Source organism: Streptomyces sp. NPDC030799, assembly GCF_055572255.1.
Genome location: NZ_JBVIDS010000002.1, coordinates 321,210 through 376,870, shown reverse-complemented (window position 1 = coordinate 376,870; position 55,661 = coordinate 321,210). Strand labels below are relative to the sequence as shown.

Genomic DNA, 55,661 nt, shown 5'->3' with positions numbered 1-55,661 from the left:
ACGCGCTCCCCCGGCCGTTCAGGGAGGATACGCACCGTTTCGGAGGCGGATGCCGGTCGTACGGCTACAAGGCGCCGAAACCTGCTGGTCGTACGGCTGCACGTCACCCGCCCGTACCGGTCGTACGGCTACACGCCACCCGCGCGCCGACGGCGCAGCCCCGACCCGATCGCCCAGCCGAGCCCGCCCGCTGCGACCAGCACCAGGGCGACCTCCGGCAGGATGCCCAGCTCGGTCGCCGGGGTCTTCGACGTGCGCAGCGGCACCTTCTGCACGAGATAGGCGGGCACGAACATGCCGGTCTTCTGGGTGATCCTCCCGTCCGGCATGATGATCGCGCTCACGCCGCTGGTCACCGGCACGGTCACCGTGCGGCTGTGTTCGACGGCGCGGATCCGGGACATGGCGAGCTGCTGGTAGGTCATCTCGCTGCGGTCGAAGGTCGCGTTGTTGCTCGGGACGGAGATCATCTCCGCGCCGTGCGTCACGGTGTCCCGCACGGCCCAGTCGAACGCGGCCTCGTAGCAGGTGGCGAGGCCCACCTTGGCGCCGTCGATGTCGAACACGCCCGGCGTGCCGCCCCGGCTGAAGTCCTGCCGGACCATGCCGGTCCAGTTCTTGTTGACCGCGCCGACGAGCCCGCGCAGCGGGAGGTACTCGCCGAACGGCTGTATCTGCCGCTTGTCGTAGGTCTGCGTCGGCCCCTTGACCGGGTCCCACAGGATCTGCTCGTTGAGCAGTTTGCCGTCCTTCTCGACGACGCCTCCGACCGAGACGGGCACACCGACCGCCTTGGCCGCGCCCTCGATGACGGCGGCCGCGTCAGGATTGGTGTAGGGGTCGATGTCGGAGGAGTTCTCGGGCCACAGCACGTAGTCGGGCTTCGGTGCCTTCCCCGCCTTGATGTCGGCGGCGAGCTTGAGCGTCTCACGTACGTGGTGGTCCAGGACGGCCCGCCGCTGGGCGCTGAACTCCAGTCCCGATCGCGGCACGTTGCCCTGGATGACCGCGACGGTCCTGGTGCCGTCCTCGGCCTTGTCGCTGACCAGGGGCCGGGCGGCGACCGCGCCCGCCACCGGAACGGCCATGCTGAGCAGCGCTGCGGCAGCGGCCCCGCGCCGCACGGCACGCGTGCGGCGCCGCTCGACGATCAGCCGGCCTGCCTCGTACAGGCCGAATCCGCACAGCACGACGGCGAAGCCGAGCACGGGCGTGCCGCCCACCGCGGCGAGCGGCAGGAAGACGCCGTCCGCCTGCCCGAACGCGATCTTGCCCCAGGGGAAGCCCCGGAAGGGCGCACGCGCGCGTACCGCCTCGCCCGCGATCCAGAGGGCGGCCGCCCACACCGGCCAGGCGGGGAGCCGGGAGACGGCGGCGACACCGGCACCGACCAACGCGATGAAGACCGCCTCGATCGCGACGAGTGCCAGCCAGGGACCGGGACCGACCTCCACGCCGGTCCACACCAGCAGCGGCAGCAGGAAGCCCAGCCCGAAGAGGTAGCCGAGGCCGAGGGCCGCCTTCCAGGCGCGGCCGCGCAGCACCCAGCCGAAGCCGGCGAAGGCGGGCAGCGCCAGCCACCACAGGGGGCGCGGCGGGAAGCTGAGGTAGAGGAGCACTCCGCAGAGCGCGGAGGCGACGGCCGGGACCAGGCGCAGCAGCCGGCCGCCGTGCACGCCGGAGGCGGAGGGCGACCGGAGCTGGTCCGGCTGGTCCACGGAAGTTGCGGTGACGGTCACCCGGGTGAGTGTACGGCGGGGCCTGCGCCGCCGACAGCGCGGTACGGGGACCGTACCGCTCCGCCGACCTCGGTCGTTGCTGGTCGCCAGCGCTTGCCCGCCTTGCTGCGCGCTCGTCGGCCCCCTCCGCGCACCAAGGGCCGGCACCGGCTGCGGGCACCTGCACGGAAAGAACCGTTCCGTCGCACCTCGTCCCCAAACCGGTCATCAGCCGCTACGGTGTGCCCAGCCTCGGCGGTGCGGCCGGATCCGGCGCCGTGCCCGGCCGTGGCCGGAGACAGGGCGGGGACGGGGACGAGGGGTGGCAGTGGGGGCGACCGAGACCAGGCCCGCGGCCGGGCTGGACGGAGACGCGGCCAACGCCAGACGAAACGTTTCTGACGGCACGGGCATGATCCTGCTGGGCGCCTGCGCCGCATGGTCGCTGATCACCGCGGCGGCCCACGACGGAAGGCCCGAGGGTGTCCTGCTCGCGGTGCTCGCCGTGGCAGCCGGTCACGCCGCCGGCCGGGTGTCCGGGGCACTGCTGCCGGTGGCCGCGCCCTGCGCGGGTGCGGCGGCCGGGCTTGCGCTGGCCGTGGCGCTGCCGGGACTCTCCGCCGGTCCCCGGTACGCCGCTCCGCTCGGACACGCCGGCGGCACCGCCGCCCTGCTGGCGCTGGCCACCGGAGCCGCGTGCTGTGCCGCCTGGTCGACGTCCGTGCCGGGGCTGCGGCTGGTGCTGCGGGTGCTGGCCGCCGGGATCGTGTCGGCCGGCGCGGTGCTGGGGTCGGCGGCCGGCTGCGTGGCGAGTGCGGCCGTACTGCTGTGTTCGCTCGCCGCGGGCTCGGTGTCCCGCCGTGGCAGGTGCCTGCTGGGTCTGGCGGCCGTGGCGGCGGCCCTGGTGGCCGGGACGGCCTGGGCGCTCGCCTCGGACCTGCTGCCGGGCGGCCTCGCCGGGGTGATCGAGGGCCGGCCGGCCGGGCACCGGGCGGCACTCTGGCAGGACACCCTGCGGCTGGCGGGCCGGAATCCGGGGCTCGGGGTCGGTCCGGGACGGCTGGGCGAGCTGGGCGGCACGGCGCCGCAGACGCTGTCCGCCGACGGCAAGCCGCACTCCGCCCTGCTGCAGCTGGCGGCGGAACAGGGCCTCGTCGGGGTCTTCCTGGTCGCCGCCGTGTTCTGCTGGGTGTTGCACGCGCTGTGGCGCTCGCCCCGCTCCACCCCGGTCGCCTTCACCGCCGGCGCCGCACTCACGGCGCTGGCCGCGTGCGCCACGGTGAGCAACGCGCTGAGCTTCACCACGGTGACCGTGGGCGCGGGGCTGCTCGCCGGCTGGGCGACGGCGTGGCCGTGGCCCCGCACCGGCAAAGAGCCCCGGCTCTGAGCGAGGGCATGCCGCGCGCCGGCGCGCGGCGCGCGGACTCAGCGGGCCGAACCCCGGCCGGTGGTGCGCAGCCGGGCCCTGATGACCCGTACCGCCGACTCCGCGTTGTCGACGGTGATCGTGAAGGTGTGGCCGTCCCACAGGCGCAGCACGATGCCCTCGCCCCGGCGTACGACGACGGCGGTGCCCTTCTCGGGGCGCCACCGGTAGCCCCAGCCACCCCAGTGCCTGGGCGTGACGAGGGCGGTGAAGTCGGCACCGGCCACGTGCGAGAGCGGGATGCGGCGGCGCGGCAGCCCCATGTGGCCGCAGCGGACTTCGAGGGACTCCTTGTCGAGCTTGAGGTCGACGTGCACGAAGGCGAGCGTGCCGAAGAGGACCAGCAGGCCGGCGGCGATGCAGCCCACGACGGACATCGCCAGCGGGGCGACGCCGGAGGTCCATGCCGAGTCCACCGCCAGCTCGATACCGAGCGCCATGCAGGCCGCGCCGACCAGCGCCAGCAGCCACTGGACCCGGTTGGTGGCACGCCCGGTCCAGACATCGGGATTCGGGCTGTCGTCGGCGTGGACGTGGTCCCTCATGTTTATGAGGTTACTCAGGTTTCGCTGCGCGGGTAGGGAGTGGCGGACGGTGACTGACCCGAGTGGGCCAGGGCGGATCCGGGCCTGGTTGCCGGTCGCGCGGCCGGTCAGCGGACGGGGCTGACCGCCTGCAGGAATCGGCCTTCCTCATAGGACAGGGCCGTGTCCGGGAGCGTGGCCTCGCGCCCGCTGAGCAGCACCGTGAGGCTCGTGTCGGCGACGGCGGCCGGATCCGGTTCCGCTCCGATCCGGCGCAGGGCCTGTGCGGCCACCGCCCCGGCGGAGCCGTGGAGTATGAGCGGCGGGCGGCCGGGCCGCTGGACGGCTCGCCGGATGCGCTCGCCGACCAGCTCGTAGTTGGTGCAGCCCAGGACGACGGTGGTCACGTCCTCGGGGGTGCGCGCGGCGGCGGAGGCGATGGCGGCCTCGATCGCGGCCTCGTCCGCGTGGTGCACCGCGTCCGCGAGGCCGGGGCAGGCCACCTCGGTGACCGCCACCCCGGTGGCGAACTGTTCGATCAGGTTCCGCTGATAGGCGCTGCCCGTGGTGGCGGGGGTGGCCCAGATCGCGACATGGCCGCCGCCCGCCGCGGCCGGCTTGATCGCCGGCACGGTGCCGATGATCGGCAGATCCGGTTCGAAACGGGCCCGCATCTGCGGCAGCGAGTGCACGGAGGCGGTGTTGCAGGCGACGATCAGGACATCGGGCCCATGGGCGGCGGCGGCCCCGGCCACGGCCAGGGCCCGCTGCGTGATGTCCTCCGGAGTGCGTGGCCCCCAGGGCATCCCGTCCGGGTCCCAGGAGAGCACGAGATCCGCGTCGGGCCGCAGCCGCCGTACCGCGGCGGCGGCCGGGAGCAGGCCGATTCCGGAGTCCATGAGCGCGATCTTCACCCGGCCACGATAGACGATCGGCCCTCGGGGTCCTCTCCGGTGGGGCAGACTGCGGGGGTGAGCGCGCTGCTGTGGATCACCGTCGTGTCGCTGGCCGCCTGGTGCTGGCTGCTGCTGTGCCGGGGCTTCTTCTGGCGCACGGACGTCCGGCTGCCGCCACGCCGGGATCCGGACGCGTGGCCGTCCGTCTGTGTGGTGGTACCGGCCCGCGACGAGGCCGCCGTACTGCCCGAGAGCCTGCCGTCGCTGCTGACGCAGGACTATCCGGGCCGGGCCGAGGTGGTCCTGGTGGACGACGGGAGCACCGACGGCACCGGGGAGCTGGCGCGCGAGCTGTCCCGGCGGCACGGCGGGCTGCCGCTGACCGTGGGCTCGCCGGGCGAGCCGCCGGCGGGCTGGACGGGCAAGCTGTGGGCGGTGCGGCACGGTATCGGCCTGGCACGCGCGCGTGACCCCGAGTACCTGCTGCTGACGGACGCGGACATCGCACACGCACCGGACAGCCTGCGCACGCTGGTGGCGGCGGCCCGTGCCGGAGGCTTCGACGTCGTGTCGCAGATGGCGCGGCTGCGGGTGGCGAGCCTGTGGGAGCGGCTGGTGGTGCCGGCGTTCGTGTACTTCTTCGCGCAGCTGTATCCCTTCCGGTGGATCGGTCGCAAGAGCTCGCGTACGGCCGCGGCGGCGGGCGGTTGTGTCCTGCTGCGCACCGGGATGGCGGAGCAGGCGCGCATCCCGGAGGCCATCCGGCACGCCGTCATCGACGACGTGGCGCTCGCGCGTGCGGTGAAGGGCGCCGGAGGGCACGTCTGGCTGGGGCTGGCCGACCGGGTGGACAGCGTGCGGCCGTATCCACGGTTGCACGACCTGTGGCGGATGGTCTCGCGCAGCGCCTATGCCCAGTTGCGCCACAACCCGCTGCTGCTTCTCGGTACGGTCGCCGGACTCGCGCTGGTCTATCTGCTGCCGCCGGCCGCGGTGGCCGTGGGGGCGGCGGGCGGCGGCACGGCGACGGCCGTCACCGGCACCGTGGCGTGGGCGGTGATGGCGGGGACGTACCTGCCGATGCTGCGCTACTACCGGCAGCCGCTGTGGCTGGCGCCGCTGCTGCCGTTCACCGCGCTGCTGTACCTGCTGATGACGGTCGACTCGGCCGTGCAGCACCACCGGGGGCGTGGGGCCGCCTGGAAGGGCCGCACGTACGCGCGTCCCGACGCCGTGCCCGAGGAGGGCTGAACCCGGTCACTTGCGGCCGGGCGTCCAGTTCATGCCCCAGCCGTAGGCGCGGTCCATGGTGCGTTGCGGGCTTACTCCGCGCTCCGGCACCAGGTACCGCGCCTCGCGCTGCACAATGAGGTCGCCGCCCGTGTTGGTGATCAGGGCGAGCGCGCACACGGTGGAGGGGACGGTGCACTCGTCGAGCGAGAAGTCGATCGGGGCGCCGTGCTGCGGCTGGAGGGTGACGGTGGCGTGCAGGCCGGCGAAGGAGGCGGCGCCCTGGTAGATGGTGACGAAGACGAGGATGCGCCGGAACTCCTTGGTGCGGTCGAGGTTGATGGTGAGGTTCTCGCCGCTCGCCGTGGCGCCGGTGCGGTCGTCGCCGTCGAGGTGGATGTACGGCGGCCGGTGCAGCGACCCGAAGGCGTTGCCGAGGGCCTGGACGACGCCTTTGCGGCCGTCGGCCAGTTCGTACAGGGCGCACAGGTCGAGGTCGAGGTCTCCCTGCCCGCCTCCCCACCTGCCCCAGCCGGAAAGCTCTTTGCGCATCTGCCAGTTGAGGTTCACGCGCATGGTTCCGGAGGTGCCGCCCTGCTTGGCGAGCGAGACGGACGGCGCCGTCTTGGTGAGGGTGACCTTGGACAGGCGGACCGGCTGGGGCGCGGGGGCCGGAGCAGCCGTGGGAGGGGCCGAGGGCGCGGGCGGCAAGGGCACGGGTGCCACCGGCGCGGGCGGCGGTGGCGGGGCCGCCACGGGCGGCGGCGGCGTGATCCGAGCCGCCGCGGTGGGCGGTGCAGCGCGCTGGGGTTCGTCCACGGTGATGCCGAAGTCCGTTGCGAGGCCTTCGAGTCCGCTGCTGTAGCCCTGGCCGACGGCGCGGAACTTCCACGCGCCCTGGCGGCGGTAGAACTCACCGAGTACGAAGGCCGTCTCGACGGTCGCGCCCGGGCTGTCGAAGCGGGCGACCGTCCGCCCGGTCACGGCCTCGGTCACCTCGATGTAGAGGCCGGGGACCTGTCCGAAGGTCCCGCCGTCGGCGGAGGCGGCGAGGACGATCCGCTCGATCGCGCCCTCCACGCGCGCGAGGTCGACGGAAAGGGTGTCCGTCACGCCCTCGCCGGTCCCCCTCTTGCCCTCGTGGCGCACCGCGCCCGAGGTGTGGGCGGGCTGGTTGTAGAAGACGAAGTCGGCGTCGGAGCGGACCTTTCCGGTGGCGAGCAGCAGCGCGGAGGCGTCCGCGTCGGGCACCCCGGGTCCCGAGCGCCAGCCCAGTTCGACGCGCAGGGCCGTGGTCGGCACCGGCGTGTTCGACCCCTTCGACATTGACATGTCCGCCCCCATCCGTGTCGGCCTCCGGGCACCCCCGGGTCGTCCGGGTGAGCCCTACCCGCACAACCTAATCCCGGGTACGGCGCACGCCGATGACCGACGCCGGAAGATCGTCGGCCAACTGGCGGTAACCCCGCAGGACCTCGCTCTTTACACGATTAAAGCGTCGCCCGACGTCCATTTTTGCCGAGTTCGCTCGGATTGGGGATCCCCGGTCACTGCAGGCACGGAAAACAACCCTCTTATCGGTCTCCCCAACGAGCACATCGTGGGCTTAACTTATGTGCCATGACCTCCCCCCGCTCCACTTATGGTGGCGGCTACTACTCCGCCTCCTTCCCGGACACCCCGATCTACGACTCGCTCGTGGCCGAGCGGGGCACCCCGCAGATCGCCCCGATCCGGGTCCCCGCCGCCTACGACATGGGCAGCAGCCTGCCCGCTCTGCCGTCGGCACTGCCCGCCCTCCCGGCGGCCCCCTCCCCGCAGGCCCCCGCCTACGGCTATCCGCAGCAGACACCGCAGCCCGCGCCGCTGCAGCAGGCACCCACGGCGTACATCCCGCAGCAGGCGAGCGCGCCTCGGGGTTATCCCGGCCCGCAGGCCCCGCAGCAGCAGCGCCCGATGGGGATGGGCACGGGATACGAGGCGATGCGTCCGGCCGCGCCGCGGCCTGCGCCCGCCCCCTACCAGGACCCCTACAACAACCAGCAGTACCGCGGCTACTGACCGGCGCACCGGCGCTGTCGGTGCCCCTGGCACCATGGCGTCATGGAGAACGCCGAAGTGCAGTCGATTCACGTCCATCCGGTCAAGGCGTTCCGGGGTCAGGCACCCCGGGAGGCTGTGGTGGAGCCCTGGGGCCTGGCCGGAGACCGGCGCTGGACACTGATCGACGACGGGGGAAAGGTCGTCACACAACGCGAACAGCCGCGCCTCGCGCTGGCCGCCGCCGAGCTTCTGCCCGGCGGCGGCGTTCGTCTGTCCGCGCCCGGTCACGCACCGCTGACGGTGCCGGTGCCCGAGCCGGCCGGCACCGTGCCGGTGAGCGTCTTCGGCACCAAGGTCGAGGCGGTCCCGGCGGCTGCGGCCGCACACGCCTGGTGCAGCGCCTATCTGCGGACGGACGTCCGCCTGGTCCACATGGACGATCCGGCCACCCGCCGCCCGGTCGATCCCGAGTACGCCCTGCCCGGCGAGACGGTGAGCTTCGCCGACGGCTACCCCTTGCTGGTCGCCACGACCGCCTCACTCGACGCCCTGAACTCCCTGATGGCCGAGGGCACCCAGGCCCAGGAGGGCCCGCTGCCGATGAACCGCTTCCGGCCCAACGTCGTCGTCGCCGGCACCGAGGCCTGGGCGGAGGACCACTGGTCGCGGATCTCCGTCGGCGACGTGGTCTTCCGCGTCGCGAAGGCGAGCGGACGCTGTGTCGTCACCACCGTCGACCAGGACACCGCCGTGCGGGGCCGGGAGCCCCTGCGCACCCTGGCTCGCCACCGCAAGGTCGGCGCGAGGCTGATCTTCGGCCAGAACCTCGTGCCCCTGTCGACCGGCACGATCAGGGTCGGGGACCCGGTCCGGGTGCTGGAGTAGCAGCGGTCTCGGCCCGACGGCGGGGGAACCGGGGGCGGGTCCCGGTCGTTGGGAGGACATGAGAGTTTCCTGAGAAGCCGCGTGCGTGATCGTGCGCGGCTGACGTGATGTCGCTCTCTCTCGCCACGGTCCGCGGATGCGCGCCCGTGCCGGGGGATATGACGGAGCGGAAGGGGGTGGGGACATGCGGGTGATCAGTGGCCTGTGGCGCTGGCGGCGCAATCCGCTGCGCCGCACGACCGATCTGGCCGAGGCATGGGTGGCCCTCGTGGCACTCGTACTCATGGCCGTCACCGCGCCTGTGACCGGATGGCTGGTCGGCGCCGCCGCCCAGCACTCGCTGCAGCGGTCCGTGCGCGAGCAGCAGCGCACGCGCCACCTCGTCACCGCCACGGTCGTGCGTGACCTGGGCAGGGTCCCGGTGGAGACGGAGCCCGACACCTCGACGGCGCGCGACAGCCACCGCCGTGTCCTCGCGGACTGGACCGCACCGGACGGCAGCCATCGGCACGGCCCGACCCTGGCGGCCCTCAAGTCGCCGCACAGGGGAGACCACTTCAGACTCTGGACGGACCCGCAGGGCCGAATAACGACCCGTCCGCTGGACTCCCCCACCGCGACGACACACGCGGTGCTCGCCGGGACCGGCGCGGCCCTGCTGGCCACGGGCCTGGTGGAAGCCGCCCGGCGGCTGACCGTCTGGCGCATGGTCCGCAGGCGGTACGCACGCTGGGACCAGGCCTGGGACCGGGCCGGTCCGGACTGGGGCAAGGCGGGCACCGGCAGCTGACGGCCTTACGGCTCTGGTCAACCCATCCTGCACGCACACGCTACGGTGGACCGGCCGAAGCGCTTTCGGCGACAACCCGCGGACGAGCGAACCGCAGAGGCACGCGGCTTCGGGAGCGCGACGCGCACCAGCCCCAGGGGCTGAGCACGGTCGCGGTCCCGGCACCGGCGACGCGGCCCCTGCGGCAGCGAGCCGTCAGTACGACGAGGTGGGGGCACAGCAACGCCATGGCACAGGGCACGGTCCAGGTGACGCACACCGGTACGTCGCGGTGGCGGCGCCGCACGGGCGAGTACGCTTCGCTCGCCGCCGCCCTGGAGGCCGCCACCGACGGCGACGTCCTCACCATCGCCCCGGGCACCTACCGGGAAAACCTCGTCGTCCGGCGGGCGGTGACGCTCCGTGGCCCCGAGGGGTCCCCCGGCTCGGTGCGGATCGCACCGGTGGACGGCGTGCCGCTCACCGTGTGCGCCTCGGCCGTGGTGCAGGACCTGCACGTGGAGGGACAGGACGCGGCGGCGCCCGCACTGCTGGTCGAGGAGGGCGTGCCCGAGCTGATGGACGTGCGGATCGTCACCCGGTCCGCGGCGGGTATCGAAGTGCGCGGCGGCGCCCGCCCGACCGTGCGGCGGTGCACCGTGGACAACCCGGCCGGCATCGGCATCGCCGTACTCGACGGCGCGAGCGGGGTGTTCGAGGAGTGCGAGGTCGTCGCGGCCGGGCAGGCGGGCGTGGCCGTGCGGGGCGGGGCCCGCCCGCGCCTGGAGCGCTGCCGGGTGCACCATGCCGCCGGGACCGGGCTGACCGCGACGGGCGAGAACTCGTCACTGGAGGCGGTGGGTTGTGAGATCTACGAGGTCCGGGGCTCCGGCGTCCAGGTCACCCAGCGGGCAACGGCACATCTGACCGACTGCGATGTGCACCGCACCACCACCGACGGTGTCACCCTGGACACGGACGCGGTGCTCACGCTCGCCGACTGCCGCATCCACGACATCCCGGAGAACGCGGTCGATCTGCGCTCGCGTTCGGTGCTCACGCTGACCCGGACGACGGTGCGTCAGTTCGGGCGCAACGGCCTGTCGGTGTGGGACCCGGGGACCCGGGTGGACGCCAACCAGTGCGAGATCTTCGACAGCACCGGGGACTATCCGGCGGTGTGGGTCAGCGACGGCGCCACCGCCGTCCTCGACTCCTGCCGGGTGCACGATGTGCCGGACGCCCTGTTCGTGCTGGACCGCGGTTCGCGCGCGGACGTCGTGGACAGCGACCTGTGGCAGGTGCGCAACACGGCGGTGTCGGTGAGCGACGGGGCCACCGCGCAGCTCGACGACTGCCGGATCCGGGAGGCGGCGACCGGAGCGTGGTTCCGCGACCACGGCAGCGGCGGCACGCTGAACAACTGCACGCTGGACGGCACCCAGACCGGTGTGATCGTCACCAAGGGCGCCGACCCGACCATCGAGCGGTGCACGGTCGACTCCCCCGCCGAGGCTGGCTTCTACGTCTCCGCGGGCGGCCGCGGAAGCTTCCTGAACTGCCGGGTCAGCGGCAGCGGCGGTTACGGCTTCCATGTGATCGACGGCTGCCGTGCGACGTTGCGCAAGTGCCGCACGGAGCGCTGTGCCCGCGGTGGTTACGAGTTCGCCGAGCCGGGCCCCGACGCCGGATCCGGGACGGGCCCGGTGGTGGAGGACTGCACCAGCGACGAGAGCGGCGGTCTGCGTCCGTCCCCGGCCCGCGAGACCGCCGTACAGACGGTGTCGCACTCCCCCGGGCTGCTCGGTTCGATCCCCGGGCAGCGCAGCACGGAGCAGGAGCCGCTGATCGCCGCTGCCGCGCCGGACACGCCGGCGCGGACGTCGAAGGATGTGCTCGGGGAACTCGACGCGTTGGTGGGCCTGGAGAGCGTCAAGCGAGAGGTGCGGGCGCTGACCGACATGATCGAGGTGGGCCGGCGGCGGCAGCAGGCGGGTCTGAAGGCGGCGTCGGTCAAGCGGCATCTGGTCTTCACCGGCTCTCCCGGCACCGGCAAGACGACGGTCGCCCGGCTCTACGGCGAGATCCTCGCCTCGCTCGGTGTGCTGGAGAAGGGGCATCTGGTGGAGGTGTCCCGGGTCGACCTGGTCGGTGAGCACATCGGCTCCACGGCGATCCGCACCCAGGAGGCGTTCGAGAAGGCACGCGGCGGGGTGCTGTTCATCGACGAGGCATACGCGCTGTCCCCGGAGGACGGCGGGCGGGACTTCGGCAAGGAAGCCATCGACACGCTGGTGAAGCTGATGGAGGACCACCGGGACGCGGTGGTGGTGATCGTCGCCGGCTACACGGCTGAGATGGAGCGCTTCCTGTCCGTCAACCCGGGTGTCGCCTCCCGCTTCTCGCGCACCATCACCTTCGGCGACTACGGTCCCGAGGAGCTGCTCAGGATCGTGGAGCAGCAGGCCGACGAGCACGAGTACCGGCTGGCGCCCGGCGCGTCCGAGGCGCTGCTGACGTACTTCACGGCCATCCCGAAGGGCCCGGCGTTCGGCAACGGCCGCACCGCCCGGCAGACCTTCGAGGCGATGGTGGAACGGCACGCGGGCCGTGTCGCCCAGCTGGACGACCCCAGCACCGACGACCTGACCCTGCTGTTCGCCGAGGACCTGCCGGAGCTGCCCTGACCGTCCGGTCGCACATGTGTCGAGTACGGCGAGGGCACGGCCTGGCCGGGCCTCACCCCGGTGCCTGCGGCTCAGGGCGGGGGCCCGGCAGCTCCGGGCGCAGCCGGCTCAGCAGCCGGGTCCGTGCGCGGGCGAAGGCCGGGTCCGCCTGGTAGTCGGAGTGGCCGAGGATGGGCGCCGGGAGCGGATGCTCGGGCGTGCGGCCGTAGACGAGCGGGTCCTGCAACGGGGCGTGGTCGACCTCGGGCGTGGCGTCGTCGGGGACGCGGACGGGGCCGCCGATGGGGTCGGTCGGGCGGTAGAGGTTGGTCCAGCAGGCGACATCGCGGTGCAGGGCGGCGAGCGCGGGCGGTCCGAAGTGGGCCGGGAACCAGCGGCCGTACAGGCGCTCCAGCGGGGAGCCGTAGGTCAGCAGCGCGATCCGGCCGCGCACGGACGGGGGCAGCTGCCAGGCGGCGGCCGCGGCCAGGACGCTGCCCTGGGAGTGACCGGAGAGGACCAGACGGCCTTTGGTGCGGTGCGTCCAGGTCGCCATGCGCCAGGTCAGGTCCGGCACCGCGCGCTCGGCGTAGCAGGGCGGTGCGAAGGGATGCGCCGCACGTGGCCAGAAGGTGCCGACGTCCCACAGGATGCCGATGCTGCGCCGTGCCGAGGCGTCCTTGTAGGCGCGCCTGCCCCAGGTCACGAAGAGCACGAAACCCAGTCCGACCAGCCAGGAGCCCAGTGCCTGCGAGATCTCGGCGACGGCCTGGAGGGCGTCGAAGGTGTGGCGGGCCGCTCCGTCGGGCGTCTTCCGTGTGATCAGCGCGCCGGTCAGCGCCACACCGCCGAGCAGCAGGGTGGCGGCGGTGAGCACGGCGACGACGAGGGGTGCCCGGTCGGTGAGGGCGGCCATCGCGCGGACATGGGCGATGGCGCGGGTACGGACCGGGTCCTCGGGTTCGCCGGGGTGCTCGTGGCGGACTCGGGCGCGTTCGGCGCGGGCCAGCCGGGCGGTGTGCGTCCCGAGCCCGGCGGCGAGGAGCAGCAGGACCGCGAGTACCGGCGGGATCGTGGACGCCTGCCAGGTCAGCAGGAGGGGCGGGCCGGGGAGCCGGGCGCGGGTGCCGTCCAGCCAGTCCGCGACGCGCTGCGCGAGCCCGCCGGACATCACACCGCCCAGCGCGCAGGCGAGCAGCGCGACGGCCGGTCCGCCCAGGCCGCGCATCCCTGCGCGCGGATCGGGAGTGCGCCGGTACAGACAACGGGCCACCACGGCGAGCGCGACGATCAGCACTCCCTGGGCCAGCATCAGGGCGCCGAAGGCCGGGTCGCCCGGCAGCCGCCCGGTGGACCGCCAGCCGGGGCGGGCCCAGCCGGCGTAGACCGCCGTGAGCAGCAGCAGGGCGAGCGCGCCCAGCGGCAGGAGTCGTACGAGGTGCCGGTCGGCCCGCTGGTCGAGGCGGTTCTCGCTGCGGCCCCGGCGGCAGACGACACCCACCACGAGCGCCGCCCAGGCCGGCAGGGCCGCGGTGAGCAGCCGGCTCACGGCCTCCAGGGCGGCGGGGCCGCCTGGCTGGTGGTCGAAGCGGGCCGCCGGGATCGCCAGGGCGGTGGCGACGGTCAGCAGGGCTGCCGCGGTGTGCGCGGCGCGCAGCCGGGCCACGAGGCGGCGCCCGTACCAGAAGCCGGGCATGGCCAGCGCGCTGCGGTCGGTGTCCGGTTCCGGGTCGTGGGACATCGGCTGGTGGGACTCGTACGCGCTCCAGGTGCGGTGCGAGAGATACCAGAGGAGTCCGGTCAGCGCGGCCGGTACCAGCGCGGCGAGCGCGAGCCGGCGGCCGGGCAGGCTCCACCAGCTGCCGTGCCTGCCGAAGGGCGCGGGCGCATCGGGGGCGAGGAAGGCCAGCCAGGAGTGGCGTCGGACGCAGTCATGGACGCCGGCGCACTGCCAGGCCACCAGGTCGAGGGCCACCTCGCAGACGGCGGCCACCAGCAGCACGGTCAGGGTGAGGGCGGCCAGCCGCACCAGGAGGCCGTACAGCCGGACCGTGCGGTGCCGGCCGGCTGCGGCGGGGCGCATCCAGTGGGCGAGGTTGACCACCATGAACGGCAGTAACACCAGCCACAGGGCGCGGCTGCGGTCGCCGGATGTCAGGTTGCACCAGACGTACGCCTCCCGAACGGGCTCGTCCCGGGCCCCCTCCCCTTCCGGCGTGTCCTCTGCGCGCCGGAAGACGGCGGCCGTGTCGTCACCGGTGATCCGGACGGTACGCGGGTCGCCGAGCATCTTCTCGGGGGTGGTCCCGCCCACCCCGTGCACCAGCAGCTCCAGCTCGGCCTCCGGCGCGGTGAGCCGGTCGGGGCGGCCGGCCGGCGGCCTCGCCGCCTTGCCCGTCCGCTGCCCGCTGGGGCGTTCCTGTGCGCGGTCCACTGTTGTCGCACCCCCGTGACGTGCCCGAAGGCCTGTGCCGATGCGGGCTTCAGGATCCCGGGTGCGCCGACCGCGCGCACCACTCGTCACGGAATCTCCCCGATCCGGGTGACGGCGCCGGGACCGCCGGGGTCTCTGTGGCGAATGTGGCATGTACGGGTGGTGACAGGAGGTGGCGCAACCCGTACCCACCCGTGAAAGGATGGGACGCCCGCGCATCGCCGGCCGGATGGAACCTCCTGGTCGGGGGCGGTGCGCCGGGGCGTGTCGGACGGATGGCGGCGAAAGGACCGGAGCGTACGTGAGTGAGAATCAGAACCTCCTCGCGGAGCAGCGCCGCGCCCTGATCCTGGACGAGGTCCGGCGCCGGGGCGGTGTGCGGGTGAACGAACTGACCCGCAAGCTCGGCGTGTCGGACATGACCGTGCGCCGTGACCTGGACGCCCTCGCCCGTCAGGGTGTGCTGGAGAAGGTGCACGGCGGCGCGGTGCCCGTGGTCGAGGCGAGCACCCATGAGCCGGGCTTCGAGGCCAAGTCCGGTCTGGAGCTGACCGCCAAGGAGGACATCGCGCGGGCCGCCGCCAAGCTGGTCAGCCCGGGCACGGCGATCGCCCTGTCCGGTGGTACGACGACGTACGCGCTCGCGCAGCACCTGCTGGAGGTGCCCGACCTGACCGTGGTGACGAACTCGGTGCGGGTCGCGGACGTCTTCCACGCGGCGCAGCGCACCTCGGGCCAGCGGCAGGGCGCGGCCACGGTGGTGCTCACCGGCGGCGTGCGGACCCCGTCGGACTCGCTGGTCGGGCCGGTCGCCGACCAGGCGATCGCGGCCCTTCACTTCGATGTGCTGTTCCTCGGCGTGCACGGCATATCGGTGGAGGCCGGTCTGTCCACGCCGAACCTCGCGGAGGCGGAGACGAACCGGCGGCTGGTGCACTCGGCGCGCCGGGTCGTGGTGGTCGCCGACCACACCAAGTGGGGGACGGTGGGCCTGAGTTCCTTCGCCACGCTGGAGCAGGTGGACACGCTCGTCACCGACGCGGGGCTGCCGGCCGAGGCCCGGACGGAGATCTCCGAGCACCTGCCGCGGCTGCTGGTCGCGGGCGAGTGGGAGCCGGAGGACCGGGACACCGACGACATCTGACGGTGTGTCAGTTAGGCTGACGGTGCACCACCCCGTTCCGCGAAGGGACTCATGAGGGGGTTTCGCACCATGGCTCACCGTCTACGCCCGGTCGGTGTCGACTTCGTCGAGACCGCCCCTGTACGCCTGGTGTTCGCCCGGGAGATCGCCGCAGCCCCTGAGGCGGTCTTCCGGTCGCTCGCCGAGGACCTGGCCGGCTGGTCGGAATGGTTCCCCGGGGTGGCCTCCGTACGGCCGGCCGGCGGTGGTCGCGAGGTGCGGCTGCGCGGCGGCGGCCGCTTCGAGGAGTCGGTGGTCGTGGCCAGGGCGCCGGAGCTCTACGCCTATCGCGTCGACGTGACGAACATGCCGGGAGCGCGGGCCTGGGTCGAGGAGTGGCGACTTGCCCCGGCCGGCACCGGGACCCGGGTGCAGATGACCTTCGCGCTCGACGGGACGGCGGCGTTCCGCCTGCTGTGGGCTCTCGTCCGCCCCGGGGTGGGCCGCGCTTTCCGCGATGCGGTCGCGAAGCTGGACCGGCGCCTCGGCTGACCCGTCCGCCGGCTCAGTCCGGCCACACCCCCGTCGTCAGCAGGGTCTCGATCGCCGCCGCGTACGGCGTGATGTCCAGGCCTTGCTCCGCGAGCCAGACGTCGGAGTAGTACTTGTCGAGGTAACGGTCGCCCGGGTCGCACAGCAGGGTGACGACGCTGCCGGTGCGGCCCTCGGCCACCATCTCGGAGACGATCTTCAGCGCGCTCCACAGTCCGGTTCCCGTGGAGCCGCCCGCCTTGCGGCCGATGGCCTGTTCCAGGGCGCGTACGGCGGCGACGCTGGCCGCGTCCGGGACCTTCATCATCCGGTCGATCGCGCCGGGCACGAAGCTCGGCTCCATGCGCGGGCGGCCGATGCCCTCGATCCGGGAGCCGCAGTCGCAGGTGACGTCCGGATCGCCGGTGGTCCAGCCCTCGAAGAAGCAGGAGTTGTCCGGGTCGGCGACGCAGATGCGGGTGTCGTACTGCATGTAGTGGACGTAGCGGGCGAGGGTCGCGGAGGTGCCGCCGGTGCCGGCCGTGGCGACGATCCACGCCGGCTCCGGGAACCGCTCCAACTCCAGCTGGCGGAAGATGGATTCCGCGATGTTGTTGTTCCCGCGCCAGTCGGTGGCCCGCTCGGCGTAGGTGAACTGGTCCATGTAGTGGCCGCCGGTCTCCACCGCGAGGCGTGCGGACTCCTCGTACATCTTGCGGGAGTCGTCCACGAAGTGGCACTGGCCACCGTGGAACTCGATCAGGCGGATCTTCTCGGCGCTGGTCGTGCGCGGCATGACCGCGATGAAGGGCACGCCGATCAGCTTCGCGAAGTAGGCCTCGGAGACGGCGGTCGAGCCGCTGGAGGCCTCGATGACGGGGCGGCCGGGACGGATCCAGCCATTGCAGAGGCCGTAGAGGAAGAGGGAGCGGGCGAGGCGGTGCTTGAGGCTGCCGGTGGGGTGCGTCGACTCGTCCTTCAGGTAGAGGTCGATGCCCCAGTGCTCGGGGAGCGGGAAGCGCAGCAGGTGGGTGTCCGCCGAGCGGTTGGCGTCGGCCTGGACCTTGCGGACGGCTTCTTTCAGCCAGTCGCGATACGCGGCGTCGCTGCGGTCGACATCGAGGGTCGCGCCGGTCCGGGTCCGGTCGGTGGTGCTCACGGCGGTGCTCCTTACGCTGGGTGCCGACGACGCCTCGCGCGTCGGCACTTTGAGCATAGGCATCTTTTGCACCGCTTCCCACCTGCATAAACGCATCTTTGAGCCATCCAAAGCCGCCCTGGGGCACGAGCGAGCGAGGCGTCCGGGGGCGCATTTGGCGGGAGTGCTCCGGGCGGCTGTCGCAGGCGTCCCGCGTGTACTGGTGCTCCCGGCCGCACGGAGGCAGACTGCACGCGACGGGACGATCGTCCGTCGGACAGGCCCTGACGGGGGCGCACACTGGATCGCGGAAGCACACGGGCAAGGGGGCGGCGAAGGATGGCGGAGCCTGAGTTCACGGCCAAGGGCGTGCGGATCGGCAAACGACTGCGTTCGCTCACCCGGGCCGGGCAGGTCCGGATCAACGACGGCAGGCTGGAGTTGCTCACCAGCTACGGCAGCGAGATCGACAGCGCTCCGGTACAGGCGGTGCGCGCGTCCAAGCCGTGGTTCGGGCCGGACGACAAGGCGTTGGCCGACCTCAACGGCAAGCGGTACCTGCTGACGCTGGGCGAGCACGACCCCGCTCCGGGCGAGCCGGGTCCGCCTGCGGCACGGCGGTTCATCGAGGCGGTGCGCCGCGCCGCCGGACGCGGCGGCTGAGGACGTACGGCGCACACCTGGGAGCAGCGGTCCGTTGCGGCGAGTTGCGGGCGGCCATCCGCTGCGTCACTCTGGTCTCACGTCACTCTGGGTTTACCGGCGATAACGCTGCGAACCAGCCCGCCGGCCATGACAGCAGGCGGACGTTTGGACGCAAGCACCCTGCTGGATCCGTTGTTCTCCGTGTTCTTCCGGTCCGTTCGGACCTCTACATCGGGGAGTCGCAGCCGTGATCAGTCACCCGAGCAGGCACTGCACCGTGGAGCTCCAGGCCCTGCCGTCACGGATCGGCCAGGTCCGCAGAATCGTATCTGCGCAGTTGCGCTACTGGCACATGGACGCGTTGATAGACCGGGCCGCGCTCGGTGTGACGGAGCTGCTGAGCAACGTTCACCGGCACGCAAGGCCCGACAAGTCGTGCACGGTCGAGCTCGAGCTGGCGCCGGACCGGCTCACCGTCTCGGTGCGCGACAACGATCCGCGGCTTCCGGTGCCGGCCGCCGCCGCGGACGCGCCCGACACCGGCCCGCTGGCCACCTGTGGTCGGGGGCTGGCGATGGTGGCGGCGGTCAGCGAGAGCTGGGGGGCTCGGCCGGACGGCGAGAACGGCAAGGTCGTCTGGTTCACGCTGCCCGCCCCGGCGGTGGTGCGGCCGCATCCGGCGAGTGTGCCGCGCCGTACGACGGAGCCGCGGCCGGCGGCCAAGACCGCCCCTGTCCGCTCCGCGGTACCGGTGGCCGCGGCAGCGCCGGTCGGCGCACCAGCGCCCGCGGCTGCCGCAACGCCCGTGGTCGCCGTCGCGCCGGGTGCCGCCGGAACTCCGGTCGGCGCCGCGGCTCCCGCTCCGGCGGTGGCGCACGCCTCGGGCGTGCCCGCGACATAGGCGCCGCCCGGCCGGCCGCTTCGGGCTGACCGGGCGGCGCCCGCCGGTGCGACGGACAGGTCCCGACCGCGCCCGCCGGCGCCTGTCGAACCCCGGTACGACCCTGCCGGCCGGGGGTCGGTCCGCTCACCCGCGCCGACAGGGTGCCGCTGCGCCGACCCGTGCCGCCCCAGCGGTACGACCGCCCGCGGCAACGCGGGTACGAGCGCCGCTGCCGGGCGGGGCGGGCGCAGCCCCGGCGGCACGCCTCGCGCGACCCGACGAGTAGGCGCCACGGCCGACCGGCCCGGGCACCTCGGCCACAGCGACCACGCCGGCCGCAGCTACAGCGCATGGCGGGCGCAGCCGGCTGCAGCTCCCCAGGGGCGGGAAACGGCACGACCAGCCAGGCACACACCCGCACTCGCGCACGCTCCCGCACGACCCCACGAGTAGGCGCCACGACCGCGCCGACCCCGCCAAGGGCGACCAGCAAATGCCGCACCGCCGCGCAGTGCCGGTAGTAGGCGCCACGACCGACCGACCCGGGCACCTCGGCCACAGCGACCACGCCGGCCCCCAGCTACGGCACATTGCGGGCGCAGCCGCCTGCAGCTCCCCAGGGGCGCGGGGAACGGCACGACCAGCCACACACCCGCACTCGCGCACGCTCCCGCACGACCCCACGAGTAGGCGCCACGACCGCGCCGACCCCGCCGATCCCGCCAAGGGCGACCAGCAAATGCCGCACCGCCGCGCAGTGCCGGTAGTAGGCGCCACGGCCGACCGACCCGGGCACCTCGGCCGCAGCGGCGCGGTCACTCCGTCGCGATGGCCCGCAGCACGTCCAGCCGGGCCGCGCGCCCGGCCGGGCGGAGGCCTGCGAGGGCGCCGGCGGCGAGGCCGACGAGGGCCACCACCGCCAGCCGCGCGGGCGGAAGGGCGAACGCGAACGCGGTGTCGCTCGCGCCGTCCGAGGCCCGCACCAGCACCCAGCCCAGGAAGGCGCCGAGGCCGAGCCCGCCGACGGTGCCGAACGCGGCGACCAGGACCGACTCCCAGCGGACCATGGCCCGCAGTTGGGCGCGGGTCTGGCCGACGGCCCGCAACAGACCCAGTTCCCGGGTGCGTTCGTGCAGCGCGAGCGTCAGCGTGTTCGCGATGCCGAGCAGGGCGATGACCACCGCGAGGGCGAGCAGCGCGTAGACGAGGGTGAGCATCATGTCGATGCCACCCGCCGACGACTGCGCGTACTCGTCGCGGGTCTGCACCTCGGGGTTGCCGTACCGGGCGGCGATCCGCCGCACCGCCGCCCTGCCCGCGTCGGCACCGACCCCGGGCTTGAAGGTGACGGCGATCAGGGTGTCCGCGTCCTGGTTGCGGTGCGGAGCCCACGCGGCGCGGGTGATGACGTAGTCGCCGGCGAGTTCCGACCGGCCGTACACCGCCCGGACGGTGAAGGTCTCGCTCCGGCCGTCGGTGAAGGTCAGGCGGGTGGTGTCACCGGTGCGCAGATGCTGCCGGCCGGCCTCCGTCCGGGTGATCGCGATGCCGTCGGCGCCGAGGCCGCGCAGGGAGCCGGTCACCGTGCCGAGGTCGAAGGTACGGGCGAGCGCCGCCGGATCGGTGACGGTCAAGGCCCGTCCCCTACCGTTCACTTCGGCGACGCCGCGGCCGAGCCCCACGGCCGTGCCGACTTGCGGCAGACGCTGGAGGGCGGGCGCGAGCCGGGGACTGAGGCCGCTGCCGCCCGCGCCGAAGGACGGGCTGCTGACGGCGAGGTCACCCGCGAAGGACCGGGACACCGTCTGGTCCATCGTGGCCTTCAGCGAGGCACCGAAGACGGTGAACAGCGACACGACGGCCACGCCGATCATCAGCGCTCCCGCCGTGGCCGCCGTCCGCTTCGGGCTGCGCAGGGCGTTGCGCCGCGCCAGCGAGCCGGTCACGCCGCGCAGCCGGTCCAGGGGGCCGCCGAGCAGTCGTACGGCGGTGGTGGCGGCGACCGGGCCGAGGACGACGAACGCCGCCAGGGCGAGCAGCGCGCCGACTCCGGCAAGCCACACGGACGGGGAGACGAGGACGCCGGTCAGGGTCGCGGCGAGCGCAGACGCGCCGAGGACACCTCCGGCGATCGCACGGACGCGGAAGGCGCCCGAGGTGTCGACGGCCGTCTCGCGCAGGGCGGCGAGCGGCGCGGTGCGTCCGGCGCGCCGGGCCGGCAGGAGCGCCGAGCCGAGGCAGACGGCGATTCCGACCGCGAGCGGCAGCACCATCGACAGCGTCTTGATCACCAGGTCGCCGTCGGGGAACGGGAATCCGATCGCCGGGAACAGCGCCTGCAGGCCGGCGGCGATGCCGATGCCGCCCGCGAGTCCGGTGACCGACGCGGTGAGCGCGACCAGGCAGGCCTCGGCGAGTGCGGCGGCGGTCACCTGGCGGCGTGCCGCGCCCAGAGCCCGCAACAGGGCGTGCTCGCGGGTGCGCTGGGCGACCACGATCGCGAATGTGTTGTGGATGGAGAAGGTGGCGACGAGCAGCGCGACGCCGGAGAAGACGAGAAGGAAGGTGGTGAAGACGGTCAGGAACTGGCTGGAGATCATGTCGGTGTTCTCCTGCGCCGACTGCTGACCGGTGATGGCCTCAACCCCCTTGGGCAGCACGGGAGTCAGCCTGCGGACCAGTTCCCGCTGGCTCACTCCGGGCCCGGCCCGCACCTCGATCGCGGCGGCCTGGCCGGGGCGCGCGGCGAGGTACTTCTCGGCGTCGGCCCGGGTCATGCCGGTGAACGTCACCTGGGCCATGCCGTCCTGGCCGCCGAAGGTGGCAAGGCCGACGACGGTGACCTGCACCGGGTCCGGGGTGCGCAGGGTGGTGGTGTCGCCGATCTTCAGGCCGCCCTTCTTCGCGGCACCCCGGTTCACCACGACCTCGCCGGGCTTCGCGGGCGCGCGGCCTTCGGCGATCCGGTACGGGTTGAGGCGGGCGTCCGTGATCCAGTTGCCGGCCAGCGTGGGTGGTCCCTGACCTCCGACGGGCTTACCGTCGGAGCCGACCAGCTGGCCCGCGCCCTGGATGTTCGGGGCGGCGGCGGCCACGCCGGGGACCCGCTCGACGGCCCTCACCAGCGAGGTGTCCACGGGGCGCCGTACACCCTGGGCCTCGCCGGGGGTGGTGATGGCGTCGGCGCCGCGCACGACGGCGTCCGTGCCGCTGGTGGCCTCGCCGAACATGCTGCCGAAGCCGGCGCGCAGCGTGTCGCCCATGACGAGGGTGCCGGTCAGGAAGGCGACGCCGAGGAACACGGCGAGGAAGGTGCCGGCGAACCGGCGCCGGTGGGCGCGCAGCGAGGTGAGACCGAGCCGCAGCGACGCGTTCATGTCCGCACCTCGAAGGCCTTCATACGGTCCAGGACCCGGTCCGCGGTGGGCGACTCCATCCGGTCGACCAGGCGGCCGTCGGCGAGGAAGAGCACCTCGTCGGCGTGCGCGGCGGCCACCGGGTCGTGCGTGACCATGACGACCGTCCGGTCCCCGTCGCGCACGGCGGAGCCGAGGAGGCCGAGGACTTCCGCGCCGGAGCGGGAGTCGAGGTTGCCGGTGGGCTCGTCGGCGAAGACCACGTCGGGCCGCCCGGCGAACGCCCGTGCCACGGCCACGCGTTGCTGCTGGCCGCCGGAGAGTTCCGCGGGACGGTGGTGCAGCCGGTCGCGCAGCCCGACGACGTCGACGAGCGCGTCGATCCACTCCCGGTCGCCGCGCCGCCCGGCCAGGTCCAGCGGCAGGGTGATGTTCTCGGCGACGGTCAGCGTCGGCACCAGGTTGAACGCCTGGAAGACGAAGCCGACCCGGTCGCGGCGCAGCAGGGTCAGGCGGCGGTCGTCGAGCGCGCCGAGTTCGGTGTCACCGATCCAGGCGGCGCCGGAGGTGAGCGTGTCGAGGCCGGCCGCGCAGTGCATGAGGGTGGACTTGCCGGAGCCCGAGGGGCCCATGACGGCGGTGAAGCGTCCGGCGGGAAAGGAGACGTCGACGCCGTCCAGGGCGCGTACGGCGGTGTCGCCGCCGCCGTACACCTTGACCGCGTCCACCACGCGGGCCGCGGCCCGCACTGCCGTCGTCGTGGTCATGCCGCGTTCCCCTTGCCCGTGCGGCCGAACTGCTCCTCCAGGACGGACAGGCGGCGCCAGTACTCGTCCTCGTCGATCTCGCCGGAGGCGAAGCGGCGGCCGAGCACCGCGAGGGGCGAGTCGCCCGCGGGCCGTCCGCCGTCCGTCGGACGCCAGGGGCCGCCGCGGCCGCGCAGGCCGGTGCGCCGCAGGACCGTGGCGGCGCCGATCACGACGGCCGCCCAGATCAGCGGGAGGAACAGGATCCACGGGCCGGGTCCGCCGCCGCCCCAGTCGGCCAGGTTCTGCATCTCGGGTCATCTCCGTTGTCGGCTCGGTTCTCCCCGGTCTTCCGGGGATGCCACGAGACTCCCTCCGGCGAGGGGTCCCGGTCGTCGTGCGGCCGGCGGCAGTGCGCGTACCTCCGCGGGAGTACGACGGTGGGGGTGCGCCTGCTCCCTCGGGACTGGCGGACTGTAACTACTAGTATGTACAGTGGATGCATGAGCACCCCGGAACGACTGATCGAGTCCACCCGTGAGCTGCTGTGGGAGCGCGGGTACGTGGGCACGAGCCCCAAGGCGATCCTGGAGCGCGCGGGCGCCGGCCAGGGCAGCATGTACCACCACTTCAAGGGCAAGCCGGACCTCGCCCTGGCGGCGATCCGGCGCACCGCCGGCGAACTGCGCGCCGCGGCGGAACGCGTCCTCGACGGGCCGGGCACGCCGTACGAGCGGATCGAGGCGTATCTGCGGCGCGAGCGCGACGTACTGCGCGGCTGCCCGATCGGCCGGCTGACCATGGATCCGGACGTGATCGCCAGTGACGAACTGCGCGCGCCGGTGGACGAGACGATCGCGTGGATCCGGGAGCGGATCGCCGGAATCGTCGAAGAGGGCAAGCGACAGGGGCAGTTCGCACCCTCGCTGGACGGACAGGAGATCGGCGCGGCCGTCCTCGCGACCGTGCAGGGCGGCTATGTCCTGGCCCGCGCCTCCGGCACGCCCGCCGCCTTCGACGCCGGTGTCCGCGGGCTGCTCTCCCTGCTCGCACCCCGAACTCCCGGACAGGAGACCTGAGTCACGTGCACATCACCGGACGACGCCCCGACACCCGGCAGGGCCCGGCGGAGAACTTCACCGGCACGGTCTGGCTGGACGAGATCGCCGCGCCCGCCGCTCCGTCCCGGCTGCGCATGTTCAACGTCCACTTCGCACCGGGCGCCCACACCGCCTGGCACCGGCACCCGCACGGTCAGGTGCTGCACGTCCTGGAGGGCGAGGGGCTGGTGCAGCGCAGGGGCGGCGAGGTGGAGGCGATCCGCGCGGGCGACACGGTGTGGATCGAGCCGGACGAATGGCACTGGCACGGCGCCGCGCCCCGCGCCTTCATGACCCACCTCGCGGTCGTCGAGGCCGCAGAGGACGGCACGACGACCGAGTGGCACGCGCACGTGGACGACTATCCCGCCTGAGGCCCGAGAAAGGATCCTGTACATGCACGCCATGCAGTACGAGTTCACCCTGCCCGCGGACTACGACATGGGCGTCATCCGCTCGCGCGTCGCCCGTGTCGCCCCTCTGCTGGACGACTGGGACGGTCTCGGCATCAAGACGTATGTTCTGCGCGAACGCGGGGTGCACGGCTCGCCGGTGAACCAGTACGGGCCGTTCTACCTCTGGAACACGATGGAGGGCATGAACCGCTTCCTGTGGGGAGGGACCTTCCAGGGGCCCGTCGACGACTTCGGGCGGCCTGCGATACGACAGTGGACCGGCCTGGCGTTCGAGGAGGGATCCGCCACCGGTTCCGCGCCCTCATACGCCGTGCGCCGACGCCAACCTGTGCCGGAGGGCGTGGAGTTGGCGGCCTTCATGGCGGACGCGGCGGCCGAGACCGGGCGGCTGGCGACGGAGGACGGCGCGGTGCTGGCGGCGGCCGCCGTCGACACCCGGGCCTGGGAGCTGGTGCACTTCTCGCTCTGGGAGCACGACACGCCCAAGGCCGACGGCGACCTCTTCCAGGTGCTGCACCTGTCCGCACCCGGCCGGGACCGGCTCCCGCGCGGTCGGCAGTGGTGAACCGGGTCCGCACGGTCCTCGGCGACATCCCGCCCGGGGAGCTGGGCGTGTGCGACGCGCACGACCATCTCTTCCTGCGCAGCGCCCAGTTGCCCGGGCAGGAGCTGGACGATGTGGCGGCGGCGCGGGCCGAGCTGGCCGCGTTCCGGGCGGCGGGCGGTGCGGCGGTCGTCCAGTGGACGCCGTACGGGATGGGCCGGCGGACGGCGGAGCTCGCCCAGCTGTCCCGGGCCACCGGTGTGCGGCTGGTGTGCGCCACGGGACTGCACCAAGCCGCGCACTACGACGCCGAGTTGCTCGGCGGGCTGCGCGGTACCGGCCTTGCCGAGCTGTTCGTGTCCGAGCTGACCGACGGCATCGGCACGACCGGGGTGCGCGCCGGTCTGATCAAGGTGGCGGGCGGCTTCCACGCCCTCGACGCGCACGCCCGCTGGACCATGACGGCGGCGGCCGAGGCGCACCATGCCACCGGCGCACCGATCGCCGTGCACCTGGAGCTGGGCACCGGTGCACTGGACGTGCTCGACCTGCTGTGCGGCGAGTTGGGCGTGCCCGGCGAGCGGGTGATCCTCGGCCATCTGAACCGCTCCCCCGACCCGGTGGTGCAGCGCCAGGCCGCCGCGTCGGGCTGCTGGCTGGCCTTCGACGGACCTTCCCTCGCCCACCATGCCACCGACTGGCGGATGCCGGAGGCGGTACGGGCCCTGGCGGAGGCCGGCTTCGGCGACCGACTGCTGCTCGGCGGCGACACCGTGGTCGCCGGCGCCCGCTCGGTCGACGGCGGGCCCGGCATGCCGTATCTGCTGCGCAGGGCTCGGGCGCGACTCCAGGTGGAGTTGGGCGCGGAGCTGGTGGAGCGGATGCTCACCGAGCATCCCGGTCGGGCGTTCGCGGTCGACTGGCCGTGACGGTCCTCGCCTGAGCACCTGCGTGGTTGTGCCGTTCGGCGGCTGCGGGTCGCCGTGGCCTGTCGCGCAGTTCCCCGCGCCCCTGGACGGCGCGTCTCTCAGGCGTGCGTGTAGGCGCCGAGTACCGGTCGCAGATAGTCGACGTGCGGTCCGTCCAGCGACTCCAGGTCGGCGGTCGAACCGAGCAGCTCGATCCGGTCGAACTCGGGGTCGCGGCCCTGGGCGGTCTCCGTCTTCACCAGCTCCGCGTACCGGTCGTACAACTCCTCTGCGGGGCGCGGCGGGGCGGTGAACATGACGCCGACGTTGCCGCGCCCGCCGAGGGTGGTCAGCCATGGCGTCAGGGCGTCGGCGGGGGTGTCGGAGCCGGTCTCCTCGGCCAGTTCGCGGGCCGCGTGCGCCCGTAGCGTCATGAGGTCCAGCTCGGCGCCGTGGTCGGGTGGTTCCATGGTGCCGCCGGGCAGCTGCCAGCGGCCGGGAGCCGCGGTCGAGGGTGCCATCCGGCCCACCGTCAGGCGTCCGTCGTCGGCCGGCTGTGCCACGGACACGAACAGGGACGCGTACGCGGGAGCGTCGGGCACCTGGCGCAGGGCCCGGTACCGGTAGGTGGCCCGTGCCCAGGACAGCACCAGGCCGTCGGCACCGTCACGTTCGAGTCCGGTCAGCGCGGCCACCGGGCCGTCGAACAGGGCCGGGTTGGCTCGTACGGCCTCCTCCCACGCGCGGTCCATCGCCGAGCGGTGGCGCCCCGACAGCTCGGGCAGGGCCGTCTCGACCAGGCGGATGCGCCGGGCGGGCAGGATCTCCACGGGGGAAGCGGTCACCGCAGCGCCCCCAGCGGGTCGTCGAGCACGGGCTGCCAGGCCAGTTCGGCCGCGCCGACGAGGCTGTTGTGGTCGAGCGTGCAGGGCAGGATCGGTACGCCGCCGCTCTGGCCCCACAGGCTGCGGTCGGCGACGACCGCGCGCAGCCGGCCGGGGTCGGCGTCCAGGAGGGTGCGGTGGAGGCCGCCGAGGATGATGCGGTCGGGGTTGAGGATGTTGACCAGGCCGGCCAGGCCCAGGCCCAGCCGGTCGATCAGGGCCTCGGCAGCGGCACGGACGGCCGGGTCGGCGTACTGGGTGCGCAGCAAGTCGTCGGCCTGCTGGAGCAGGGACACCTCGGGGCCCGGCTCGCGGCCGGCCTCGACGAGGAGGGCCAGCGGGTCTGCCTCGACGTCCAGACAGCCGCGGCTGCCGCAGTGGCAGGGCCGGCCCTCGGGGTTGACGGTGAGGTGACCGACCTCCAGGGCCAGACCCGAACTGCCGGTGTGCAGGCGGCCGTCCAGCACCAGCGCACCGCCGACGCCCCGGTGACCGGTGGCCACGCACAGCAGGTCCCGGGCGCCCCGCCCGGCGCCGTGCCGGTGTTCGGCGAGCGCGGCGAGGTTGACGTCGTTGCCCGCGAAGGCCGGGCCGGTGATGCCCGCGGCGCGGACGCACTCCGCGAAGGTCCGGCGGACCGGGGCGCCGACGGGCCAGGCCAGGTGCAGGGGGTTGAGGGCGAGGCCGTCCGGTTCGGCCACGGCGGACGGCACGGCGAGTCCGGCGCCGACGCAGCGGCGGCCCGTCGTGCGCAGCAGTTCCGCGCCCGCTTCGACGACCGAGCCGAGCACCTTCGCCGGGTCGGCGTCGACGGTCTCGCAGCCGGGCGCGGTCGCCACGATCCGCCCGCCGAGTCCGACCAGCGCGGCCCGGAAGCCGTCGGCGTGCACCTGTGCGGCGAGGGCCACCGGGCCGTCCTCGGCGACCTCCAGCCGGTGCGAGGGGCGGCCCTGGGAGCCGGCCGCGGCGCCCGGCCGGGCGTCCACCCGGATCAGCCCGAGCGCCTCCAGCTCGGCGGCCACCGCCCCCGCCGTCGCCCGGGTGACCCCGAGTTCCGCGGTGAGCACGGCCCGGGTCGGTGCCCGTCCGGTGTGCACCAGCTCCAGCGCGGGTCCGAGCGCACCGCGCCCCCGGTCCAACCGCGCTCTCGAGGTGGTCCTCTCCCCCGCTGTCCGGGGATCCGCCTTGCCGCTCATGAGGGCGAGTCTCCCATGATCCGCACCCGGAGTGGCCGGCGCCACCGGCTGGGCCTGTCCGGCTGGTGCGGCCTGATGCAAGACGCAGGAGGGCGCGCAGGCCCCCGCGTCCCGGACACGGTCCGCCGGACCGGCCCTGCATCCGCCGGACAGGTCCTACAGGCCGCTGACCCGCAGGGTGATGTTCAGCCGTCCGGCCAGACCGAGCCCTGGCGGGGCCGTGCCCGGGTGTACGCGCGGTACTCCGTGGTAGGCGAGCCGGGAGGGACCGCCGAAGACGAACAGGTCCCCGCTGCGCAGCTCGACGTCCGTGTAGGGCTTGGTGGGGGTCCCGGTGTTGCCGAAGCGGAAGACGCAGGTGTCGCCGAGGCTGAGGGAGACCACCGGCGCGTCCGCCTTCTCGTCGCTGTCGCGGTGCATGCCCATGCGGGCGTCGCCGTCGTAGAAGTTGATCAGTGCGATGTCGTACAGGTACGGCTCCTGCGGGCCGAGGGCGGTGACGGCGGCGCGCCGGCCCAGCTCGCCGAGCCAGGCCGGGAACGGTTTCACGGGGGCGCCGTCGCCGTCGACGACCGTGCGGGCATAGGCGTACGGGTACCAGTGCCGACCGGGGCACTCGGGATTGTGCCGCACCGCCCGACCGCAGTTCGGGCACCGGCGTACGGGACCCCAGTGCCAGCCCAGGCAGACCTGCCGGGCGGTCATCGTGCTGCCGCCCGGGGTGCGGACGGTACGCAGGCCGGCCGGTGGCCGCGCCCATGCGCGGCAGGCGGCGAGCAGCTCGCGCTGCCGGTCGGCGGCCAGCCAGTCCGGGACGTGCACGGCGCCCGGCGCGACCTCCGCGCGCTCCCTGGGAAACAGCTCCACGTCCACACCCCCATCCTGCCCCACCACTCCTGAGCTGCGGCTCGGCTAGCCTGGGAGGCACGATGAGCGACCGTATGACGACACCGTGGGGCGAGATCGAGCTGTCCCGCTTCCCCGAGGATCCCCGCGACCGGCTGCGCGCCTGGGACGCCTCCGACGCGTACCTGCTGCGGCACCTGGCGGAGGAGGGGGTGCCGCTCACGGGCTCGGTCGTGGTGCTCGGGGACCGCTGGGGTGCGCTGGTCACGGCGCTCGCGGAGCACCGGCCGACGCAGATCACCGACTCCTTCCTGAGCCAGGAGGCGACCCGGGCGAACCTGGCGCGGGCCGGTGTCGAGCCCGGTGCCGTACGGCTGCTGACCACCCAGGATCCACCGCCGGAGCGGGTGGACGTGCTGCTGGTGCGGGTGCCGAAGAGCCTGGCGCTGCTGGAGGACCAACTGCTGCGGCTGGCGCCCGCCGTGCACGCGGACACGGTGGTCGTCGGCACCGGCATGGTGAAGGAGATCCACACCTCCACGCTCCAGCTGTTCGAGCGGATCCTCGGGCCGACCCGGACCTCACTGGCCCGGCAGAAGGCCCGGCTGATCTTCTGCACGCCGGACCCGGCGCAGGCCCGGCCCGAGAACCCGTGGCCGTACAGCTACGCGCTCCCGGATGGCATCGGCGCGGTCTCCGGGCGTACGGTCGTCAACCACGCGGGCGTGTTCTGCGCCGACCGGCTCGACATCGGCACCCGGTTCTTCCTGCGGCATCTGCCCGGACCGGGCGCGGGCCGCGTGGTGGACCTCGGCTGCGGCAACGGTGTCGTCGGTACGGCGGTGGCGCTGGCGGACCCGACGGCCGAAGTGCTGTTCGTGGACGAGTCGTTCCAGGCGGTGGCCTCGGCGGAGGCGACGTACAAGGCGAACGGGGTGCCCGGGCATGCGGAGTTCCGGGTCGGGGACGGGCTGGCCGGGGTGGCGCCGGGCAGTGTGGACCTGGTGCTGAACAACCCGCCGTTCCACTCCCATCAGGCGACGAGCGACGCGACGGCGTGGCGCATGTTCACGGGGGCGCTGCGCTCGCTTCGGCCGGGCGGTGAGCTGTGGGTGATCGGGAACCGGCACCTGGGGTACCACGTGAAGCTGAGGCGGTTGTTCGGCACCTGTGAACTGGTCGCCTCCGACCCGAAGTTCGTGGTGCTGAGGGCGGTCAGGAAGGGCTGAGCGCGTCGATCGTCCGCGGCGTCGTCGCGGCTGGTCGCTCCCCCGAGTTCTCGGCTTTGCCGAAGACGCCCTTCGGGGTGCTCTAGCCGGCCAGAACCCCGATGATCCGGCGCACCTCCTGGGCCATCGCCTCCCGCCCCACGCTCAGGTACTTACGGGAGTCGACCGCCTCGGGATTCGCCGCGAGGAAGTCGCGAATCGCGCCGGTCATGGCCATGTTCAGCGCCGTGCCGACGTTGACCTTGGCGATGCCGCCGGCGACCGCCGCGACCAGACCGTCGTCCGGTACGCCCGAGGAACCGTGCAGGACGAGCGGGACGGACAGCGCGGCGGACAGCCGTTTGAGCAGGCCGTTGTCGAGGGCGGCGGTGCGGGTGGTCATCGCGTGCACGCTGCCGATGGCGACGGCGAGCGCGTCGACGCCGGTGCCGGCCACGAAGTCGCACGCCTGGTGAGGATCGGTGCGGGCGCCCGGTGCATGGGCGTCCAGCGGCGGCCTGCCGTCCTTGCCGCCCACCTGACCCAGCTCGGCCTCGATCCACAGCCCTTGGGCATGCGCCCAGTCGGCGGCGGCCCGGGTCGCGGAGAGGTTGTCGGCGTACGGCAGCCGGGCCGCGTCGTACATCACCGAGCTGAACCCGGCATCGGGTGCCTGGCGCAGCAGGTGGTCGCTCTGCACATGGTCCAGGTGCAGAGCGACGGGGACGGCGGCGCGTTCGGCGGCGGCCACGGCAGCCCGGGCCAGCGGCAGCAGCCGCCCGTAGCGGAACTTGACGGCGTTCTCGCTGACCTGGAGGACGACGGGCGCGCCGGCCGACTCGGCGCCGGCGATGACGGCCTCGACGTGCTCCAGGGTGATGATGTTGAACGCGGCGACGGCGGAGCGGGTTTCGGCGGCGGCGGTGACCAGCTCGCCGGTGGACGTGAGGGGCACGTGAGGTGTCCTTCCGGGGCGCGGGTCGGAGCTCAGGGGGCGAGGATCACCGAGCGGGTGAGATGACGCGGCTGGTCGGGGTCGAGGCCGCGGGCGGCGGCGACGGCGACCGCGAGCCGCTGGACGCGGACGAGTTCGGCGAGCGGGTCGAGGCCGCCGTCGATCCACGACCCGCCGGTGGCCCGGACCTGTTCCGCGAGCCCCTCGGGTGCCTCGCCGAGCATCCAGGTGGCCGTGCCCGCGGTGGTGATGCTGATCGGGCCGTGCCGGTACTCCATCGCCGGGTAGGTCTCGGTCCAGGACAGCGAGGCCTCACGCATCTTCAGCCCGGCCTCGTGGGCCAGCCCGACGGTCCAGCCGCGCCCGAGGAAGGTGAACTGGGTGCAGGCGACCAGTCCTTCGGGAAGAGGAGTGGCGAGGGCCGTGCGCGCGTCGGCGACGACGGAGTCGGTGTGCAGGCCGAGATGGGCGCGCAGGAGGGTGAGGGCGGTGGTGGCGAACCGGGTCTGGACGACGGAGCGTTCGTCGGCGAAGTCCAGCACCACGAGGTCGTCGGCGCTGCTCGCGACCGGGGTGTCCGGATCGCCGGTGACGGCCGTGGTGCGTGTCCTGCCGCTCAACTCACCCAGCAGTTCCAGCACTTCGGTGGTGGTGCCGGAGCGGGTGAGGACCACCACCCGGTCGTACGACCGCCCGTGCGGGAACTCGGAGGCCGCGAACGCGTCGGTCTCGCCCTGGCCGGCGCCCTCCCGCAGGCCGGCCACCGCCTGCGCCATGAAGTACGAGGTCCCGCACCCCACGATCGCGATCCGCTCCCCCGGCCCCGGCAGCGCGTCCCGGTACCGCCCTGCCTCCTCGGCCGCCCGCATCCAGCACTCGGGCTGGCTGTTCAGCTCGTTCTCGACATGCGTCATGCTCACACCCTCCCCCTATCTGATTGTTCCTGCAAGATATAGCGAGCTTTCAAGCACAATCAAGCATTCGAGCGCAGAACGAGGTGCGCTAGGGTCACCGGGAACACTTCAGAACGGAGGCTGCCGATGTCCCGGGACGCCCGCTGGAAGGCGCTGCTGGACCTGCTCGTGGAGCGCGGCCGGCTGGAGGTCGAGGAGGCGGCGGCCGAGCTGGAGGTGTCGGCGGCGACGATCCGCCGGGACTTCGACCAGCTCGCCGAGCAGCAGATGCTGGTGCGCACCCGGGGCGGAGCGGTGGTGCACGGGGTGTCGTACGAACTCCCGCTGCGCTACAAGACGGCCCGCCGCGCCTCGGAGAAGCAGCGCATCGCCAAGGCCGTGGCCGATCTGCTGGCACCGGGCGAGGCGGTGGGCCTGACCGGCGGTACGACCACCACGGAGGTGGCCCGCGCCCTGGCCGTACGCGGCGATCTGTCCAGCGCCTCACCCGCGCTGACCATCGTCACCAACGCGCTCAACATCGCCAACGAGCTTGCCGTGCGGCCCCAGTTCAAGATCGTGGTGACGGGCGGGGTGGCACGCCCGCAGTCGTACGAACTCATCGGCCCGCTCGCCGACGGGGTGCTCGGGCAGATCACGCTCGACATGGCGGTGCTGGGTGTCGTCGCCTTCGACGTCACGCACGGCGCGGCGGCCCATGACGAGGCGGAGGCGGCGATCAACCGGCTGATGTGCGAACGCGCCGAGCGGGTGGTGGTCGCCGCGGACTCCAGCAAGCTGGGCCAGCGGGCGTTCGCCCGCATCTGCGGGGCGGAACTGGTGGACACGCTCGTGACGGACACGGCGGTGGAGCAGGACATGGTACGGCGCTTCGAGGAAGCGGGCATCCGGGTCCTGGCGGTGTGACGGCCGGCGACCTCAGAAGGCGCCGAGGTCGGTCTTCACGAATCCCGCGCCCCGCTGGTCGTTGCAGCCGAACAGCGGCCGGTCGGCCGGGTCGGGCCAGGCCTGCTGGGCCTGGAGCGCCACGCTCACCAGGGTCAGCAGCAGGTCGACGTCGCTCGCGGCGTCGAGGCGCAGGGTCACCCACTGCGAGCCGGGCACGATCCTGATCGCCCCCGAGCCCTTGAAGTCCTTGGCGAACCGGCGGACGGCCCGGTCGGTCAGCCGCAGATCGACATCACGGTCCGAGTGGAAGTGGGCGATCTCGCCCTGGGCCGAACTCACCGCCTGTCCCAGGCCGCAGCTCGGGACCGCCGGCCTCAGGTCGGGCCAGGTCGCCAGTTGCGCGAGCGCGCGCGAGGCCAACGTCATGGGGCCATCATGGACCGCTCACCCCTCGGCAACCAGCTCGTGCGCAAGCATTAACCGACCTGTATCCGGCGGCGGGACAGTCCCGCAGACCGCGGGAACACCCGCAACGGGGCATGCCGGTGCACCGTGTTGACGCCGCCGTCGCCACGGGAAAGCACAACCAGGTGCACCTCAAGGCCGTATCGGCCCGTCCAGGAGCGCACGAACTCCGGCAGCTCGGCGCGGCATCCGGGGCAGCCCGCCCCCAGCGGCACCCCTCTTGCCTCAACCCCGCGCACCCGCCTAACCTGAGTTTGTGCCGCAACTAAACAAAACCCGTTCGCACATCGTGGTGCCGGGTGACAGCCATGACCTCGTCCGCCTCCGCGTCGCGCTCACCGCGTTCTTCGCCCTCGACGGCTTCGTCTTCGCGGGCTGGGTCGTCCGTATCCCTGCCATCAAGCAGCAGACCGACGCCTCCGCCGGCGACCTGGGGCTCGCCCTGCTCGGTGTCTCCGCCGGTGCCGTCGTCACCATGACGCTCATCGGGCGTCTCTGCCGCCGCTACGGCAGCCATCCGGTCACCGTGGTCTGCGCAGTCCTGCTCTCCGTCAGCGTCAGCCTGCCCCCGCTGACCCACTCGGCACCCGCCCTGGGCGCGGTACTCCTCCTCTTCGGCGCCGCCTACGGCGGCGTCAACGTCGCCTTCAACAGCGCCGCCGTCGACCTGGTGGCCGCATTGCGGCGGCCGATCATGCCCACGTTCCACGCCGCGTTCAGCCTCGGCGGCATGATCGGCGCCGGTCTCGGCGGACTGGTCGCCGGTGCGCTCTCCCCCACCCGGCATCTGCTCGGCCTCACCCTGATCGGGCTGCTCGTCACGGCCGTCGCCGGACGCAGCCTGTTGCGGCAGGAGCCGCCGGCGCCGGCGGACCGGCCTGCCTCACCGGGGGCGGCACCGGACCGCGCCATGCCGCACCGAACCGGTGGCCGGGGGCTGGTCGTCGTCTTCGGACTGGTCGCGCTGTGCACCGCCTACGGCGAGGGCGCCCTGGCGGACTGGGGCGCGCTCCACCTCCAGCAGGACCTCGCGGCGCCGTCCGGCGTGGCGGCGGCCGGGTACGCGTGTTTCGCGCTGGCCATGACCGTGGGCCGGGCGACCGGCACGACCCTGCTGGCGCGACTCGGCCGCGCCCGTACGGTTATCGCCGGCGGCACCGTCGCGGCGGCGGGCATGCTGCTCGGCTCGCTCGCGCCCTCCGTGTGGGCCGCGCTGATCGGTTTCGCCGTCACCGGGCTCGGCCTCGCCAACCTCTTCCCGGTCGCCGTCGAACGGGCCGGCGCGCTGACCGGCCCGTCCGGCGTGGCCGTCGCCTCGACACTGGGCTACGGCGGCATGCTCCTCGGGCCGCCCGCGATCGGGTTCATGGCCGACTGGTTCTCCCTCCCGACCGCCCTCACCAGCGTCGCGGCACTGGCGGCCCTCGCCGCGGTCATCGGGGCGTCCACGCGGCGGGCCATGGGCGGCTGACGCGGAAGCGGAGGGACGGCGGCTGACGCGAAAGCGGGAGGCCGGCGGCTGACGCGAAAGCCAGAGGCCGGCGGCTGACGCGGAGCGGGAGGACGGCGGCTGACGCGGAAGCCAAAGGACACACGGCGATGAGGAAGCCGAAGGACGGGGCGGCCAACGCGCAAGCCGGAAGACACACGGCTGACGCCGAAGCCGAAAGACAGGCCGCTGACGCGCAAGCCGAAAAACACACGGCTGACGCGAAAGCCGAAGGACAGGCGGCTGACGCGGCAGGGAAAGCACGGGCGGCGACGCGTGAACCGCGGTGGGCGGGTCCTCGGTCACACCACGGCACCACCGGCGTCCAGACGCCGGCGTCCGCGACCGACCCGCACGCCGCAGTCGGCCGGCCCTCGGCCACGCCACCGCACAGCGCGGCCCCGGATGCCTGCGCGCCTCAGCGTGAGCGCGTCGCGTACGCCTCACCCGGCGCCGTACGACGGGCCGTCGGCCGACTCGAGGGTGCCGGTCATGGAGCGCGCGCCATCCGGCACACTCACCCCATGAACACTGCCGACTTCCTTCAGACCCTCGACCGGGAGGGCCGGCTGCTCGCGGCGGCCGCCGCCGCGGCGGGGACCGATGCCAAGGTGCCGACCTGCCCGGAGTGGCAGGTGCGCGACCTGCTGCGGCACACCGGCGCGGTGCACCGCTGGGCCGCGACCTTCGTCGCCGAGGCGTACCCGGAGCCGCGGCCCTTCGGTGACCCGCCGGACCTCGACGGCGCCGAACTGGTGGACTGGTACCTGGACAGTCACCGTCTGCTGGTCGACACCCTCGCCGCCGCGCCCGCGGACGTGCGGTGCTGGACGTTCCATCCGGCGCCCAACCCCTCACCGCTGGCGTTCTGGACCCGCCGGCAGGCGCACGAGACGACCGTCCACCGCTACGACGCCGAGGCCGCGCGCGGCGGTACGGCGTCGCCGATCGCGCCGGACTTCGCGGTGGACGGCATCGACGAGTTGCTGCGCGGCTTCCACGCCCGGCCCAAGAGCCGCGTGCGCGCGCCCGAGCCACGCCTGCTGAGGGTGCGGGCGCTGGGCGCGGGGACGGATGCCGTGTGGACCGTACGGCTCACGGACGAGCCGCCGGTGGCCGTGCGGGAGGAGACCGGGGCCGCCGAGGCCGAACTGTCCGGGCCCGCCGACGAGTTGTACCTGGCCCTGTGGAACCGCAGGCCCGTGCCGGTTGTGTCCGGCGATCAGGCGCTCGCCGCGCTCTGGCGGGAGAAGGGCGGGATCTGACGCCTGATCAGCACGCCTGATCAGCCGGCGTCGCCCAGCATCCGGGCCAGCACCGCGCGCTGCACCGGCCGTACCTCGCCGTGCAGCGCGCGCCCCTTCGCCGTGAGCGCCACGCGCACCCCGCGCCGGTCCTCGGCGCACATGGCGCGCTCGACCAGGCCGTCCTTCTCCAAGCGGCCGATCAGCCGGGACAGCGCGCTCTGACTGAGGTGGACGCGCTCGGAGATCTCCTGCACGCGGTAGGCGCAGCCGCCGTCCGCCGTGCCCTCGGCCAGCAGGTCGAGAACCTCGAAGTCGCTGGCGCACAGGCCGTGTCCGCCGAGCGCCCGGTCCAGCTCGCACTGGGTGTGCGCGTGCAGCGCGAGGATGTCGCGCCACTGTTCCACGAGCGCCTGCTCAGCTCTGTTGGACGCCATGAGCGCACCGTAGCAGAGAAACAAGTTTATTGCGTCGGCATTAAATGCGTTTGCATTCAATGTATGTGCATGTAATGTCGTCGGCATGACCTCTCCGCTCACCACCCCCGCGCCCCCGCCCTCTGCGGTGCGCTGGACTCCCCGGCTGTGGGGCACCCTGCTGGTGCTCTGCGCGGCGATGTTCCTGGACGCGCTGGACGTGTCGATGGTCGGCGTCGCCCTGCCGTCCATCGGCTCCGACCTGCATCTGTCCACATCGACGCTGCAATGGATCGTCAGTGGCTACATCCTGGGCTACGGCGGCCTGCTCCTCCTCGGCGGCCGGACCGCCGACCTGCTCGGCCGGCGGCAGGTGTTCCTCGTCGCCCTCGGTGTCTTCGCGCTGGCCTCGCTGCTCGGCGGGCTGGTGGACTCCGGTCCGCTGCTGATCGCCAGCCGCTTCATCAAGGGCCTGAGTGCGGCTTTCACTGCACCGGCCGGTCTGTCGATCATCACCACCACGTTCCCGGAGGGCCCGCTGCGCAACCGTGCCCTCTCCATCTACACCACCTGCGCCGCCACCGGCTTCTCGATGGGCCTGGTGCTCTCGGGCCTGCTCACCGAGGCCAGCTGGCGCTTCACCATGCTGCTGCCCGCGCCGATCGCGCTCGTGGCACTCCTCACCGGCCTGCGCCTGCTGCCGCGCAGCGCCCGCGAGGAGCACCACGACGGTTACGACATACCGGGCGCCGTCCTCGGCACCGCGTCGATGCTGCTGCTGGTCTTCACCGTCGTCCAGGCTCCCGAGGCCGGCTGGGCCTCGGCCCGCACGCTGCTGTCGTTCCTCGCCGTGGCGCTCCTGCTGACCGCCTTCGTGCTGGTCGAGCGGCGTTCACCGAGCCCGCTGATCCGGCTGGGCGTGCTGCGTTCGGGCAGCCAGGTCCGCGCCCAGCTCGGCGCGGTCGCGTTCTTCGGCTCGTATGTGGGCTTCCAGTTCCTGACGACGCTTTACATGCAGTCGCTGCTCGGCTGGTCGGCCCTGCACACCGCGCTCGCCTTCCTGCCGGCGGGCGCGCTGGTGGCGGTGTCCTCCACGAAGGTGGGTGCGATCGTCGACCGGTTCGGTACGCCACGGCTGATCGCGACCGGCTTCGCCTTCATGGTCCTCGGCTACGCGCTGTTCCTGCGCGTCGACCTCGACCCGGTGTACGCGGCCGTGATCCTGCCGTCCATGCTGCTGATCGGCGCGGCCTGCGCACTGGTCTTCCCGTCGCTCAACATCCAGGCCACCAACGGGGTCGAGGACCACGAGCAGGGCATGGTCTCCGGGCTGCTCAACACCTCGGTGCAGGTGGGCGGCGCGATCTTCCTGGCGGTGGTCACGGCCGTGGTGACCGCGGGCGCTCCCGCGCACGCCACCCCGCAGGCCGTCCTCGACAGCTACCGGCCCGGCTTCCTCGTCGTCACGGGCGTCGCGGCGGCCGGCCTGCTGATCACCCTCACCGGTCTGCGCAGCCGCCGTACCGAGCCGTCCCTCGTGGTCGCCAGGTCCACCGTGCAGGAGGCGGAAGCGGAACTCGTGCCGGTCCGCGACTGAGCGCTCCGCCGGGGGGCGGGCCGTCGGCCGTGCGCGCGTCCGTCGTGACTCGCGCCCACGCGGCGGCAGCCGGATGTCGGCACAGCCCCGCGCCCTCGGGCGCTGTCGAGCCCGGCGGGGCTGGTTGCTCCGCCGGGCTCCCGTCGGTGAAGCTGGAGGGATGCACGCATACGGGGGACGCCGCAGCAGAGCCCAACAGGACGCGGCGACGGTCGAGATCGGCTATGCGCTGGTGAGCGCGGCCTTCGCGGCGGCGGTGCTGTTCGGGGCGGTGGCCGGGCCCGCGCTGCTCTTCGACCTGCCGCAACTGCTGTCCAAGGCCCTGCTGTGGCTGGGCACGACGGTCGCACCGGTCGTGTTCGTGGTCCGGGTGGTCAGCGTGCTGGTCCGCTTCCGGCGGGCGGTTCAGCCCAGCCAGCCGGGTCTGACCAACCCCGACTCATAGGCCAGCACGACGAGTTGGGCGCGGTCCCGCGCTCCCAGCTTCACCATCGTGCGGCTGACGTGGGTCTTGGCCGTCAGCGGGCTGACGACCAGGCGGCGGGCGATCTCCTCGTTGGACAGGCCGATGCCGACCAGCGCCATCACCTCCCGCTCCCGTTCGGTGAGCCGGGCCAGGGCGTCCGCCGCCGCGGGCTCCTTGGAGCGGGCCGCGAACTCCGCGATCAGCCGGCGGGTGACACCCGGTGACAGCAACGCGTCGCCCTGGACCACCGCCCGTACCGCCCGCAGGAGTTCGTCCGGTTCGGTGTCCTTCACCAGGAAGCCGGAGGCACCGGAGCGGATCGCCTCGAAGACGTACTCGTCCAGCTCGAAGGTGGTGAGCATGACCACCCTGACGTCCTGCAGCTCCGCTTCGCCGGTGATGCGCCGGGTCGCGGCGAGACCGTCCAGCTGGGGCATGCGGATGTCCATCAGGACGACGTCCGGGCGCAGTTCACGCACCAGGCGCAGCGCCTGCTCGCCGTCGGCCGCCTCCCCGGCCACCGCGATGTCCGGCTGCGCGTCGAGCAACGCGCGGAAACCGGCCCGCACGAGTGACTGGTCGTCGGCGAGCAGTACCCGGATCACTGGTCCTCCCTGGGCTGCGACGGCAGTACGGCGAGCACCCGGAAGCCGCCGTCGGGGCGCGGGCCCGCCTCGATGGTGCCACCGAGCGCGGCGGCCCGCTCCCGCATGCCGGCCAGGCCGTTGCCGCTGCCCCCGGCGTCGGCGCCGGTGGCCGGACCGTCGTCGTCGATGCGCAGCCGCAGTGCGTCGCCGTCGTCGGCGAACCGCACGCGCGCGTGCCGCGATCCGGAGTGCCGTACGACGTTGGTCAGCGCCTCCTGCACGATACGGAAGGCGGCGAGGTCGGCGCCGGGCGGCAGCCGGGGCAGCGGACCCTCGATGTCGACGGCCAGTCCGGCCGCCGCCGCCTGCTCCACCAGCTCGGGCAGCCGGTCGAGGCCGGGAGCGGGGGCACGGGGCGCGTCTCCGGAGGCGCGCAGGGTGTCGAGGACCTGGCGCACTTCGCCGAGCGCCTCCTTGCTGGCGGCCTTGATGGTGGCGAGCGCGGCCCGCGCCTGCTCGGGATCGCTGTCGAGCAGCGCGAGCCCCATGCCGGCCTGGACGTTGATGACGGAGATGCTGTGCGCGAGGACATCATGCAACTCGCGGGCGATCCGCAGCCGTTCCTCGTCCGCTCGGCGCCGCGCCGCCTGCGCCCGGTCGGCGCGCTCCCGGGCCCACTGTTCGCGCCGCACCCGGGCCAGTTCGGACAGGGCGACGACGGCCAGCAGCCAGGTGGCGATGACGATCTCCTGGGTGAGGCCCCCGCTGTTGTCGCCCGAAGGCGGCAGCCAGCGGTAGAGCCAGAGGGCGGCCAGGGCGTGCCCGGCCCACAGCAGGGCCACGGACGCCCGGGCGGCCCGCCGGTGGCCGGCGACGACCGCGCTGTGACAACTGACGGCGACGGTGAGGAAGACCGGGCCGTAGGGGTAGCCCGCGGCCAGGTAGCCGAGGGTCACCGTCGCGGTGCCGAAGGCCACGGCCACCGGGTACCGATTGCGCCAGAGCAGCGTGACGCAGGCGACGACGAGCAGCACACGCGCGTAGCCGTCCAGAGGCACGCGGTGGTGCTCGCCCTGCGCGGCGAAGTGGCTGCCGATCAGCACGAACGCGGTGAACAGCACGGTGGATCGCCAGGGCCACCGGGGCCGGTGCGGCTCCGCCGCGTCCGGCGCGCTCCACCACGGCGGGCCGTGCCGCCACCAATGCCATGGGGGGCGCTGCTCTTCCATGCAGGCCACGGTAGACGTCGCCCGGCCGCGCGGGCGTCAGCCGGACGAGGTGATCACGGATACTCCCCGCGGAGTACGCCCGCCCATGAGCTCAGTCGGTGTCCGCCAGTGACTGCGCCTCGACGGTGAAGAGCAGCTCCGGGTCGAACCCCATGCCCGTGAAGTGGCCGGCGAGTTCCAGGGAGAGGACCCCGTGCAGGCGGGTCCAGAACGCCAGGGCCCGGCGCAGCACGGGCGGCGGGGCGGGGTGGTCGCCCGCCCAGCCGCGATGGTCCGCGAGGTGGGTCTCGATCGCGTCGAGCGGGACGGCCCGGGGCTCTTCGGCCGCGCAGACGTCCAGCAGGGCGGCCATGATCTCCTGGGCGACAGCGGTGGTGTCCGCCGGGGCGCGGTAGCCGGGGACCGGTGTGCCGTAGACGAGGAAGTAGCGCTGGGGGTCCTCCAGCGCCCAGCGGCGCATCGCCCGCGCCAGGCCGGACAGCCCCGAGCCCGCGTCGGCCGCGGCGCGGAAGGTGTCCGCGAGGCTGCGGTAGGCGTCCCGGACGAGCTCGGTGATCAGGTCGTCCCGGCCGCCGAAGTACCGGTAGAGCGCCGGGCCGCTCATGCCCAGCTCCTTGGCGATGGCGTTGAGGGACAGCCCCGATGCGCCCGAGGTGGCGATCTGCTTCCAGGCCTTCGCCTTGATCTCCGCCCGCACCTGGCTGCGGTACCGCTCGCGGGGACTCGCCGCGCCTGCCGCCATCGCCATCACCCCTCACCGGCTCCTCGGTTTCACCCTATCACTGTCGAGAGAAGGCATAACGGAAAGCGTCGCGAAGCCTTGACACTCAAGCTAGGTGAGGTCATTTTAGTTATAGCTTCTAACGCAAGCGAAGCTCTCTAGCCGAGAGTGGCGCACGCCAGCCCCCTTTCACCCGGAGGTCGTCATGGAAAGCACGAAACTCGTCGAGGTCGTCCTGCCGGGCACGGTCGAGCCGGAGGAGCTGCAGCTCCGGCACCGGGACGTGCCGCTGCCCGGTGCCGGACAGGTCGTGGTGCGGGTGGAGGCCACCGGGGTGTCCTTCGCCGAGCAGCAGATGCGCCGGGGCCGCTACTACGACCAGCCGCCCTTCCCGTTCGTGCCGGGCTACGACCTGGTCGGCACGGTTCTCACGGCAGGCACCGGCGTTGCGCGGGACCTCGTCGGCAAGCGGGTGGCGGCGCTGGTCAAGGTCGGCGGCTGGGCGAGCCATGTGGTGCTGGACGCGGCCGACGCGGTGGAGGTGCCCGTCGGCATCGGCGCGGCGGAGGCCGAGACGCTGGTGGTCAACGGGATCACCGCGTGGCAGATGCTGCACCGCAAGGCCCGGGTGCGCAGCGGCGGAACGGTTCTGGTCCACGGCGCCAATGGCGGTGTCGGCACGGTTCTGGTCCAGCTCGCGCGGGCGGCCGGCCTCAAGGTGATCGGTACGGCGTCCGTGCGCCACCACCAGGCCCTGCGGGACCTGGGCGTCACCCCGGTCGACTACCGCACCGAGAACGTCCCGGCCCGGGTCCGGGAACTCGCTCCCGAGGGGGTCGACGCCGTCTTCGACCACCTGGGCGGGCGCAGCGTCACCGACTCCTGGCGGCTGCTCGCCCCCGGCGGAACCCTCGTCGCCTACGGCAGCGCCACGACCCGGGACGACTCGGGCTCCAAGCAGTGGCCCGTTCTGAAGATCCTCGGCCGGGTGTGGTGGTGGAACGCGCTGCCCAACGGCCGCCACGCGTACTTCTTCAACGTCTGGGCGGGGCGCGGCCTGAACAAGGACCGCTTCCGGACCCGGCTGCGCGCCGACCTCACCCAGGTGTTCCACGCCCTGCAGCGCGGCGAGGTCACCGCTCGGATCGCCGCCCGGCTGCCGCTCACCGAGGTCGCGGAGGCGATGCGGCTGGCCGAGTCCGGCACGGTGACCGGGAAGGTCGTCCTGATTCCCGGTGCATAGGTGCGGCCGGGAGCCGGGCCCCGCTCGCGCGCGTCAGGCGCCGACCAGCCCCACGCCCTGGGCAAGCCGGGCCGCCGCATGCCGGAAGAAGGCCTCCGGGTCCTCCACCACCCGGTGGAACTGCCCGAACAGCTCGAAACCGACCAGCCCGAACAGCTGGGACCAGGCCGCCACCAGCGCCACGGCCGCCTCGGGAGGCAGGTCGGGTGCGAGGTCCGCCGCCATCCGCTCGGCCTCGGGACGCAACTCGGCGGGCAGGGGCAGAGGCGCGAGGCCGGGCCCCTGGTGGGCGTCGCGGACGATGCCGATGAGAAGCAGGCCGACGCGCGAAGCGGCCGGGACGGTGCTCTCGGGGGCAAAGTAGCCGGGCACCGGAGATCCGTAGATCAGCGCGTACTCGTGCGGATGGGCGAGGGCCCATGCCCGTACCGCCTCGCACACGGCCGTCCAGCGCCGCACGTGGTCCGCGCCCGCGGCCGCCGCGTGGGCCGTCTCCGCGGCCCGGCCCAGGGAGTCGTAGGCGTCGATGATCAGGGCAGTGAGCAGCTCGTCGCGGCTGGGGAAGTAGCGGTAGAGCGCCGAGGAGACCATGCCCAGCTCACGGGCGACTGCCCGCAGGGAGAGCTTGGCCGCGCCTTCCTTCGCGAGCTGTCTGCGCGCCTCTTCCTTGATGGCTGCCGTGACTTCCGTCCTGGCCCGTGCGCGGGCGCCCTGTGCGGTGCTCATGCCAGCAGTGTGCCACGTACCGAGAGCAGCGCACACAAAAGAGAGCACCGCTCTTGCTCTGGAGCACCTGTCTCCCCCACACTGAAGTCAAGCGAGAGCACCGCTCTCCCAAATCACGGGGGTCACCGTGTCCACACACGTCAAGAAGCCGGGCTGGTTCACCGTCAACGTCTTCAACCGGACGGTCAGCTGGCTCACCCGGCGCGGCGTCAGCATCTGGGGTTCCCGGGTCCTCGCGGTGCGCGGACGCAAGAGCGGACAGTGGCGGACCACTCCGGTGAACCTGCTGACGGTTGACGGGCAGCAGTACCTGCTCGCCCCGCGAGGGCATGTCCAGTGGACGCGCAACATGCGTGCGGCCGGCGGCGGCGAGCTGCGGCTCGGCAAGGCCGTGGACGTCTTCACCGCCACCGAGGTCGCCGACGACGACAAGGTCCCGCTGCTGCGGGCCTACCTCAAGCGCTGGAAAGCGGAGGTCGGGGTCTTCTTCGACGGCGTCGGGCCGGACTCCGCGGACGAGGACCTGCGCCGCATCGCTCCCGACCACCCGGTCTTCCGCATCACGGTCACGAACTGACCGGAGCCCTGCGCAAGGGGCGGCCGTACCCGGTCCCGCCACACCAAGGACCGCCGCCCCCCACCGGTCCGGTCCTGGCCGCCTGCGACCGGCCCCGCCCCGTTCCCGCGCGGTCTTCACAGGTGCTGCCGGCCCGGTTTTCGTCGCCCTCGAACGGCCCGGTCCCCGCAGCCACCCTCCTGCGCGGTCCGTGCCGTAGCCACCGGGCCTCCCTCAAGGCCGCGACACCCGGTCCCTCGTCCGGTGCGGTCAGGAACCGGCCGGCTCCTCGGCGGGAACCGCCTGCCCCCGGTCCAGCGCGGTCAGGACGCGCTGGGCGATCGGGCGGGAGCGGACCATCTCGCCCAGCGAGGTCGAGCCCTGGGTGATGTCCCGGAACGCCTTCCAGGCGGGACGGAAGCCGGTGAGGGCCGCGTGGAAGAGGCCCGGACGCTTCTCGAACGCGGTCAGCAGGCGCTTGCCCACGCTCATCTCGACGCCCAGCCCGGCCTTGATCGCGAACGCGTAGTTCAGGGCCTGGCGCCGGGTGTCGACCGCGTCGTGCGCCTCGGCGATGCGCACCGCCCACTCGCCCGCGAGCCGGCCCGAGCGCAGCGCGAAGGAGATGCCCTCTCGGGTCCACGGCTCCAGCAGGCCCGCCGCGTCCCCGCAGACCAGCACCCGGCCGCGCGAGAGCGGCGAGTCGTCGGCGCGGCAGCGGGTCAGATGCCCGGAGGAGATGCTCGGCTCGAAGCCCGCAAGGCCGAGCCGCGCGACGAAGTCCTCCAAGTAGCGCTTGGTGGCGGCGCCTTCACCGCGCGCGGAGATCACGCCGACCGTCAGGGTGTCGCCCTTCGGGAACACCCAGCCGTAACTGCCCGGCATCGGGCCCCAGTCGATGAGGACCCGGCCCTTCCAGTCCTCGGCGACCGGCTCCGGCACCGGGATCTCCGCCTCCAGGCCGAGGTCGACCTGGTCCAGCTTCACTCCGACGTGGGCCCCTATGCGGCTGGCGCTGCCGTCGGCGCCGACGACCGCACGAGCCAGCACCGTCTCGCCGCCCTGCAGGATCACGGCGACCGTGCGCCGGTCGGGGACGGCCGAGCCGTGCTGCTCGACCCGCTGCACCGTGACGCCCGTACGCAGCTCGGCGCCCGCCTTCTGCGCGTGCTCGACCAGCTGCTGGTCGAACTCGGGCCGGTTGATCAACCCGAACAGCATCTGCTTGGAGCGGCGGGTGCGGGTGAAGCGGCCGTTGTGCGAGAAGGTGACCGCGTGCACCCGGTCGCGCAGGGGCAGCTCGAAGCCGGGCGGCAGCGCGTCGCGCGAGGGTCCGATGATGCCGCCGCCGCAGGTCTTGTACCGGGGCAGCTCGGCCTTCTCCAGCAGCAGCACGCGCCGTCCCGCGACAGCCGCCGCGTAGGCGGCCGAGGCCCCCGCGGGTCCCGCGCCCACCACGACGACGTCCCACACCCGCTGCACGCCGTCCGCCGAAGAGTTCTCGCCGCTCACGATGGTCTACCGCTCCGATCAAGCCGCTGCCGTAGTGTCCCCCGCATCCTACGGCGGCCGTCGTCGCAGGCCACTGTGGGAGTATCGGGGTACACCCCGTACAACGTCGCACCTACGAGGAGCGTGCCCATGTCGTCGAATCCGGTCGCACAGACCGTCGCCTCGCTGCTGCCCAAGGCGCAGGCGGAGCTGGCCGAGCTGGTCGCCTTCAAGTCGGTGGCGGACTTCGACCAGTTCCCGAAGAGCGAGAGCGAGGCCGCCGCGAGCTGGATCGCCGACGCGCTGCGCGCCGAGGGCTTCGTCGACGTGGCACTGCTGGACACCCCGGACGGCACGCAGTCCGTCTACGGCTACCTGCCGGGCCCGGAGGGTGCGAAAACGGTTCTGCTCTATGCGCACTACGACGTCCAGCCGCCGCTCGACGAGGCCGGCTGGACCAGCCCGCCGTTCGAGCTGACCGAGCGCGACGGCCGCTGGTACGGGCGCGGGGCCGCCGACTGCAAGGGCGGCGTGATCATGCACCTGCTCGCGCTGCGCGCCCTGAAGGCGAACGGCGGCGTCCCCGTGAACGTCAAGGTGATCTGCGAGGGCTCGGAGGAACAGGGCACCGGCGGCCTGGAGCGGTACGCCGAGGAGCACCCGGAGCTGCTGGAGGCCGACACCATCGTCATCGGCGACGCGGGCAACTTCCGCGTCGGCCTGCCGACGGTGACCACCACGCTGCGCGGCATGACCCTGGTCCGGGTGCGGATCGACACCCTCGCGGGCAACCTCCACTCCGGCCAGTTCGGCGGTGCCGCCCCGGACGCGCTGGCCGCGCTGATCCGCGTCCTGGACTCGCTGCGCGCCGAGGACGGCTCGACCACCGTCGACGGGCTGGACGCCACGGGTACGTGGAACGGCCTGGAGTACACCGAGGAGCAGTTCCGCGCGGACGCCAAGGTGCTCGACGGGGTCGGTCTGATCGGCGACGGCTCGGTCGCCGACCGTCTCTGGGCCCGTCCGGCCGTCACCGTCCTCGGTATCGACTGCCCGCCTGTCGTCGGCGCCACCCCGTCCGTGCACGCGAGCGCCCGCGCGCTGATCAGTCTGCGGGTGCCGCCGGGCGTGGACGCGGCGGAGGCGACCAAGCTGCTCCAGGCGCACCTGGAGACGCGCACCCCGTGGGGCGCCCGGGTCACCACCGAACAGATCGGCCAGGGCCAGGCGTTCCGCGCCGACGCCTCCAGCCCGGCCTACCAGGCGATGGCCGACGCGATGGCGGTCGCCTACCCGGGCGAGACGATGCAGTACGCCGGCGAGGGCGGCTCCATCCCGCTGTGCAACACCCTCGCCGGGCTCTACCCGCGGGCGGAGATCCTGCTCATCGGGCTCAGCGAGCCGGAGGCGCAGATCCACGCGGTCAACGAGAGCGTGTCCCCCGAGGAGCTGGAACGGCTGTCGGTCGCCGAGGCGCTGTTCCTGCGCAACTACGCGGCGGGCTGAACCCTTCTGCCCCCGGCAGAGCGCCCTCGCCCGCGGGCGGGGGCGCCGCCTACGGTCGGCGCATGGACGTCATCACGCTGCTCCCCCGGCTCCACCTCCTGCGTTTTCCCGTCGGCCAGGCGTACCTCTGGCGCGACGACGACGCGTTGACACTCGTCGACGCGGGCACGATCGGTGCCGGCCGCGCGATCGCCGACGCGGTCACGGCGCTGGGGCACACGCCCGGGGACGTACGGCGGATCGTGCTGACCCACTTCCACGAGGACCACGCGGGCGGGGCGGGCGAGTTCGCCGCGCTGAGCGGCGCGGAGGTGCTGGCGCACCACCTGGACGCGCCGTTCGTCCGCGGGGAACTCACGGGCCCGCCGCCGCTGTTCGAGGAGTGGGAGTTGCCGATCCACGCGGCCGCGGCCCAGCGCCTTCCGGAGGGCACGCCGGTACCGCCGGCCGCGGTCACCGGCGTGTCGGACGGCGAAGTGCTGGACTTCGGCGGTGGCGCCCGGGTGATCCACGTCCCCGGGCACACCGACGGCAGCATCGCCCTGTTCCTGCCCGAGGAGGGCGTGCTGTTCACCGGCGACACGGTGGCCGCCTCACCGTTCGACGGCACGGTGATCCCGGGCGTGTTCAACCTCGACCGGCCCCGGCTCCTCGCTTCCCTGGGCACGTTGGCGGACCTCGGCGCGGAGGTCGCCTGTTTCGGGCATGGTGACCCGGTGGTGGGAGACGCCGCACCCGCTCTGCGCGGAGCGGCGGCCGTGGGCTGACCGTGGAGAGGTGCCCCTCCCCCGTCGTCCCACCGCGCACACCCGCCTCGCAGACCTCGTGCACCGGCTCAGCGACGAGGAGTCGGCCAAGGCCCTGGCAACCGCCGGACCGTTCGGCCCCGGCATCGGCGGCCGTGCCGTAGCGGCGGCTCAGCCGACCGGTACCCCCGCCTCCAGGTACAACGCGGTGCCCCGCTCGCGGGCACGCAGGGCCCAGCGCAGCCGCTCGTAGCGGACCGGTGGGAGCATCTCCGCCGCCTCCTGCTCGCTGGCGAAGCGCCAGCCGCGCAACTCCGGGCCGGGCAGCAGGACCCGGGACGCCTCGCCGGACTCCAGCAGGCCGCCGTCGAACAGCAACCGCAGCCCGCCGAAGCCGGGCGGCACCGGCCGTTCCCAGTCCACCACGAGCAGCCGGGGCACCTCCCGCAGCCGTATCCCGGTCTCCTCGGCGACCTCGCGCATCCCGGCGCGGGCCGGTGCCTCGCCCCGCTCGACCACCCCGCCGGGAAACTCCCAGCCGGGCTTGTAGGTGGGATCCACGAGCAGCACCCGGTCCTGCTCGTCGAAGAGCAGCACCCCGGCGGCGAGGGTCTCGGCGGTCGGCTCGGGGGTCTGCACGATGTCGCAGGGCGGTACGGCTCCGCTGCCGACGGCGTCGGCGATGCGGACGGCGGTCTCGTGGGGGGTGAGGGCGCTGGTGTCCACGGGATGGGCGTCAGTGGTGAGCCAGGAGGCGAGGGCGGCGCGGTAGGGCTCGATGTGGTCGTACGACCACTGCCGCACGCGCATCTCGCCGTCGGGCAGGGCGGGCGGGACCTCCCGCCCTGCTATCCGCTCGCGCAGGATCGTTTCAGCCGGGGCGAGCAGCAGATGGTGCACGGCGATTCGGCGGGCGGCGAGGCCGCCGAAGATCTCGTCGCGGTACTCCTGGCGGAGCAGGGTCATCGGCACCACGAGCGTCCCGCCCAGCTCGGCGAGCATCGCGGCCGCCGTGTCGACCACGAGCCGGCGCCAGATCGGCAGGTCCTGGAAGTCGCCGACCTCGGCGAGACGCTTGGCCGGCAGCAGGTGCGTGAGCGCTCCGCCGACGATCTCGGGGTCGAAGAGCGTGCTGTTCGGGATCAGTTCGATCAGTTCCCGTGCGGTGGTGGTCTTTCCCGCACCGAACGCGCCGTTGATCCAGACGACGGTCACGGACTCCCCCTCTTGTGTTGGCCCCCTGAGGCTTGCCCGCTCCACCCTGCCACGGAAACGCCGCCACGGTGAGGGCGCCGGACGGGAGTGCCGGTGCCCCCTCGGCGGGGGCACCGGCACACGTGCCGTGGGCCGTTGGACCTACTCCTGTTCGGGGGCGTCGTCGGCGGCGGGACCGTCCCCGACCGGGTGACCGGCCGAGTCGACGGTGTCCGAGACCTTGAGGTCGCCGACGGGGCGGTCGCCCGCCCCGTGGGAGGGGGTGACGGCGGCCACGACGAATCCGGTGGCCAGGCTGGCGATGGCGAGCATGCTGCGCTTCTTCATGCGCTGGTCAACTGCGGGACCCGCCCAGGGGTCACGCGGGCATCCGGGCAGCCGTCCGGCACCGGTCCTGGTGCGGCGCTTCGCGCCCCCGTCAGGGGGGACCGCCGTGCCGAAATCCACTGGCCCCCTCTGCGGGGGCGCCGGTATCGTCCGGCATCCCGCCCTGCCGGCTCCAGCGGCAGGCACGACCAGAAATGCGACGTCATGACGAGCCGGACCCTGACGACGACCCTGTGGCGCCCCACCGGGCCCAAGGAGCTGGAGCTGGTCCGCGCACTCGACTGGCGGGCGTGGCCGCCCCGGCTCCCGGAACAGCCGATCTTCTATCCGGTCCTCAACGAGGACTACGCCGTCCGGATCGCCCGGGACTGGAACGTCAAGCACGACGGCGCCGGTTTCGTGACCCGTTTCGAGGTGGACACGGAGTTCGTCGCGAGGTATCCGGTACGGCAGGCAGGCGGCGAGACGATCCTGGAACTGTGGGTGCCCGCCGAGGAGCTGGACGAGTTCAACGACCACATCGTCGGCCGCATCGAGGTCGTGCGGGAGTTCCGGTGAGCGGACGCCCGTCCCTCGGCACACCAGACGATCCCGTCGAGGACGTCGTACGCTCGGGCGCCCTGCTCGTGCGCGCCGCGGCCGGTCTGTCCGACGCCGGGCTGCGCGCCGCGTCGGGGCTGCCCGGATGGACGCGCGGGCATGTGCTCGCCCATGTCGTGCACAGTGTCGACGCCTACGTGTGGCTGTTGCGGCTCGCGCGCACCGGCCGCGCACCGGGCCCGCGCGCGGACGCGACGGCGCTGTCCGCGGCGGTGGAGCGGGACGCGGCGCTGGCCGCCGAGGCGCTCGTGACCCGGCTGCGGGCGAGCCTGGACCGGTTCGCGGCCCAGGCGCGCACGATGCCCGCCCCCGCCTGGGACCGTCTGGTCCCGGCACTGGCCGGCTGGCGGCACCCTGCCTGGTACCTGCTGCTGCGCTGTCTGCGGGAGCTGGAGACACATCACCTCGACCTGGGCGTCGGCCACGGCACCGCGCAGTGGCCGGACCGCTATGTCCGCTGGGCGCTGGACGACACCCTCACCACACTGCGCGCCCAGGGCTTCCCCCTCACCTCGGTGGAGGCCGTCGATCTCGGCCGCTGCTGGCCGGTGTCGGCGGACGGCCCCTCGGTCGCCGGGGCCGGGCACCAGGTGCTCGGCTGGCTCAGCGGACGGATTCCGGCGGACGCGCTGACGGCCGACCGCCCCGCACGGCTGCTGCCCCGCCCGCCCGCCTGGCCCCGGCCGCCGCTGCCCGGCTGGGGTCGCGTCGACGACGGCGCGTGAGCCTCGGAAGCGAACACACCCGAACGCCCTCTCGTCGTCGCGGGGCCACACAGCGCAGCCGTCAAGGGATTTGACGGGATGTCGCACAGTCGGGACACAGCTCTTCCAACATAGTCCGACACGTCCTACCGTAAACGCGCACCAATGACACGTACATGCCGCCCTCGTGGCCGCATGCCGTGATCCACCTTTCGCGAGTCGGAGGAACGTCAACGATGCGTCACCCTCACACCCGCACCACCCGCCGCAGAGTGCTCGGAGCGCTCACCGCGGGACTGCTCTGCGCGGCGGGCCTCGCCACCGCCGCCCCGGCGGCCCCCGCCCAGGCCCGTGCCGGCGTTCCCGGCCTGGCCGACGGTCTCGCCCTCACCCCGCCGATGGGCTTCAACAACTGGAACTCCACGCACTGCCGCGCCGACTTCAACGAGAGCATGGTCAAGGGCATCGCCGACCTGTTCGTGGGCAAGGGCCTCAAGGACGCCGGCTACCAGTACGTCAACCTGGACGACTGCTGGGCGCTGCCGCAACGCGACGCCGACGGCAAGCTGGTGCCCGACCCGGCCCGCTTCCCGCACGGCATCAAGGCCGTCGCCGACTACGTCCACGCCAAGGGGCTGAGGCTCGGCATCTACACCAGCGCCGGCACCAGGACCTGCAACAGCGCGGGCTTTCCGGGCGCGCTCGGACACGAGTACGGCGACGCTCAGCAGTTCGCCGACTGGGGCGTGGACTACCTGAAGTACGACAACTGCAACAACCAGGGCGTCGACGCCAAGCAGCGGTACACGACCATGCGTGACGCGCTGAAGGCCGCCTCTCGGACAACGGGCCGGCCCATCGTCTACAGCATCTGCGAATGGGGCGAGAACAAGCCGTGGGAGTGGGCGTCGGGCGTCGGTCATCTGTGGCGCACCACGGGCGACATCAGTGACAACTGGGGCTCGATGCTCTCCATCCTGAAGCAGAACCTCCCCCTCGCGCCGTACGCCGGTCCCGGTCACTGGAACGACCCCGACATGCTGGAGGTCGGCAACGGCGGCATGACGGACACCGAGTACCGCTCGCATTTCTCCCTCTGGTCGGTCATGGCCGCGCCACTGCTCATCGGCACCGATCTGCGCAAGGCCTCGCCTGCGACCTTCGACATCCTTGACAACAAGGAGGTCATCGCCGTCGACCAGGACCCGCTGGGCAGGCAGGGGACGGTCGTCTCCTCCGCGGGCGGACGCTGGGTCATCGCCAAGGAGATGACGGACGGCAGCCGCGCGGTGGCCCTGTTCAACGAGTCGGGCACCGCCCAGCGGATCGCCACCACCGCGGCCGCCGTCGGCCTGTCCGACGCCCCCGCCTACACCCTGCGGGACCTGTGGCAGCACCGTGGCTACAACACCGCGGGCACCATCGCGGCCACTGTCCCCGCCCACGGCACGGTCCTCCTGCGCGTCTCGGCCGACCCGCACTGGTCCGCCAACCCGCCCGCCGCCGAACTCGGCCTGGACGCGAGCCCGTTGCTGGAGGCCGCCACCCCGGCCACACTGACCAGCACCGTCACCGACCTCGGCCGTACTTCAGCGCGCCGCGTGTCCGTGTCCCTGACCGGCCCCGACGGGTGGACCGTACAGCCGGCCTCGGCGACCACGGCCGCCACCCTCGCCACGGGCCGGACCCTGCGCACCGCCTGGAAGGTCACCGCCCCGCCGGGGACACCGACCGGGTCCTACGCCCTCGCACTCCGGGCGGACTACCGCTCACCGGCCGGAGAGCGCGTCACCAGTGCCCTCCCGCTGACGGCGTCCGTCGTGGTACGGCCGCCCGCCGGAACGTCGTACCTGAGCGGCCTGACGTGGCTGTCGGCGACGAGCGGCTGGGGACCGGTGGAACGCGACACCAGCAACGGGGAGAGCGCCGCGGGCGACGGCCACCCGATCACCATCGGCGGCACGGTGTATGCCAGGGGCCTCGGGGCCCATGCACCGAGCGACGTCTCCTTCTACACAGGCAAGGCCTGCACCAAGGTCACCGCGGACGTCGGCGTCGACGACGAGAAGGGCCCCAAGGGCACCGTCGCCTTCGAGATCCGGGCGGACGGCACGAAGGTCGCCTCGACCGGCGTCCTGACCAACGCGATGCCGGCCCAGCCGCTCACCGCCGACATCACCGGTGCCCAGGTCGTCGACCTGGTCGTCACCGACGCGGGAGACGGCAACGACTCCGACCATGCGGACTGGGCGGACGCGAGCGTCAGCTGCGGAGGGGCTGCGCCTGCCGTTCGGGGTGATTGAGACCGTACGCGACTGCGGGTGCGTGGGGGCCCTGGTCGCGCAGTTCCCCGCGCCCCCCGGGAGCTGCAGTGCCGTCGCCTTGGCAGCGGCACCTCCCAGCGAGCAGCGCCCTGTTCCGCCCCGACCCGGCGCTACGGCGAACCCCCGCCTCACACCCCCGCCGCGTCCGGTCGGCGCGCCAGCGCCGCCGCTGCCGCGCCGACCAGTCCCGCATCCGTGCCCATCTGCGCCGGCACGACCGTCAGCCGCTGCACGAAGGACAGCGTCGCGTAGTCGGTGAGTGCCTTCCGCAGGGGTGTGAGGAGGATGTCGCCCGCCTTGCCCACGCCCCCGCCGATCACCGCGATGTCGATCTCGACCAGGGTCGCGGTGGCCGCGATGCCGGCGGCCAGCGCCCGGGCCGCCCGCTCGAAGGAGGCCACGGCGACCGGATCGCCCTCGCGGGCCGCGGCGGCGACCGCGGCGGCCGAGGCGTCACCGTCGGGGCCGGGGCGCCAGCCCCGCTCCAGAGCGCGGCGGGCGATGTTGGGCCCGCTTGCGATCCGCTCCACACAGCCGCGCGAGCCGCACGGGCACGGGTCGCCGTCGAGGTCGACGCTGATGTGCCCGATGTGCCCGGCGTTCCCCGTGGGCCCGGGGTGCAGCTTGCCGCCCAGCACCAGCCCGCCGCCGACGCCGGTCGACACCACCATGCACAGCGCGTTGTCGTGGCCGCGGGCGGCGCCCTGCCAGTGCTCGGCGGCCGTGATCGCGACGCCGTCGCCGATCAGCTCGACCGGGAGACCGCCTACGGCCACGCACACCCGCTCGACCAGCGGGAAGTCGCGCCAGCCCGGCACGTTCACCGGACTGACGGTGCCCGCCGAGGCGTCCACCGGTCCGGCGCTGCCGATGCCGACGGAGTGCGCACGCCCCCACAGCGGCGATCCGGAGAGGTCGGCGAGTACGTCCTGCACCGCCCGCATGACCGTTTCGCCGTCGTGCTGGGCGGGTGTGGGGCGCTGGGCTCGGGCCAGGATCCGTCCGTGGCCGTCCACGAGACCGCCGGCGATCTTGGTACCGCCGATGTCGAGGGCCGCCACGAGGTCGGTGTGCATCAGAGTCAGACTCCCCGTTGAAGCTCGCAAACCAAGGAAAGACAGGCCGGTCAAGCGGTGGGGGCGCAGGCCGGAGACAGCGGTGGACAGTGTCTCTCGCATCTGACAACGTTGTCCAGGCTCTATGCTCGACGCCACATCCTCATACAAACCGAGGATCGACGCATCATCCCGTTGACAAGTCGGACAAGTCGTACGACAGGACAGGACGCCGCATCGTGCCCGAGACCACCCGCCGCGCAGACAGCCTTCCCGGCACCCGTTACGGCAACCGCCCGACGATGAAGGACGTGGCGGCGCGTGCCGGGGTCGGTCTGAAGACGGTCTCCCGGGTGGTCAACGGCGAGCCCGGAGTCACCCCGGACACCGAACGCCGGGTGCAGGAGGCGATCGAGGCACTGGGCTTCCGCCGCAACGACAGCGCCCGGGTGCTGCGCAAGGGCCGTACGGCGAGCATCGGCCTGGTCCTGGAGGACCTCGCCGACCCCTTCTACGGCCCGCTCAGCCGCGCCGTGGAGGAGGTGGCGCGGGCCCATGGCGCCCTGCTGATCAACGGCTCCAGCGCCGAGGACCCGGAACGCGAGCAGGAGCTGGCCCTCGCCCTGTGCGCACGGCGGGTGGACGGCCTGGTGGTGATCCCGGCCGGCGACGACCACCGCTATCTCGAACCGGAGATCAGGGCGGGCGTGGCGACGGTGTTCGTGGACCGTCCGGCCGGGCGCATCGACGCCGACGTGGTCCTCTCCGACAACTACGGCGGTGCCCGGGACGGCGTTGCCCATCTGATCGCGCACGGCCACCGCCGGATCGGGTTCATCGGCGACATGCCGCGCATCCACACCGCCGCCGAACGGCTGCGCGGCTACCGGGCGGCGATGGAGGACGCGGGGATACCGGTCGACGAGGCCTGGATGTCCCTCGGGCAGACGAATCCGGAGCGGGTGCGCCGGGCGGCGGAGGAGATGCTCTCCGGGCCCCACCCCGTCACCGCGATCTTCGCGGGCAACAACCGGGTGACGGTCACCGTGATCCGGGTCCTCGCCGAGCACGCCCGCCAGGTCGCCCTCGTCGGCTTCGACGACATCGAGCTGGCCGATCTGCTCCAGCCGGGCGTCACGGTCGTCGCCCAGGACGCGGCCGCCCTCGGCCGTACGGCCGCCGAGCGCCTGTTCCGTCAACTGGACGGCGGGCTCGTCGCACCGGAGCGCATCGAGCTGCCCACCCGGCTGATCACGCGCGGCTCGGGCGAGCTGCCGCCGGCCGACTGAGCCGCCCGTGACCGGCCGCACCCTGGAGGAGCTCGGTCTCGCCGGCGCGCCCCGCGACCATCCGCTGACCTGTCCCGGCGCCTGGCCGGCCGACTCCGGACTGCTGCACGGCGACCGGATGCTGCCGCTGGAGCGCCTGGTGTACGACGACCGGGTGCCGGTCCTCGCCGTCGGCTCCAACGCCTGTCCGGGCCAGCTGCGGCAGAAGATGGCGGAGTTCGGCATCGGTTCCCCGCTGCCCATGGTGCGGACCCGGGTGACCGGCCTCGATGTGGGCGTGTCCGCGCACGTCAGCCGGCTGGGCTATGTCTCCGCCTCCCCCGTCAAGTCCCCGCGCGCGTTACATGAGCTGTTCGTCATCTGGCTGGGCCGGCGCCAGCTGGAGGTGATCGACGCCAGCGAGGGCGTGCCACTGTGCGACGGCAACTTCCGTCGGGCCTGGCTGCCCGCGCCGGACGTGCGGATCGAGCTGCCGGACGGTTCCGTGCTCCCGGGGGCGTACGCCTACGTCAACCGGCACGGGGTGCTGCACAACGGCTCCGACACGCCGCGCCGCCACCCCGGCGACCAGCGCGCCCTGATCACGGAACTCCTTGCGGGATCGGCGCCCTTGCGCGAGCTGTTCGGGGTCACGCCCGAGGAGTTCTGCATGCGGGCCCGCCGCGACGCCGCGCTGTGCGCGCGAGGTACCCGGCTGTTCGCCGAGCAGAAGTGGGTGACGGAGTCGGGTCTGGAGCCGTACGCCGACGGCCGGCAGCCCGGTCCTGACCTGATCTGGGCCGGCTGCCGTCAC

General features: G+C 73.2%; 52 protein-coding genes and 1 pseudogene (1 of these 53 only partly in view). 29 read left to right on the top strand and 24 right to left on the bottom strand.

Translation table 11 applies throughout. From position 1 onward, the window contains the following. Positions 1-128 precede the first annotated feature (128 nt). Positions 129-1,739 (bottom strand): apolipoprotein N-acyltransferase, encoded by a 1,611-nt coding sequence (gene lnt, locus ACZ41I_RS05635; protein WP_468513221.1) that lies wholly within the window; start codon positions 1,737-1,739, stop codon positions 129-131. Between the two features lie 391 nt (positions 1,740-2,130). On the opposite strand from lnt, the gene ACZ41I_RS05630 reads away from it, so the two are divergent. Further along, positions 2,131-3,105, top strand: coding sequence for an O-antigen ligase family protein (locus ACZ41I_RS05630; RefSeq protein WP_468513431.1), 975 nt, complete (start codon positions 2,131-2,133; stop codon positions 3,103-3,105). A 38-nt stretch (positions 3,106-3,143) separates the two neighbouring features. Here ACZ41I_RS05630 and ACZ41I_RS05625 read toward each other — a convergent pair whose 3' ends face one another. Together ACZ41I_RS05625 and ACZ41I_RS05620 are read right to left on the bottom strand one after the other, a co-directional pair. Then, entirely contained in the window at positions 3,144-3,689 is a 546-nt protein-coding gene (locus ACZ41I_RS05625) for a hypothetical protein (RefSeq protein WP_363217806.1), read from the bottom strand. 107 nt (positions 3,690-3,796) lie between these two features. Continuing rightward, entirely contained in the window at positions 3,797-4,582 is a 786-nt protein-coding gene (locus tag ACZ41I_RS05620) for a glutamate racemase (RefSeq protein ID WP_363217805.1), read from the bottom strand. Between the two features lie 39 nt (positions 4,583-4,621). Here ACZ41I_RS05620 and ACZ41I_RS05615 point away from each other — a divergent pair, with 39 nt between their 5' ends. Then, positions 4,622-5,815, top strand: coding sequence for a glycosyltransferase (locus ACZ41I_RS05615; RefSeq protein ID WP_399762965.1), 1,194 nt, complete (start codon positions 4,622-4,624; stop codon positions 5,813-5,815). 6 nt (positions 5,816-5,821) lie between these two features. Here the strand turns inward: ACZ41I_RS05615 and ACZ41I_RS05610 are convergent, their stop codons facing one another. After that, positions 5,822-7,120, bottom strand: a complete 1,299-nt coding sequence (locus tag ACZ41I_RS05610; RefSeq protein WP_468513430.1) for a TerD family protein — start codon at positions 7,118-7,120, stop codon at positions 5,822-5,824. Between the two features lie 294 nt (positions 7,121-7,414). Here ACZ41I_RS05610 and ACZ41I_RS05605 point away from each other — a divergent pair, with 294 nt between their 5' ends. The 4 genes from ACZ41I_RS05605 to ACZ41I_RS05590 all read left to right on the top strand — a co-directional run bounded on the left by ACZ41I_RS05605 (position 7,415) and on the right by ACZ41I_RS05590 (position 12,178). Next, positions 7,415-7,855, top strand: a complete 441-nt coding sequence (locus ACZ41I_RS05605) for a DUF6643 family protein (protein WP_363217803.1) — start codon at positions 7,415-7,417, stop codon at positions 7,853-7,855. A gap of 42 nt (positions 7,856-7,897) precedes the next feature. After that, positions 7,898-8,722 carry an MOSC domain-containing protein gene (locus ACZ41I_RS05600; RefSeq protein WP_399762967.1) on the top strand — a complete coding sequence of 275 codons (825 nt, stop codon included), beginning with the start codon at positions 7,898-7,900 and terminating at the stop codon, positions 8,720-8,722. Between the two features lie 184 nt (positions 8,723-8,906). Beyond that, a complete protein-coding gene (locus ACZ41I_RS05595) occupies positions 8,907-9,512 on the top strand; it encodes an Rv1733c family protein (protein ID WP_399762968.1) in 606 nt (201 codons plus the stop codon). 227 nt (positions 9,513-9,739) lie between these two features. Further along, positions 9,740-12,178 (top strand): right-handed parallel beta-helix repeat-containing protein, encoded by a 2,439-nt coding sequence (locus tag ACZ41I_RS05590; RefSeq protein ID WP_399762970.1) that lies wholly within the window; start codon positions 9,740-9,742, stop codon positions 12,176-12,178. A gap of 52 nt (positions 12,179-12,230) precedes the next feature. On the opposite strand, the gene ACZ41I_RS05585 is transcribed toward ACZ41I_RS05590, so the two are convergent. Beyond that, positions 12,231-14,591, bottom strand: a complete 2,361-nt coding sequence (locus ACZ41I_RS05585; protein ID WP_468513220.1) for a hypothetical protein — start codon at positions 14,589-14,591, stop codon at positions 12,231-12,233. Between the two features lie 301 nt (positions 14,592-14,892). Between ACZ41I_RS05585 and ACZ41I_RS05580 the strand changes: the two genes are divergently transcribed. Together ACZ41I_RS05580 and ACZ41I_RS05575 are read left to right on the top strand one after the other, a co-directional pair. After that, entirely contained in the window at positions 14,893-15,735 is an 843-nt protein-coding gene (locus ACZ41I_RS05580; RefSeq protein ID WP_363217799.1) for a DeoR/GlpR family DNA-binding transcription regulator, read from the top strand. A gap of 69 nt (positions 15,736-15,804) precedes the next feature. Next, positions 15,805-16,266 (top strand): SRPBCC family protein, encoded by a 462-nt coding sequence (locus ACZ41I_RS05575; RefSeq protein ID WP_468317659.1) that lies wholly within the window; start codon positions 15,805-15,807, stop codon positions 16,264-16,266. A gap of 13 nt (positions 16,267-16,279) precedes the next feature. Here ACZ41I_RS05575 and cds1 read toward each other — a convergent pair whose 3' ends face one another. Further along, positions 16,280-17,404: an L-cysteine desulfhydrase Cds1 gene (cds1, locus tag ACZ41I_RS05570; protein WP_363217797.1), complete on the bottom strand. Its 1,125-nt coding sequence runs from the start codon at positions 17,402-17,404 to the stop codon at positions 16,280-16,282. Positions 17,405-17,722: 318 nt separating this feature from the next. Between cds1 and ACZ41I_RS05565 the strand changes: the two genes are divergently transcribed. Together ACZ41I_RS05565 and ACZ41I_RS05560 are read left to right on the top strand one after the other, a co-directional pair. Then, on the top strand, positions 17,723-18,046 hold the full coding sequence (locus ACZ41I_RS05565; protein ID WP_360094762.1) for a hypothetical protein: 324 nt from the start codon (positions 17,723-17,725) through the stop codon (positions 18,044-18,046). Between the two features lie 229 nt (positions 18,047-18,275). Beyond that, positions 18,276-18,827, top strand: a pseudogene (locus tag ACZ41I_RS05560) (ATP-binding protein); the annotation flags it as partial. 899 nt (positions 18,828-19,726) lie between these two features. Here the strand turns inward: ACZ41I_RS05560 and ACZ41I_RS05555 are convergent. From ACZ41I_RS05555 to ACZ41I_RS05545, 3 genes are read right to left on the bottom strand one after another with little or no spacing between them, the layout of a single operon-like run. After that, a complete protein-coding gene (locus ACZ41I_RS05555; RefSeq protein ID WP_468513219.1) occupies positions 19,727-22,288 on the bottom strand; it encodes an ABC transporter permease in 2,562 nt (853 codons plus the stop codon). Beyond that, positions 22,285-23,034 (bottom strand): ABC transporter ATP-binding protein, encoded by a 750-nt coding sequence (locus tag ACZ41I_RS05550; RefSeq protein WP_363217795.1) that lies wholly within the window; start codon positions 23,032-23,034, stop codon positions 22,285-22,287. The genes ACZ41I_RS05555 and ACZ41I_RS05550 overlap by 4 nt, the downstream gene beginning before the upstream one ends. Then, positions 23,031-23,324, bottom strand: a complete 294-nt coding sequence (locus ACZ41I_RS05545) for an SHOCT domain-containing protein (RefSeq protein ID WP_468513218.1) — start codon at positions 23,322-23,324, stop codon at positions 23,031-23,033. The genes ACZ41I_RS05550 and ACZ41I_RS05545 overlap by 4 nt, the downstream gene beginning before the upstream one ends. Before the next feature lie 177 nt (positions 23,325-23,501). Between ACZ41I_RS05545 and ACZ41I_RS05540 the strand changes: the two genes are divergently transcribed. Genes ACZ41I_RS05540 through ACZ41I_RS05525 form a run of 4 tightly spaced genes read left to right on the top strand, consistent with a single transcriptional unit; the run spans position 23,502 to position 26,002 of the window. Then, positions 23,502-24,092, top strand: coding sequence for a TetR/AcrR family transcriptional regulator (locus ACZ41I_RS05540; RefSeq protein ID WP_399762980.1), 591 nt, complete (start codon positions 23,502-23,504; stop codon positions 24,090-24,092). Between the two features lie 5 nt (positions 24,093-24,097). Further along, positions 24,098-24,487, top strand: coding sequence for a (R)-mandelonitrile lyase (locus tag ACZ41I_RS05535; RefSeq protein WP_363219901.1), 390 nt, complete (start codon positions 24,098-24,100; stop codon positions 24,485-24,487). A 22-nt stretch (positions 24,488-24,509) separates the two neighbouring features. Continuing rightward, the gene (locus tag ACZ41I_RS05530; protein WP_468513217.1) at positions 24,510-25,094 is read left to right on the top strand and encodes a DUF4865 family protein; all 585 of its coding nucleotides are present in this window, start codon (positions 24,510-24,512) and stop codon (positions 25,092-25,094) included. Then, the gene (locus ACZ41I_RS05525; RefSeq protein ID WP_468513216.1) at positions 25,091-26,002 is read left to right on the top strand and encodes a phosphotriesterase family protein; all 912 of its coding nucleotides are present in this window, start codon (positions 25,091-25,093) and stop codon (positions 26,000-26,002) included. The genes ACZ41I_RS05530 and ACZ41I_RS05525 overlap by 4 nt, the downstream gene beginning before the upstream one ends. Positions 26,003-26,100: 98 nt before the next feature. On the opposite strand, the gene ACZ41I_RS05520 is transcribed toward ACZ41I_RS05525, so the two are convergent. The 3 genes from ACZ41I_RS05520 to ACZ41I_RS05510 all read right to left on the bottom strand — a co-directional run bounded on the left by ACZ41I_RS05520 (position 26,101) and on the right by ACZ41I_RS05510 (position 28,934). Further along, positions 26,101-26,826 (bottom strand): NUDIX hydrolase, encoded by a 726-nt coding sequence (locus ACZ41I_RS05520; protein WP_468513215.1) that lies wholly within the window; start codon positions 26,824-26,826, stop codon positions 26,101-26,103. Next, the gene (locus ACZ41I_RS05515) at positions 26,823-28,061 is read right to left on the bottom strand and encodes an ROK family protein (protein ID WP_363219905.1); all 1,239 of its coding nucleotides are present in this window, start codon (positions 28,059-28,061) and stop codon (positions 26,823-26,825) included. Before ACZ41I_RS05515 ends, ACZ41I_RS05520 begins: the two co-directional genes overlap by 4 nt. Before the next feature lie 156 nt (positions 28,062-28,217). Next, complete coding sequence (locus ACZ41I_RS05510; protein WP_363219906.1) at positions 28,218-28,934, bottom strand: alpha-ketoglutarate-dependent dioxygenase AlkB family protein; 717 nt, start codon at positions 28,932-28,934, stop codon at positions 28,218-28,220. Between the two features lie 68 nt (positions 28,935-29,002). Here ACZ41I_RS05510 and ACZ41I_RS05505 point away from each other — a divergent pair, with 68 nt between their 5' ends. Next, positions 29,003-30,136, top strand: a complete 1,134-nt coding sequence (locus ACZ41I_RS05505; RefSeq protein WP_399763532.1) for a methyltransferase — start codon at positions 29,003-29,005, stop codon at positions 30,134-30,136. Positions 30,137-30,218: 82 nt separating this feature from the next. Here the strand turns inward: ACZ41I_RS05505 and ACZ41I_RS05500 are convergent, their stop codons facing one another. Together ACZ41I_RS05500 and ACZ41I_RS05495 are read right to left on the bottom strand one after the other, a co-directional pair. Further along, positions 30,219-31,070, bottom strand: coding sequence for a ketose-bisphosphate aldolase (locus ACZ41I_RS05500; RefSeq protein WP_399762989.1), 852 nt, complete (start codon positions 31,068-31,070; stop codon positions 30,219-30,221). 32 nt (positions 31,071-31,102) lie between these two features. After that, positions 31,103-31,984 (bottom strand): SIS domain-containing protein, encoded by an 882-nt coding sequence (locus ACZ41I_RS05495; RefSeq protein WP_399762991.1) that lies wholly within the window; start codon positions 31,982-31,984, stop codon positions 31,103-31,105. A gap of 126 nt (positions 31,985-32,110) precedes the next feature. Between ACZ41I_RS05495 and ACZ41I_RS05490 the strand changes: the two genes are divergently transcribed. Continuing rightward, complete coding sequence (locus tag ACZ41I_RS05490; RefSeq protein WP_468513214.1) at positions 32,111-32,890, top strand: DeoR/GlpR family DNA-binding transcription regulator; 780 nt, start codon at positions 32,111-32,113, stop codon at positions 32,888-32,890. A gap of 12 nt (positions 32,891-32,902) precedes the next feature. On the opposite strand, the gene ACZ41I_RS05485 is transcribed toward ACZ41I_RS05490, so the two are convergent. After that, a complete protein-coding gene (locus tag ACZ41I_RS05485; RefSeq protein WP_468513213.1) occupies positions 32,903-33,298 on the bottom strand; it encodes a luciferase domain-containing protein in 396 nt (131 codons plus the stop codon). Positions 33,299-33,629: 331 nt separating this feature from the next. On the opposite strand from ACZ41I_RS05485, the gene ACZ41I_RS05480 reads away from it, so the two are divergent. Beyond that, positions 33,630-34,808, top strand: coding sequence for an MFS transporter (locus tag ACZ41I_RS05480; protein ID WP_363219332.1), 1,179 nt, complete (start codon positions 33,630-33,632; stop codon positions 34,806-34,808). 542 nt (positions 34,809-35,350) lie between these two features. Further along, entirely contained in the window at positions 35,351-36,091 is a 741-nt protein-coding gene (locus ACZ41I_RS05475; RefSeq protein ID WP_468513212.1) for a maleylpyruvate isomerase family mycothiol-dependent enzyme, read from the top strand. Between the two features lie 20 nt (positions 36,092-36,111). Here ACZ41I_RS05475 and ACZ41I_RS05470 read toward each other — a convergent pair whose 3' ends face one another. Next, the gene (locus ACZ41I_RS05470) at positions 36,112-36,507 is read right to left on the bottom strand and encodes a MarR family winged helix-turn-helix transcriptional regulator (RefSeq protein ID WP_363219320.1); all 396 of its coding nucleotides are present in this window, start codon (positions 36,505-36,507) and stop codon (positions 36,112-36,114) included. An 85-nt stretch (positions 36,508-36,592) separates the two neighbouring features. Between ACZ41I_RS05470 and ACZ41I_RS05465 the strand changes: the two genes are divergently transcribed. Together ACZ41I_RS05465 and ACZ41I_RS05460 are read left to right on the top strand one after the other, a co-directional pair. Next, positions 36,593-38,083, top strand: a complete 1,491-nt coding sequence (locus tag ACZ41I_RS05465) for an MFS transporter (protein WP_468513211.1) — start codon at positions 36,593-36,595, stop codon at positions 38,081-38,083. A 160-nt stretch (positions 38,084-38,243) separates the two neighbouring features. Next, positions 38,244-38,528 carry a DUF6332 family protein gene (locus ACZ41I_RS05460; protein ID WP_468513210.1) on the top strand — a complete coding sequence of 95 codons (285 nt, stop codon included), beginning with the start codon at positions 38,244-38,246 and terminating at the stop codon, positions 38,526-38,528. Here the strand turns inward: ACZ41I_RS05460 and ACZ41I_RS05455 are convergent. The 3 genes from ACZ41I_RS05455 to ACZ41I_RS05445 all read right to left on the bottom strand — a co-directional run bounded on the left by ACZ41I_RS05455 (position 38,489) and on the right by ACZ41I_RS05445 (position 41,107). Beyond that, the gene (locus tag ACZ41I_RS05455) at positions 38,489-39,154 is read right to left on the bottom strand and encodes a response regulator transcription factor (protein WP_363219323.1); all 666 of its coding nucleotides are present in this window, start codon (positions 39,152-39,154) and stop codon (positions 38,489-38,491) included. The two genes, ACZ41I_RS05460 and ACZ41I_RS05455, sit on opposite strands and share 40 nt — an antisense overlap. Further along, positions 39,151-40,365 (bottom strand): sensor histidine kinase, encoded by a 1,215-nt coding sequence (locus ACZ41I_RS05450; RefSeq protein WP_468513209.1) that lies wholly within the window; start codon positions 40,363-40,365, stop codon positions 39,151-39,153. The genes ACZ41I_RS05455 and ACZ41I_RS05450 overlap by 4 nt, the downstream gene beginning before the upstream one ends. Positions 40,366-40,456: 91 nt before the next feature. After that, positions 40,457-41,107, bottom strand: coding sequence for a TetR/AcrR family transcriptional regulator (locus tag ACZ41I_RS05445; RefSeq protein ID WP_399763536.1), 651 nt, complete (start codon positions 41,105-41,107; stop codon positions 40,457-40,459). A 184-nt stretch (positions 41,108-41,291) separates the two neighbouring features. On the opposite strand from ACZ41I_RS05445, the gene ACZ41I_RS05440 reads away from it, so the two are divergent. Then, complete coding sequence (locus ACZ41I_RS05440) at positions 41,292-42,329, top strand: medium chain dehydrogenase/reductase family protein (RefSeq protein WP_468513208.1); 1,038 nt, start codon at positions 41,292-41,294, stop codon at positions 42,327-42,329. Between the two features lie 33 nt (positions 42,330-42,362). Here the strand turns inward: ACZ41I_RS05440 and ACZ41I_RS05435 are convergent, their stop codons facing one another. Then, positions 42,363-43,055: a TetR/AcrR family transcriptional regulator gene (locus ACZ41I_RS05435; RefSeq protein WP_399763003.1), complete on the bottom strand. Its 693-nt coding sequence runs from the start codon at positions 43,053-43,055 to the stop codon at positions 42,363-42,365. Between the two features lie 127 nt (positions 43,056-43,182). Between ACZ41I_RS05435 and ACZ41I_RS05430 the strand changes: the two genes are divergently transcribed. Continuing rightward, the gene (locus ACZ41I_RS05430; protein ID WP_468513207.1) at positions 43,183-43,632 is read left to right on the top strand and encodes a nitroreductase family deazaflavin-dependent oxidoreductase; all 450 of its coding nucleotides are present in this window, start codon (positions 43,183-43,185) and stop codon (positions 43,630-43,632) included. A gap of 249 nt (positions 43,633-43,881) precedes the next feature. Here ACZ41I_RS05430 and ACZ41I_RS05425 read toward each other — a convergent pair whose 3' ends face one another. Beyond that, positions 43,882-45,123 (bottom strand): geranylgeranyl reductase family protein, encoded by a 1,242-nt coding sequence (locus tag ACZ41I_RS05425; RefSeq protein WP_399763006.1) that lies wholly within the window; start codon positions 45,121-45,123, stop codon positions 43,882-43,884. Positions 45,124-45,252: 129 nt separating this feature from the next. Between ACZ41I_RS05425 and ACZ41I_RS05420 the strand changes: the two genes are divergently transcribed. Together ACZ41I_RS05420 and ACZ41I_RS05415 are read left to right on the top strand one after the other, a co-directional pair. After that, complete coding sequence (locus ACZ41I_RS05420; RefSeq protein WP_363219330.1) at positions 45,253-46,608, top strand: dipeptidase; 1,356 nt, start codon at positions 45,253-45,255, stop codon at positions 46,606-46,608. A 62-nt stretch (positions 46,609-46,670) separates the two neighbouring features. Next, positions 46,671-47,375 carry an MBL fold metallo-hydrolase gene (locus ACZ41I_RS05415; RefSeq protein WP_399763008.1) on the top strand — a complete coding sequence of 235 codons (705 nt, stop codon included), beginning with the start codon at positions 46,671-46,673 and terminating at the stop codon, positions 47,373-47,375. Between the two features lie 150 nt (positions 47,376-47,525). Here the strand turns inward: ACZ41I_RS05415 and ACZ41I_RS05410 are convergent, their stop codons facing one another. Next, positions 47,526-48,569, bottom strand: a complete 1,044-nt coding sequence (locus tag ACZ41I_RS05410; protein ID WP_399763010.1) for an NUDIX hydrolase — start codon at positions 48,567-48,569, stop codon at positions 47,526-47,528. A gap of 141 nt (positions 48,570-48,710) precedes the next feature. Then, complete coding sequence (locus tag ACZ41I_RS05405) at positions 48,711-48,896, bottom strand: hypothetical protein (RefSeq protein WP_363219761.1); 186 nt, start codon at positions 48,894-48,896, stop codon at positions 48,711-48,713. Between the two features lie 204 nt (positions 48,897-49,100). On the opposite strand from ACZ41I_RS05405, the gene ACZ41I_RS05400 reads away from it, so the two are divergent. The 3 genes from ACZ41I_RS05400 to ACZ41I_RS05390 all read left to right on the top strand — a co-directional run bounded on the left by ACZ41I_RS05400 (position 49,101) and on the right by ACZ41I_RS05390 (position 52,503). Further along, the gene (locus tag ACZ41I_RS05400; RefSeq protein ID WP_363219760.1) at positions 49,101-49,454 is read left to right on the top strand and encodes a hypothetical protein; all 354 of its coding nucleotides are present in this window, start codon (positions 49,101-49,103) and stop codon (positions 49,452-49,454) included. Then, positions 49,451-50,221 (top strand): maleylpyruvate isomerase family mycothiol-dependent enzyme, encoded by a 771-nt coding sequence (locus tag ACZ41I_RS05395; protein WP_468513206.1) that lies wholly within the window; start codon positions 49,451-49,453, stop codon positions 50,219-50,221. The genes ACZ41I_RS05400 and ACZ41I_RS05395 overlap by 4 nt, the downstream gene beginning before the upstream one ends. A gap of 215 nt (positions 50,222-50,436) precedes the next feature. Continuing rightward, positions 50,437-52,503, top strand: a complete 2,067-nt coding sequence (locus ACZ41I_RS05390; RefSeq protein WP_468513205.1) for an NPCBM/NEW2 domain-containing protein — start codon at positions 50,437-50,439, stop codon at positions 52,501-52,503. A 149-nt stretch (positions 52,504-52,652) separates the two neighbouring features. On the opposite strand, the gene ACZ41I_RS05385 is transcribed toward ACZ41I_RS05390, so the two are convergent. Continuing rightward, positions 52,653-53,600, bottom strand: a complete 948-nt coding sequence (locus ACZ41I_RS05385; RefSeq protein WP_399763016.1) for an ROK family protein — start codon at positions 53,598-53,600, stop codon at positions 52,653-52,655. A gap of 218 nt (positions 53,601-53,818) precedes the next feature. On the opposite strand from ACZ41I_RS05385, the gene ACZ41I_RS05380 reads away from it, so the two are divergent. Further along, positions 53,819-54,868 carry a LacI family DNA-binding transcriptional regulator gene (locus ACZ41I_RS05380; RefSeq protein WP_468317622.1) on the top strand — a complete coding sequence of 350 codons (1,050 nt, stop codon included), beginning with the start codon at positions 53,819-53,821 and terminating at the stop codon, positions 54,866-54,868. Between the two features lie 7 nt (positions 54,869-54,875). Then, positions 54,876-55,661, top strand: the 5' portion of a protein-coding gene (locus ACZ41I_RS05375) for a hypothetical protein (RefSeq protein WP_468513204.1). Its footprint extends 3 nt past the window's final position; the window shows 786 of its 789 coding nt (coding positions 1-786); the start codon lies at positions 54,876-54,878; the stop codon falls past the right edge of the window.

Coding starts and splice junctions, on each gene's coding strand:
- ACZ41I_RS05630 (WP_468513431.1), top strand. CDS start 2,131: ATGATCCTGCTGGGCGCCTGCGCCGCATGGTCGCTGATCACCGCGGCG.
- ACZ41I_RS05625 (WP_363217806.1), bottom strand. CDS start 3,689: ATGAGGGACCACGTCCACGCCGACGACAGCCCGAATCCCGATGTCTGG.
- ACZ41I_RS05610 (WP_468513430.1), bottom strand. CDS start 7,120: ATGTCGAAGGGGTCGAACACGCCGGTGCCGACCACGGCCCTGCGCGTC.
- ACZ41I_RS05605 (WP_363217803.1), top strand. CDS start 7,415: ATGACCTCCCCCCGCTCCACTTATGGTGGCGGCTACTACTCCGCCTCC.
- ACZ41I_RS05600 (WP_399762967.1), top strand. CDS start 7,898: ATGGAGAACGCCGAAGTGCAGTCGATTCACGTCCATCCGGTCAAGGCG.
- ACZ41I_RS05595 (WP_399762968.1), top strand. CDS start 8,907: ATGCGGGTGATCAGTGGCCTGTGGCGCTGGCGGCGCAATCCGCTGCGC.
- ACZ41I_RS05590 (WP_399762970.1), top strand. CDS start 9,740: ATGGCACAGGGCACGGTCCAGGTGACGCACACCGGTACGTCGCGGTGG.
- ACZ41I_RS05575 (WP_468317659.1), top strand. CDS start 15,805: ATGGCTCACCGTCTACGCCCGGTCGGTGTCGACTTCGTCGAGACCGCC.
- ACZ41I_RS05565 (WP_360094762.1), top strand. CDS start 17,723: ATGGCGGAGCCTGAGTTCACGGCCAAGGGCGTGCGGATCGGCAAACGA.
- ACZ41I_RS05555 (WP_468513219.1), bottom strand. CDS start 22,288: ATGAACGCGTCGCTGCGGCTCGGTCTCACCTCGCTGCGCGCCCACCGG.
- ACZ41I_RS05550 (WP_363217795.1), bottom strand. CDS start 23,034: ATGACCACGACGACGGCAGTGCGGGCCGCGGCCCGCGTGGTGGACGCG.
- ACZ41I_RS05545 (WP_468513218.1), bottom strand. CDS start 23,324: ATGCAGAACCTGGCCGACTGGGGCGGCGGCGGACCCGGCCCGTGGATC.
- ACZ41I_RS05540 (WP_399762980.1), top strand. CDS start 23,502: ATGTACAGTGGATGCATGAGCACCCCGGAACGACTGATCGAGTCCACC.
- ACZ41I_RS05530 (WP_468513217.1), top strand. CDS start 24,510: ATGCACGCCATGCAGTACGAGTTCACCCTGCCCGCGGACTACGACATG.
- ACZ41I_RS05515 (WP_363219905.1), bottom strand. CDS start 28,061: ATGAGCGGCAAGGCGGATCCCCGGACAGCGGGGGAGAGGACCACCTCG.
- ACZ41I_RS05505 (WP_399763532.1), top strand. CDS start 29,003: ATGACGACACCGTGGGGCGAGATCGAGCTGTCCCGCTTCCCCGAGGAT.
- ACZ41I_RS05495 (WP_399762991.1), bottom strand. CDS start 31,984: ATGACGCATGTCGAGAACGAGCTGAACAGCCAGCCCGAGTGCTGGATG.
- ACZ41I_RS05490 (WP_468513214.1), top strand. CDS start 32,111: ATGTCCCGGGACGCCCGCTGGAAGGCGCTGCTGGACCTGCTCGTGGAG.
- ACZ41I_RS05485 (WP_468513213.1), bottom strand. CDS start 33,298: ATGACGTTGGCCTCGCGCGCGCTCGCGCAACTGGCGACCTGGCCCGAC.
- ACZ41I_RS05475 (WP_468513212.1), top strand. CDS start 35,351: ATGAACACTGCCGACTTCCTTCAGACCCTCGACCGGGAGGGCCGGCTG.
- ACZ41I_RS05470 (WP_363219320.1), bottom strand. CDS start 36,507: ATGGCGTCCAACAGAGCTGAGCAGGCGCTCGTGGAACAGTGGCGCGAC.
- ACZ41I_RS05465 (WP_468513211.1), top strand. CDS start 36,593: ATGACCTCTCCGCTCACCACCCCCGCGCCCCCGCCCTCTGCGGTGCGC.
- ACZ41I_RS05460 (WP_468513210.1), top strand. CDS start 38,244: ATGCACGCATACGGGGGACGCCGCAGCAGAGCCCAACAGGACGCGGCG.
- ACZ41I_RS05450 (WP_468513209.1), bottom strand. CDS start 40,365: ATGGAAGAGCAGCGCCCCCCATGGCATTGGTGGCGGCACGGCCCGCCG.
- ACZ41I_RS05445 (WP_399763536.1), bottom strand. CDS start 41,107: ATGGCGGCAGGCGCGGCGAGTCCCCGCGAGCGGTACCGCAGCCAGGTG.
- ACZ41I_RS05440 (WP_468513208.1), top strand. CDS start 41,292: ATGGAAAGCACGAAACTCGTCGAGGTCGTCCTGCCGGGCACGGTCGAG.
- ACZ41I_RS05435 (WP_399763003.1), bottom strand. CDS start 43,055: ATGAGCACCGCACAGGGCGCCCGCGCACGGGCCAGGACGGAAGTCACG.
- ACZ41I_RS05420 (WP_363219330.1), top strand. CDS start 45,253: ATGTCGTCGAATCCGGTCGCACAGACCGTCGCCTCGCTGCTGCCCAAG.
- ACZ41I_RS05415 (WP_399763008.1), top strand. CDS start 46,671: ATGGACGTCATCACGCTGCTCCCCCGGCTCCACCTCCTGCGTTTTCCC.
- ACZ41I_RS05405 (WP_363219761.1), bottom strand. CDS start 48,896: ATGAAGAAGCGCAGCATGCTCGCCATCGCCAGCCTGGCCACCGGATTC.
- ACZ41I_RS05400 (WP_363219760.1), top strand. CDS start 49,101: ATGACGAGCCGGACCCTGACGACGACCCTGTGGCGCCCCACCGGGCCC.
- ACZ41I_RS05390 (WP_468513205.1), top strand. CDS start 50,437: ATGCGTCACCCTCACACCCGCACCACCCGCCGCAGAGTGCTCGGAGCG.
- ACZ41I_RS05385 (WP_399763016.1), bottom strand. CDS start 53,600: ATGCACACCGACCTCGTGGCGGCCCTCGACATCGGCGGTACCAAGATC.